Origin of the sequence: Microvirga pakistanensis (assembly GCF_004458765.1) — a bacterium.
Lineage (GTDB): Bacteria > Pseudomonadota > Alphaproteobacteria > Rhizobiales > Beijerinckiaceae > Microvirga > Microvirga pakistanensis.
Genome location: NZ_SPJX01000652.1, coordinates 1 through 57671, shown reverse-complemented (window position 1 = coordinate 57671; position 57671 = coordinate 1). Strand labels below are relative to the sequence as shown.

Genomic DNA, 57671 nt, shown 5'->3' with positions numbered 1-57671 from the left:
GACCGAGAGCCGGCCGCCGCTTTGGGCTGCGCACGCTTGGAAGGGCCAGTTTGTTTCTTCGTGGCAGGCCGGGCGGCAGATTTCGACGCGGATCTCGTCGGCGTTTTCCGGCTCCTGCTGGGTTGGGAAGTACCATCCTTCTTGGTCGTAGCCATTGTCAAATCCTCTTCAAGGTGCGGCCGAAAGCCAGCCGTGCCGAGGAGCGATTGTCCTCGATCATGACAATGGCAGCGTGGCGGTTTAGTTCGCACAGGCGACGGTCGACAATGAAGAATCCTGTCGCGGGAGCTCATAAGCAGCCTTGTCAGTGCCAGCGGAAGGTCCAGCTCAGGTCAGGAGGCGATGATTCATGCCTTCACAAGAGCGTCCGGTGTTCCCCGCTTGAGCAGACGCTCCGCCTGCTTCCCGGATGCGCCGACAAGGGACATTCCAGGTTCAAGAGCGGGAGTGTTGCGAAGGGGGCGGTGGAAAAAGCCAGTCAACTTGGGCACGCATGGGTCGCCGTGAGCCGGGGGCACACTAGAATACCATCGAGACGCGCTTCTCAATGTCTCAGGCCTCATGACGATGGGATTGAACGATAGCTCGACACATTTCCTGTTAAGACCGATGCCGAAACCAGCCGGACTCGTGCGCAGATGAACAACCGTCGCCGCGCCAAGCGCATCCCATCCATTCTGGAAGGGCGCATCACATTCGAGAGCCACGATTCTCACATCGCCTGCACGATACGCAATCTGTCCGAAACCGGCGCTCAAATCTGGCTTCCCGACGGGACCGGCCTCCCCCATGAGTTCGAACTCGAGATTCCGAAACTTGGGCAATCGCTCAAGGTCCGGCTGGTGTGGTCCAAAGGCCAATCCCACGGCCTCATGTTTCTCACCCCCCTCCAGAGCCATGTGGGAGAGGATGTCACCGGACTTCTCGAAGCTCTAAAGGCTTCGGAGCCGATCGACTCCCCTGAGCCCCCTTCACGAAACGATATTCGACCATCGGCCCAGTCGGAACGGCAATCTCCAACCCGATGGCGGAGATTTCTGAACCGCATCCTGGGACGAGCGGAGTGAGGCGCAATGCGCTGTTGCCGAGCCGCAGCAGCGAGCCTCGCCTCCCGGAGCCTTCTTGAGCGACCCTCGTCTCTTCGAAGACCCGCCTACCAGCGGATCTTCAACTCTCCACCGACCGTCCACCGGCTGAACGGCTCGTCATCATCCTCAGGAATGAAGTTTCCGTCATTCTCCGACGAGCGTGCGTAAGAGATCAGGTAGCCTGCATAGAGGGCAAAGGACGTCCGCTGGTCCAGATCATAATTAAGGCGCGCCGTCGCCGAGGAAACGAAGCCGGCATCCCCCGGTTCGCTCCAGGCATATCCTGCCGCCCCTTGAAGATCGAACCACCACCGCTCGGCGAGCGCACCGTAAAAGTGAACGCTGGCCTCGAGCGACTGGTACTGATCCGGATTCCAATATCCGTTATCGACGACTTCCGCGAAATCGAAGGCGGTATAGCGCGCGCCGAGCCAGAAATACGGGTTGGCGGTGAAGCGCTTGGCGAATTCGGCCTGCCCCCAGAAACGCTCGTTGCCGTCGGAATAATGGCTGTAGATCGCCCGTGCGCTGAAGCGGGTTGCATTGTCGGGCGTCACATGGACCGAGAGTCCGACATCATCCTGCAGGATGTCGTTCACGATCGATCGCGTGTTCTCGTCCGCATACTGACGGGCGAGGGTCAGATCGAAGCGGAGGAGATCGGACGGGATGACGCTGAAGGTCGTCTCGTGCGTGAAGGTGACATCCTGGTCCTCCTCCCGTCCGGGCCGATTGCGTCGTGCTTCCTCCTCGAGGTTCAGGAACATCGAGGACTTGATCTCGAAGACGTCGTCGAACCGGTGCCTGCCCTGAAGGCCGATGCCGTACATGTCGACGCTTGGGAAATCGTCTCCCCGGTAGCGCATGATCCGGGCCTGCGGCCCAACATTCGTGAGGCCGTTGTTGAAGGTCAGGAGATGCGAGCCCTGAAGCGACCAGATCGCCAGGTCGTCCGAGCGGCTGGCGTACCAGGCCTCGACCCGGGTCAGAGGGAGGCGCTCCAGGGTGAGCTGATCAAGCAGCGCTTGCGCCCCTTCGTCTCCGGGCTTTTGCGCCAAAAGCGCCCGGGCATACGCCTCGGAAAGGTCCGGGCGCCCCATCTCGCGACGCGCCTGAGCGGCGATCAGCAGAGTTGCCGGATGGCGGTCGCCCTTGGCCAGGAGCGGCTCAACACGGGCGAGAGCGGCGCGCGGCAGCCCCATGGAGCGCTCGGCCGTCGCGGCGCCGCGGGTAGCCTCCACGTTGCCGGGCCGAAGAGTCAGAACAATCTCGAAGTCGGCCAGCGCGGCCCTGTGATCGGTGGTGTCGTTCAGGGCATTGCCCCGCCCGATGAGGGCGTCGATGTCCCTTGGGTTCACGGCAAGGATGGCGGTGAAGACCGGAATGGCGAGCTTCTGCTGGCCGCTCCAGGCCAGGGCACGGGCGAGCCCGAGCCGGGCATCGCGCAGCTCCTGAGGCTTGAGGCCGGGCCGCTGCAGGATTTCATGGAACAGCGGAATCGCCCGAAGAGGCTGCCCCGAATAGAGCATCTGCTCGGCATATTCGCGCAGCAATTCCCGCCGCCGGCCGGGCGTGACGACAAAGGCGCGCTCGAACAAAGTCACGGCCTCGGCATTCCGCGTTTGGCCGGCGGCTTGGCGGGCCGCGCCGATGAGGGCATCGGAGAAAGCCTTGCGGGTTTCCTCGTTTCGCGGCTCCTCCTGAAAGAGCGGCTGCCACGCCCTCACGGCCTCGCGGAACTGGCTGCTCCAGAGAAGCGCAAACGCGAGCCCGCGCCGAACCCGCCGGCGATCCGCATTGGAACGCTGACCGTCCCGAAGAGCCTCTCGGTACAGGGGGACAGCACCGGCGGGATCGCCCGCATAGGCGAGCTGATCCGCATATTCGGGCAGCAGTTCCTGACGCCGCTGCGGAGCGGTTTCGATGGCCTTCCGGAAGAAGGAGGCGGCATCCGCGTTGCGCGTCTTCTGAGCGGCCTGACGAGCGGCGCCGACGAGGGCATCCGAGAGCGTCTTGCGCGCCTCCGCATCCTGGCGGTCGGCGCGAAGGATCTCGCCCCAGGCGTCGATCGCCTGCTGGAACTGACTGCTCCACAAGAGGGCGAACGCGAGCGAGCGCGTGGTCTGCCGGCGCTCCTCCGAGGGGAGATCCTTGCGCGACAAGACCTCCCGGTAGAGCGGAACCGCCCTGCCCGGTTCCCCGGAATAGGCGAGCTGATCCGCGTATTCGCGGCTGATCTGCTGGCGCTTGGCGGGATCCAGAGCGATGGCCCGCTCGAACAGCACGGCCGCTTCCTTGTTCGCCCCACGACCCGCCGCCGCGCGCGCCGAAGCGACAGCCGCATCGGCTGGAGAAGCGGGAGCCGGAGCGGCTTGCGGGCCTTGCGCCGATTGCGTCTTCCCCCGCTCCGCACCCTCTCGCGCCTCGGCGAGCCCCCGCCGGATCTCGGCATCGTCCGGAGCGATCCGCTGCTCGGCCTCGAGAGCGCTGACGGCGGCCGGGAACTGGCCGCTCCACAGAAGAGCGAACGCGAGCCCTCTCCTCAGGCGGCGCTGCTGATCCTGCGGACGGCCGCCGTCGCGCAGGGCCTCCTGGTAGAGAGGGATCGCCTGAGCCGGCTGTCCGGCATACGCCGTCTGCTCGGCCAGCTCCGGCAGAAGCTCCTGACGCCGCTGCGGTGCCGTTTCGACCGCCCGGCCGAAAAGAGTCCTGGCTCCCCGGTTGTCCGATCGTCCAGCCGCCTGCCGGGCCGCCCCCACCAGGGCGTCGGACAAGGCTTTCCTTGCCTCGTCGTTATCGGGGTCCCGCTGGAGACGGGCCTCCCACGCGGTCAGCGCATCCTGGAACTGGCTGCTCCAGAGCAGCGCGAAAGCCAGGCCGCGCTCCGCTCTTTCCCGTGTCGCGGCATCGAGAGCCGGATCGGCCAGGCGCTCGCGATAGAGGGGAACGGCATCCGCGGGCCGGCCCGAATAGGAGACCTGGTCCGCATATTCGAGCAGGAGCTCGCCCCGGCGCTCCGGCGCCGAGGCAATGGCCTGTTCGAACAGGCGGGCCGCCTCGCGATTGTCGTTCGTCGAGGCCGCCTGACGGGCCTGTTCGATCACCTCCTGGGGAGATTGCGCCACAGCGGAGGATAGGGCGAGGCCCGACCCCCCAAGGAAGAGCAGGCTTGCAAGACGAACGAAGAGGGCAAGCCTACGCTTATGCATCGTCACAAAGTTCTCGAATCGTCAAAAATCAGGATGGCGAGTATCTGGATTCTGCCCTTATGACAGGTAAAAATGGTCCTGGGCGAGGACAATTCGCGTGACCTCGCTTTCATTCCTAGAAACTAGCCTATTTTCATTCCCCGACCAGAGGCACTCCGCCTCAAGACGCCCCCGGAGACGTTCTTCTTGTCCCGCCGTTCCTCGCGTTTTCAAACCCAGACTCCCTGGACTCCCCTGCGCTACTCCCCTGTCCACGAGACGATCTGGCAGTTCCTTTGCACGGCAAGCCTGGTCTTCGGAGCGTGGTATATCGGCTGGCGATGGATCGCTTCGATCAATTTCGATGCTCTTTGGTTTGCGATCCCTCTGCTGATCGCCGAGACGGGTTCGTTCATTGGCCTGGCGCTCTTCACCGTGAATCTCTGGTCGGCCAAGTCACCGGTCCCTGGAGCCCTCCCGGCGAGCATTCGCGACTGCACGGACGGCGCCGACATGCCGGACCGCCCTCTCTCTGTCGATGTTTTCTTCGCAACCTACAGCGAGGATCCCGAGCTCGTGCGTCTGGGGCTACGGGATGCCAAGGCGCTCACGTACCCTCATCCGATCAACCTGCAAATTCATGTTCTGGACGATGGCAAGAGGCCCGCCATGGAGGCCGTGGCGCGAGAGGAAGGGGTGAATTATATCACCCGTTCCGACAATGTCGGCTTCAAGGCGGGCAATCTCCGGAACGCCATGACATCGACGTCGGGAGACTTCATCCTCATCTGCGACGCGGACATGCGCCCGTTTCCGACCTTTCTGGAGGAGACGCTCGGCTATTTCCGCGATCCGAAGGTCGCCTGGGTCCAGACCCCGCAATGGTTTTACGACGTGCCTCCAGGCGTGCCGCTGCCGGCCGCCCTCGGCAAATGGCTTGGGGCATTCGGGAAGGGGATCGGGCAGGCTTTCGAGCGGGTTTTCGGCCCTGTCCAGATTGGCGAGGATCCCTTCGCGAACGATCCGCAGCTCTTCTTCGACGTCATCCTGCGCCGCCGGAACTGGGCCAATGCGAGCTTCTGCTGCGGCGCGGGCTCGATTCACCGGCGCGAGGCCGTGATGGAGGCCGCACTGCGGCAGTGGTCCGACCAGGTCGCCGTCGCCGCCGGCCGCAACGAGAAGGCGGCGCGCAAGCTCACGGGAGAGGAAGCCCTATCGGGTTCGGTCAGCGACGCCATGCGGTGGCAGAGTGCGTTGGAAGAGGAGTTCCAGCCCTACAAGTTTCACGTCTCCGAGGATATCTACACGTCGATCGTGCTGCACAGCGACCGGGAGCGCGGATGGAAATCAGTCCTTCATCCTGTCGTGCAGGCGAAGATGCTCTCGCCCAACGACCTGCTGAGCTGGACGATCCAGCGCTTCAAATATGCGGGCGGCACGCTGGATATCCTTGCCCATGACAATCCGTTGTTGCGCAAGGGGCTGACGCTGCCTCAGAAGCTCATGTACGGGTCGACCTTCTATTCGTATCTGGCGCCTCTGTGGAACATCGTCTTTCTCTTTTCACCCATCGTCTTCCTGTTCTCGGGAATCGCTCCGGTCGCCGGGTATTCGCTCGACTTCTTCGTTCATATTGCCCCGTTCCTGCTCTTCAATGAGCTGTCCCAGCTCGTCGCGATGTGGGGCAATTCGAATTCCAAGGGCCGCGCGTGGTATCTGGCCATGTTCCCGCTGAACCTCCAGGCGCTCTGGGCGGTGGTCCGTGGCCGCAAGATCTCGTTTCCCGTGACCCCGAAGGACCGTCAGGTCGGCTTCTATCCGCGTTTGGTGAGATGGCAGATCGGCCTCGTGGTGCTCACGATGGCGGGCCTGACCTGGGGATGGGTGGCTTTCGTGCTGGGACGAGAGGGCTACACGCTGGGCGCCATGATCGCCAACACCCTTTGGGGAACCAGCAACGCCCTTTCGATGGTGCCCATGATCCGTGCCGCATTCTGGCAGCCCGACCCTGTTCATGAGGCCGCGATCGTCGAAGGCCCTCTTCCCTCGCGATAGACCATCAAATTCGATACGGAAAGAAACCGATGAGCTTTAGAACCGGCCTTCTTCGGGCGCGTGGCCAGATCACCTTCATCATTGCGTTGGCTCTCTCGACGAGCTTCATCATCTATCTGGAAACCCTGGATACTGAAGCCCGCATCCAGGGCCAGGTCGCAACGGAACTCTCCCGGCAGAGGAACGCGCCTGCCTTTGTGGCGCCCGCCACGGACGCCGCGGTCCGAGCCAGTCTTCAACGAGCGGAAGAGTCCTACGCTGCCGCCCCGGATGCAGCCGTCAACGGAGCGGCCCTTCTCGCGTCCCTGTCAGCGGCCGTCCAGTTGAGCATCCTCAAGCCGGAGGATGGCCTCTCAAGAGCCCAAAGGGTTCTGTCGGACGCTGAAGGCCGGAAAGGCGAGATCGCGCCCGTGTTCGTTGCGGCTCTCGGGACGGCGGCGGTCGCCTTTCCGTCGCTCCAGGACCGGATTGCGAGACTGAGCTCAACTCCATGAGAAGCGGTCGCTCACGTTGGCGATGGCGAGACACGCTTCACCATGCGCAGACGATTTTCGGCCTCGCCTGAATGGTACTCGACCTCGTCCATGTTCATGTGGATGAGCGCCAGGCCCATTCCTCCTTCAGGAATGTTGGCGAGATCCGTTTCGTCGAAGGCGAACGGGTCCTCGGAATCCTTTTCCAGCACCTGCGCCGGCATCGGAGGAGCATGATCGATGATCTCGATCACCACCTGCCCGGGCTGGAGCGCGACGGACACTTGGACATCCTTGCCGCTCTCGCCGTGATAGCCGTGCTTGATGACGTTGTTGATGGCCTCGACGAGGCTGAGCTCCACGGCGTCGAGCTCGTCCGCCCCGAGCACGTCCGTGCAGAGGGAACGAACGGCGCGGGCAACGAGCGAGACCTTGTCGAGGTCACTGTCGATGGAGAGGCTGATGGAGGCGGCCATCCCGGTTCTTTCTGCTCTATGGCAGTGGGGTTTCAGGCAGAAAGCTGTTCGACCGCGGCCTCCACATTGGGATGCAGGGCGAAAACACGATCCATGCGGGTCAGCGTGAACAAGCGGCTCACGGCTCCGGTCGCTCCGGCGACGGCCAGGCTTCCGCGCGGCCCGAGGCGCTTGAGGCAGGAAACGAGGGCGCCGAGCCCCGAGCTGTCGATGAAGTCCACCCGGCTGAGATCGAGGACGATCTGGTTCTGCCCGCCCTCGATGCACCTCGTCATCTCGTCCTTGAAGATAGGCGCCTTGCTGGCGTCGATCCGTTTCTCCTCGACCTGGACGACGAGGATGTTACCGCGTTGATCAGTGGACAGCATGGGCAGGGGTCCTTTCGGCTAAACGTTCCAGCATGAGAACGCTCAAGTCGTCCTCCAAGGTTTCAGAGCCCCGCCAGTTGCGCACGGCCCCATCGAGGACTTCGAGCAGGACGGAGGTCGGATTCCCGGCATTCTCAACAATAACCTGGCGCAGGCGCGCTTCCGAGAACGCCTCGCCCTTTGCATCTTCGGCCTCGATCAGACCGTCCGAATAGATGAGCAGGCGATCCCCGGGCTCAAATTCGAACTCGAGCCGCTCGTAGGTTGCCGCCGCGATCATTCCCACGGGAAAGCCCCCGTCGCCCAAGGCCTCGACGGTGCCATCGACCCGAATTACGAGCGGCGACGGATGCCCGGCCTGGATGATGCTGGCTCGCTGTGAGCGAGGATCGACTTCGCCGAGAATCATCGTGAAGTACGGCAGGTCTTCGGGCCAGTCGCCATTGATCTGCGAGGCGATCTCCTCCAGCGGAGTGCCCTGGGTTCTCGTCAGGATGGCCTGAGACAGGGCGTGGTGACAAGCCACTGATACGAGAGCCGCGGGAGCGCCATGGCCGGCGACGTCCACCTGAAAGAAGCCGATGCCGCCATCGCTGCGCCGCACGACATTGTAGGTATCGCCGGCAATCAGGCTCGATGGCCTGAAAAGCCCGCGATGCCGCACGCCGCCCATGGTCGACGGTGGAGGCAGCATGGTGCTCTGAATGACCGCGGCCGCCTCGAGATCCTTGCGGAGCTGGCGGTAGGCATCCCTCAGACGCGCATGCAACATCTGCTTTTCATTCTGCGTCCGCTCGCGCTTGATGGCATTGGCTTTGAACACCCGCAGGGCATCGCTCATCGCACCAAGCTCATCCGAACGCGTGTCACGCGGAAGCGGCGTCGTCAGGTCGTGATCCGCGAGCCTCAGCATGGTGCGGCTCAGCTCCTCGAGTGGCCGGACGACACGCCGTCGAACGACGAGAGCGCTGCCGATGACGGCCCCGACACCGAGGGCGAGCAAGGTTGTCCAGAGGGCCACCGACCTCTCGGCACGCCTCAGCTCGGCCTGAAGCCGTGTCCGGGAGCTGCTCAACAATTCCTGCTGCATCATTGCGACGCTGTTCAACGAACGACCCGTAATCTCGTACCAATCGTCCGAATCCAGTCTGGGTGGAACCCGACTCAACAGAGAAACAAGGAGCGACTGTTGAAGAGGCGCCAGGGTCGAGCGGAAATCTTCGCGCGCGGACGCAATCGCAGCTTTGACGGGCTCGCTGAGCGAGGCCGTTGGCTGGCCGTCGATCAGCTCCCAGACAAGCCCTGCCCGACCGGCATTGCGACTGATGGCATCGAGGTCCAAGCCGCTCGAACCTTGCGGGCTTGCCAAGACGTGGGTCATCAGGGCTTGGTTGCGTGCGATGCTCTCGCTCAGGATACCGCCATAGGTTCTCAGGTTGGCCTCTGTCCGCAGAGTCGGCTCAAGCGGCCTCTCTCGCTGGAGCAGCGTCAGGCGCGACGATTGCAGATCCTCGATAAGACGCGAGGTTTCCTGAAACCAGCGAGGCGCCAATTCTCTGCTTCGGCGCGATTCGTCCGGGTTGAGAGAGGCGTCGACGAGGTCCCGGAGCGCTTTGACGGCCTGCCGGATGCCCGACAGCAAAGTCAGACTGCCATCGCTGTTGGTGAGTGATGTGCGGGTTTCCTCGATGGTCCGCTCCGCAGACTGGAGCAGGTCGTCGACCTGACGCCGAACTTCGTCCACGCCCCGGGTCTTCTCGCCGGCCTTGTCCGGGTCGATGAGAAGCGCATAGGTCTGGCTTCGTTCCGCCGCGAGGGCATCGGTCGCCAGCAGAAGCCGCTCACGTACCGCATTGGACGCCACCATACGGTGCGCGGTCTGGTATTCGAGCACTTCGTTGCGAATTTGGACCGAGACCGCCACCAGCAGAGCAACACCTAGGAAGGCCGTCAGAATCAACAGGATGTGGCGAATCTTCATAGGACGGGGATCTGCGGACGAAAGGAGCGGGTTAGGTAAGCGAAAAGACTATATAGGCATGCTAGGAAGAAATGGCACAGAATAGGCTCGCGATGAATGGGATGTCGAACGCTGGCGTTCACCAAACCCCGCTTCGCGGCACCGCTCTTTGCACCTCCGATCTGTCCTGGCAACCACTTGTGCATGCAATTCTGCAAGATTGCAATCTTGTCACGCCGGAATATGAAATGAAGTGGAATGCGGTCTACCGGCATTCCGCCGAGCCGGATTACTCAGCCATGGACAGGCTTTCGGATTTTGCCGCGAACAAGGCGCTTGCCATGCACGGCCATACCTTGTGGTGGCATGAATCCATCCCGAAGGCTCAGCTCGATGGATCGAACGGAGAGTTCGCCGACCGGGCCGTCGATCATCTGAAAACAACCGTGACCCGCTATGCCGGGCAGATGAGCTCGTGGGACGTTGTGAACGAAGCCCTGGAGCCGGCCCATGGTCTCCAAGGAGGGTTGCGCAGCACCCGTTTCCTGGCCGCTCTCGGGCCGGATTACATCGCCTTGGCCTTCCATCAGGTTGCGGCCCTCGATCCCGATGCCATTCTCGTTCTGAACGAGATGGGCCTCGAATATGCCTCGCCGGACGCGGAGCAGAAGCGGCGTTTGATGCTGGCTCTTCTGGAGCGGGAACTGGTCCGAGGCACTCCGATCGGCTGCCTCGGCATCCAGTCGCATCTGACGGCCTTGGAGCAGCCCCGGGCGCATCCGGAGCTCCGGGCCTTTCTCCGCGAAATCCGCCGCATGGGATTGAGTGTCATGGTCACCGAAATGGACGTGTCGGATCACCTGTGTCCCCGAGACCGGAGGCAGCGCGATGCCATGGTGGCCGATACCTACCGCGCATATCTGGATCTTGTTCTGAGCGAAAGCCATGCGCTTGCAGTCACCACATGGGGGCTTGCCGATCATCGCACGTGGCTGAACCGTTTCAGGCCCCGCGCCGACCATGCGCGGCAACGCCCTCTCCCTTTGGATTCGGCTCTCCGCAGGAAGCCAGCCTGGCACGCCCTGCAGAAGGCGCTGTTCTCCCCCGCGCCCGATGCGGATGCGGATGCGACGGCATCGGGAAACCCTTGGGAGACAACCCGTTAACCGATCGGGGTTATTTGATCATCTCCGATTTACCGAGGACCGGAAAATAGACTACTCAGAAATCAATCAAGCGTGACCCACCGTGCCTCAGGTCTGATGGCGGAGCAGCTCGTGGGCTTGTTCGTGTAGGCAGAGAGTAATGTCCTTTCCCCTTGGTCCCCATGAGGAAGAGCGCCTGAGGGCTCTCCTGGAAACCGGTGCTCTCAACCCCAAGAGCGATCCGGCCTTGGACCGGATCTGCGACGAAGCCCGCCGCTATTTCGATGTCCCGATCTGCACGGTCACCCTCCTCGACCGGACCCGGCAGCTGATCAAGGCGGCCCAGGGCCTACAGGCTGGCGAAACACCTCGCGACGTGGCGTTCTGCAACTATACGATCCTGACCGACGATGTCTTCGTCATCAACGACGCCCAGGCTGACGATCGCGTCAAGGACAATCCGCTCGTGACAGGTGCTCCCTTTATTCGGTTCTACGCGGGGGCGCCTCTCATCTTCCTGCACAACATCCGGCTCGGCGCCCTCTGCCTCGTCGACACGAAGCCGCGCCCCTTTTCACGCGGCGACAAGGCGGAGCTTCAGCTCTTTGCGGATCGCGTCGTCAAAGAGATCGCCGACCAGGAACTGGAAAAAGCCGGTAAGCTCTAAAATGGGATCTTCGCGAACCCGGCGAGTCGGAGGAAACGCCCATGGACGCATTACGGGGCGCCCGTCGAGCGCCGGGCACCTACGGCAGTCCCAGTCAGCACCAATCCTTGTCCGAGGTCATCTTCATCTCCTCGGCCGCCCTCTTGATGTCGGAAAGATCGACCGGATCGCTGAAGGGATCCTCGTCGAGTTCCGTCACCCGATTGAGGCGCTTCTGCCAGCGCCTCAGCTCGTCGATATAGGGTTGGAAAGGCACGCGCTTCAGGGTGCCGTTCTCCTCGACCAGATCGCAGAGGCCGTTGTGCAGCCATTCGCCCGTGTGCCAGTCGGGCATGTCGACCGCCGGGAATAGGCATACCCCATGCAGATCAATGCCGTTGCGCACGGCAGCGAGTGACTCCTCGACAATATCGCAGAGCCAATCCGGGCGTCCGTCACGCAGGCCGCTCGTCTCGCCGACGATCATCGGACGGCGATACCGCTCCCAGGCATAGGTCAGAAGATCGCCCAGCGGCCGGATGCGCTCGTCATGGGGTTCCAGCGAGGCATGGGGGCCGTTCTCGCGGTACTCCATTTGACCGAACGAGTAACAATTGACGCCAACGATATCGAGCACCTCCGGCGAGCCGCCGAACTCCGGGTGACGGCGGCCGGCAATCACGTCCCAGGCGTAGAAGGTATCCTCGTAAGTCTCGCGATCCGCCTCGTTCTTGAGGTCGGGCCGATCACGCGGCGCGACGACGAGGATCAGCGGATCGATGTGGACCATGCGTGCCTCCGGGTCGACCTCGCGGATCGCTTTGACCGCCGCAATGTCGGCCCGGCACAGGGCAAGCCGCAGCTTCCGCCGCTGCTCGTCCGTTTTGCCGAAGGGAGCGGTCCAGCCCCATTCGCCGCCCATGAAGGCAAAGAAGGTGATCTCGTTGATGGGCGTGAAGAAGTGCGGACCGCGAATGCGGGGTGTCACGTATTGCGCCGCCGCCCGAGCATAGGCCGCGAAGCGCTCTGCGAATTCAGGGGCGAACGGTTCGACATCGTCCGGATAGCCGTAGTGGCAGAGGTCCCAGATCGGCAGGATCTGGTAGCGGTTCATCGCATCGATGAAGGGATCGAGGCTTGAGAAATCATAAGCGTCGCCTTTGTCAACGGACGGCCAAGGAATTCCCTGGCGGGCCACCGCGATGCCGAGCGAGCGCAGGAAGGCGTAGTCCTCCGCCACGTGCTCGCGATGCTGGGTCTCAGCGACGAGGTCGCGGCGACCCTGATCTTTCCAGATGAAGGTCGAGCACTCGAAGCCCGACAGGAAGAAGGTTGGAAAGATCCCAGCCCGAACAGAGGATCGGGCCGAATCGTCTGGCAGGGATGCATGGTTCAAGAGAATGTCCTCGCGGGCCGCCGTACGACCTATGTAGGCCGCTTCCCTGGATCGGGAACATGCTGGTTCCCTTTGGTGGGTCCTTGTGGATCAGGATCGGCGACGCTCATTCTCTGACACCGCAGCCACACTCCAGGTACGAGGAATGTCGCGCTCCTCATGCTTGACACTCGGTGGAATGGCCAACAATATAAGACGTCTTATAACATCTTTATCTGCTCTGATTCAATAATGGACTGCGCCCCTCGTGCAACCAGGAAGGGCATGTCTCATCCGGACCATTCGGGCACAACGTTTAATGAAATTGGAAGAATTCGAACCACGAGGAAACGGCCATGCTTGAGAAACTTGTCTGGAAACCACGGAAGATCGATTCCATCAATCCTGCTTCAGGCGAGACACTTCGGAGTTTCGATGAGCACGGACCTGACGACATCGAGAGCGCCTTGGATGGCGCAGTCCGTGCACAGAGAGCCTGGGCGGAAGTTCCTGTCTCGGAACGCGCCGATCTTCTCCGCAGGACTGCGCAGGTGTTGCGGGACCGAAAGGGTGAATACGGCGCCCTCATCACGGCCGAGATGGGCAAACCGATCATCGAGGCGGAAGCCGAGATCGAGAAATGCGCCTGGAACTGCGACTTCTATGCTGAGAAGGCCGAGGAGTTCCTGGCTCCTGAACCGACGCCGAGCAATGCGTCGGAGAGTTCCGTCGTCTTCGATCCGCTGGGCGTCATCCTCGCGATCATGCCTTGGAACTATCCTTTCTGGCAGCTCTTCCGCTTCCTCGCCCCGGCTTTCGCAGCGGGCAATGGCGCGATCCTGAAACATGCCAGCAATGTTCCCCAATGCGCCCTTGCGATCGAGGAGGTCCTCCGGGAAGCCGGCGCTCCGAAAGGCCTCTTCAAGACGCTTCTGATCAGCCCGCCTGCGGTCGAGAGCCTGATCGCGGATCCGCGCATCGCAGCGGTGACTCTCACGGGCTCGACCGAAGTTGGAAGCCTGGTGGCGAGCCAGGCGGGAAGTCACATCAAGAAGCAGGTGCTCGAACTCGGCGGCTCCGACCCCTTCATCGTTCTCTCCGATGCGGATGTGCAGGAAGCCGCAGCAGTCGCGACCCGCGCCCGGTTCCTGAATGTCGGGCAGAGCTGCATCGCGGCCAAAAGGTTCATCGTCGAGGAGAGCGTCGCGGATGCCTTCGTGGAGGCTCTTTGCTCCCACGTGAGGGCTCTCAAGGTCGCCGACCCGATGGAACGCGACACCAATATCGGCCCGCTGGCTCGGGCGAACCTCCGGGAGGCCCTGCACTCCCAGGTGGAGCGCACCGTTGCGGCGGGAGCAGAGCTGAAGCTGGGCGGGAAGCCGGTTGAGGGCCCAGGCTATTTCTATGAGCCGACGGTTCTCGATCGGGTGAGCCCCGACATGGCCGCCTTCACCGAGGAGACCTTCGGTCCTGCCGCTGCCGTCATCCGCGCCAAGGATGCGGACGACGCGATCCAACTCGCCAACAGGACCGAGTTCGGCCTGGGCGCGGCGCTTTGGACCCGCGATCTTGATCAGGCCCGCAAGCTGGCGCGACGCATCGAGGCCGGAGCCGTGTTCATCAACGGCATGGTTGCCTCCGATCCCCGACTCCCCTTCGGCGGCATCAAGAAGTCAGGATACGGACGCGAACTGGGCGTATTCGGCATCCGCGAATTCACGAACGTCAAGACAGTCTGGATCGGCCCAGCGCACGACAAGAACAAGGTGACTTTGTCCGAGTAAGCGGACAAGGCGGAGAGCAATGATGAGCGACACGAAACCCTCTTCCGGCGCCGTTCTGCGCCCATCCGAGATCAAGGCCGCCGATCGTGGAGGCGGTGCGAAAACCATTCCGCTCGTCAGCCGGAAGGTTGGCTCGACGAGTCTCCTGAATGGCATCACGTCCTTCGAGCCGGGAGCAGCAATCCCTCTTCACAAGCACAATTGCGAGGAAAGCGTGATGATCCTCGAGGGCCGTGCGATCGCGGAGATCGACGGTGTGGAGCACGAGCTTGGACCGCTCGACACCACTTGGCTGCCCGCCGACGTTCCCCACCGCTTCCGCAACGCCTCCGACACGCAGCCCATGCGGATCTTCTGGACCTATGCATCCGTCGACGCCACGAGAACGCTGATTGCGACGGGCGAGACACGCCCCATCTCGGCAGAGCACGCGAAGGGAGCAGCGCAATGACCTCTCTTGCCGCAGCGGCGCCTGCATCGGGTTTGGTTTCCGGCGAGGTGATTCGGACCTTCATCCGCAATGCCCTGCAGACCGTGGGCCTGCCAGAGGAAGACGCTGCGAAGGTTGCAGCCCTGATGGCCCTTGCCGATCTCACGGGCGCGGACGCACACGGCGTCTTCCGGCTGCCCCAATACGTCCAACGCATTCAGTCGGGCGGTATCAATCCCCGGCCCGTGATCAAAGTGAACCGCACGGCCCCCGCAACAGCACTCGTTGACGGCGATAACGCCATGGGCCATCTCGTGATGTCCCACGCGGCGGAGGCCGCCATCGAGATGGCGCGGGAGACGGGTGTTGCCTGGGTCGGTGCGCACCATTCGAATCATGCGGGGCCGGCTGCCCTCTATGCATCCATGCCGGTGGAGCATGGAATGATCGGCCTGTACTCGGCGGTGGCGAGTGCCAACCACATGGCGATTTGGGGCGGTGTGGAAGCCCTGCTCGGCACCAACCCTCTGGCGGTGGGAATTCCGGCAGGGAACGAGCCGCCCGTTCTCCTCGACATTGCTACGACCATGGTCTCCTACGGGACGATCAAGAACTATGCTCTTCAGGGAAAAACGATCCCCGAAGGCTGGATGATCAACCGCGCCGACGGCCGGCCGCTGACGGATCCCAGGCGCAGCAACGAGGGGCTCCTGCTGCCCATCGGCGGGTACAAGGGAAGCGGGCTTGCGCTCATTCTCGGATTGCTGGCCGGAACGCTGAATGGCGCGGCCTTCGGTCGGGACGTGGTGGATTTCAACGCCGATGCGACATCCGAAACCAACACCGGCCATTTCATCGTCGCCGTCGATGTTGCGCGCTTCACACCGCTGGAGACATTCAAGGCTGAAGTCGACCGGCATCTCCAAGAGCTGCGCGTCTCCGAGCGCCTGCCGGGCTTCGACCGCATCCGAATTCCCGGCGAGGATCGCGAGGCCAGACTTGGCAATCGTTCCCGCAATGGCGTTCCGCTCTCAGCGGAGCTTATCAAGAAGCTCGATGATCTGGCATCGCGGCTCGGCATTGCCCCTCTTCAAGCGTAAGTCACCCGTCGGACAGCCCGACGATTCCAGCTCATCAGGACGTGCAAGATGATCCTAGAGATCGCGCAGATCGACGTTAAACCTGGCATGGAAGCCGAGTTCGAAAGCGGCGTGACCAAAGCCGCTCCCCTGTTCCGGCGTGCGAAGGGTTGCATCGCCATGGAACTGCAGCGCTCCATCGAACGGCCTAGCCGGTATCGTTTGTTCGTCAAATGGGAAACGCTGGAGAATCACACGGTCGACTTCCGCAACTCCACGGACTTCCAGGAATGGCGTAATCTCGTCAGCCATTGCTTCGAACGTCCGCCCGAGGTGGAGCATGTGCAGCAGGCCGTACACGGCTTCTAGAGCTGTTTCCACGTGCGGGGAATCATCTCTGTTCTTGGGTGCGCCGCATTTTTTGCCGGCGAACCGGATCCACTTCGCCGAAAAATGCTCCAACTGCACCGCTCCTTCTTTCATGCAAAACCCGCCCTGGGACATTCCAGGGCGGGTTTCTCTTTTGGTTTATGCAGCGGCAAGCCCCGCCTGTGCCTCGAGAGGAAGCTGAACGGGCTTTTTGAGCTTCGCGGACAGATCGAGCGCCTTCGTGAGCATAAGATTCCGGTGCGCTTCGGCAGCCGTGGCGGCTTGCGTCGGCAGTCCAAGGGACACACGGCTGAGCCAGGAATCCGTTTCCTCGCGCATCGGTCCGCGCAGTTCGCCCAGAGCCATGTCGCCCGGGGGGTAGCTGCCGAGGAAATCAACCAGACGGCTCTTGTCAGGAGCATAGCCTTCCGCCTGCGGGCTGGACACGGCCATCACGATGTCGCGGTGCGTATCGTCGATGGTGATCACGCCATCCGTGCCGTTGATGCCGACCTCCAGACTATAGACCGCACCAGGCCAGGTGACCGGCAGGGCCCATGAGATATTCAGGTGATAGACGCTGCCATCCGAGAACATGATCATCCCGGCCGTCGCATCGATGCCGCCATATTCCGGCCCCAGCACCTTGTCGACCGAACGGGCATAGACCTCGACCGGCGTCTTGGCCTCCATGTACCACATGACGATATCAAGGGCGTGCGTACCTGAGATCACCATGGGCGAGATCGTGGATGGATCATCGGTCCGCTTGTAGTTGTCGATGGCGACCAGCCGGTTCATGAAGGCGCGGGAGGTCACAAGCGTCACATCGCCGAGGGCTCCCGTTCGCACCTTCTCCTTGGCCGACAGCCATTTCCTCCGGAAGCGCTGCGTGTAGCCGACGACGGCATCGATCCCAGCGCTCTCGATGGCGTGGAGCACCCGTGCGGATTCGGCGAGGTCCGTCGCCAGCGGCTTCTCGATCAGCATCGGAAGACCGCGCTCGACGGCCGCCATGATGGGGGCCACGTGGAGATGCTCGTCCGTCGCAATGATCACCGCGTTCACTTCCGGGCGGCTCAGGAGTTCCCTGTAATCGGTCGTGAGAAAATCGGCGCCGACCTTCTCGGCGACCATCTTGCCCCGCTCGGGATTGATTTCGGCGATGCCGATCCACTCGACCGCAGGATGACGCGCCGCCACCTCACCCCGGAACAGGCCGACCCGGCCGGCGCCGATAATGGCGAGACCGATCCCCTTAGCTGACTTTTTCAAATGTTCCTCCCTTGATGTCCGCGATGGCTGAGATCGCATTGTTGGAAAGCGGCAAAGTGACGGGCTCGTTGGTTTCGGCCGAGAGATCGGCCGCAGTGTAGGTCTCCATGACCATGCGGGCATGCTCGGGAGCGACCATGACTTGATGATCGAGAAGAACCGCTTCGATGAAGTGGATCGTTTCCGGCCCCATCTGTCCTGCGAACACGTGATCCACCTGCTCGCCCGGCATGGTGGACATGGGAAAGCGCGTTCCCTCCGCCACGGTGTTGAGCCAATGATCGCGGTGCGTGTCGTCGAGGATCAGCGCCCCCTCCGTGCCGGTGATCTCGATCCAGGTGGAGGAGAAATTCGGGTAGCTCGGCGGCAGGTTCCAGCCGCCCCCGATCACGACGAGGGTGCCGTCGTCCATGGTCACCGTGCTCCACATGCAATCGTAGGAGCCGTTGAGGGGCTGCATGCAGCCGTAGGCGCCCTGCGAATAGATGCGCACGGGCTTAGCCGGCTCAAGCAGCCAGAAAACGAAATCGAGGTCGTGGGTGGATTCCATCGCGGCGGGCGACAGCTTCACACGGGAAGCGATCTTCTTGCCCAGGCTGCGGGAAAGATGGCGGCTCACCATCACGTTGACGACCTTGCCGAGGGTGCCGTCGGCGATCTTCTTCTTCGCGTAGGCGATCTTCGGATTGAAGCGCTGGGAATAGCCGATGGTGAACTTGACGTTGTTGCGCCGTGCAATCGCAATCAGCTCATCCGCCTCCCACAATTCCAGGGCGATGGGCTTCTCCAGCATGACATGCTTGCCCGCCTTCAGACAGTCCCGTGCAATGGGGAAGTGCGTCGGTTCCGGCGTCGTCGAGATGAAGACGATCTCTATTTTATCGTTCTTGACGATGTCCTGATAGTCGAGGGTTGCGGTTGCGGGCCGCGTCAGAGCCTTGACCTCCGCCAGCCGATCGGGCCGGATCTCGCAGATATGCAGCTTGTCCACGAGCGCGGACCGCGCCAGCGTCTCGGCCCTGATGCCTCCCACCCAGCCGGTGCCGATCACGGCGACCTCAACCTGCCTCATAGACGTTTTCCCTCCTCGTTGAATGGTCTTGCCCGTTCTGGACCTCAATCCGCTGCGGAAGCGGGCACGCGGAAAACGCGTAGGGCGATGGCCAGCATGGAATAATAACCGAGCACCCCCACCAGTTCGACGACGGTCCGTCGCCCGAAGCGGGATGTTGCCTCTTCGAACAATTCGTCCGGCACGTCGCGCTTTTCGTAGAAGACGGCCGAAAAGCGATAGACCAGATCCATATCCGGGTCCTCGATGGACGGGGCCCTGCCCTGCCTCAGCGCCTCCACGACCGCTTCAGGCACTCCGGCTTTCAGAGCCTCCCCGGCATGCACCTCGAACTCGTAGGCAGCCTTCCAAGAGGCCGCCGTCGTGAGGATCGCCGTCTCCGAAAGGAGCGGCGATAACCCCGTCCTGTAGCGGCAGAAGGCCCCGAGCGCCTGCACGAGCTGGCAGAGTTCCGGGCTCTCCAGGTAGATGTGAAAAGGAGCAGGAACCTGTCCGTGTCTCGGCAGCGCGATGTCGTCGAAGATGCGCTGCTGCTCCGGGCTGAGCGCATCACGTTCGAGCTTCCGATAGCGCTCCTCTGCCTGTTTCATTGAACGATCGGCTTCCTGAGCCTGCGGCATCGGACGGTTCCTCACGCGCTTGCCGCGACGGGACGCAGCCAAACTCCACTGGGGGCTTCCACACGCACAGGCATGTTGCTGGCTGCCGACTGGCAGATCGCCTCGAGCGTTGCGATGTTCCCGATCTTTTGCGCATCGGTGAAGGGGTATTCGGTTCCGTTGGCGATGCTGTCGGCAAAGGCTTCGAGATTGGTCCGCACCGCGTCCTCCCACTGGAACTCGATGACGTCGCTATGACCATGGCGGTTGTGGTAGGTCAGCGTCGTCAGACCGGGTGTGTCGGGATGGGTATGGTTGCGCACCTCGACCCACCCTTCCGAGCCGAACACGGTCATGCCGATATAAAGCGGGGTGACCAGAATGGCATTGATGTAGCCCGTCGCACCCGATGCAAAACGCATCTGGACGGACACCACGTCACCGTTGGGGCGCTTGGATACCCGTTGTGCGGTCTGCGCGTAGACCTCGCTGATCGGGCCGAACAGATCGAGGTAGAGATCGGTCAGGTGAATCCCCATGGCCGTCATCCCGGCTGCGGGCGCATCCACCGGTGAGGCTCTCCAATCGGTCTCGGGAACATTGGCGAGTTTGTCGTGGCTGAAGTTTGCCTCGACATGCATGATCGTTCCCAGCACCCCTTCTCGGATCATCCGGCGCACCTCGACGGCGGCAGGCTCGAAGCGGCGTTCGTGCCCGATGCCGAGCTTGACCCCGGAGGCGCGACAGGCTTCCACCGAACGCTCGGCGTCCGCGCGGGTCAGGGCCAGAGGCTTCTCGCAGAAGACGTGCTTGCCGGCAGCCGCCGCAGCCAGAACCTGCTGCGTGTGCAGGGAATGCGGCGTGCAGAGGATGACAGCATCGATCTCCGGATCGCTCAGCACCTCATTCCAGTCGGTCGTGAAGCGAAGGCCATGCTCAACGGCGAAGGATGCGTGAGCGTCGGAGGTTTCCAGCGCCGTCACCACCTTGAGCTTCTCCGAGCCCTGCATGCGGCGCACGATGTGCTTGCCCCACCACCCCAGACCCACGATAGCTGCTCGAACCATGTTTATCCTCCCCTTGGCGGGATCTTCATTCGGAAAGAAACGAACGAACTTCTTTGTTGAACGCGGCAGGATTTTCCACATTGGCAAGATGCGCTGCTGCGGGGACCTCGGCAAGCCGCGCGCCTGGGATCAGCTCGGCCATGGCGCGCATTTCCGCCGGATGCGGACCATCCGCGGCTCCCACCACGAGCCCGACAGGGCACCGGATACCGGACAGCCGGTTTTTGTAGTCGAGGGATTGGAGAGCCTTGGTCGCTCCCAGGTATCCTTCGCGGGACGTTCCCAGAATCATCCTGCGCACCCGCTCCACATCCTGAGGGCGCGTGCTGCGTGTTTCCTCGGTGAGCCAGGTCGGGATCGTGATGTCGGCGATGGCGTCCATTCCCTTCTCGGCTAGGATCCGCTGCCGGTCTGCCCACATGTTCCGGAAGAATTCCGGCGCATCCGAACGACAATCGGCGGCCACGATCCGCGTCACGCGGGCAGGGTGATCGAGCGCGAGGCCGAAAGCCGTCATGCCTCCCATGGAGAGCCCGAGAACGGCAGACCTCTCGATCCCGAGATGATCCCAGACCGCCACCACGTCCTGCGCCAGCTGATCGAAGCTGTAGGGTTCGCCCTTCGGATCGGACATCCCGTGTCCGCGCGCATCGATGCGGAGCACGCGGAAATCCGTCGTCAGCTCCTCCATCTGATCGTCCCAGAGCTCGGCCCTGGTTGCGAGCGAATGCAGGCACGTGAGCCACGGCTTGCCTTCCGCACCGTCGATGAGAACCCTCAATTCAGCGCCGTTGGCGGCAATACGCATTTCCTTTTGCATCGGTGTCATGCCGCAACTATTGCAGTGGCCGTAGCGCGGTTGACGGCGGGCATGACCTTCTCGGCCATCAGCTCCATCGATCTGATCGCAAGATCGCGGTCAGCCCAGTCGTGTCCGGCATAAAGAAGGGTACCGAAGTCGCCGATCTGGTCGCGGAAGGCCAGGAGATCTTCGGTGACTTTCTCGGGCGTGCCCCAGATCACGAGCTGATCGACGACGCTCTCCACGGTGACGGAGGAATCCGGCGCGTTCTGATCGCTCTTGAAGAGATTGGCCCGGCCGTTCTTGATCAGCTTCGTCGCAAGCGAACGATAGTAATGGTAATATGGACCCTCCGGATCGGTGGCGTAGCGGCGCGCCGTCTCCATGTCTTCGGCCACGAAGACGCTCTTTGCCACGCGCCAGTTCGCCGGATCGGCGAGGCGCCCGCCCTTCTCACAGCCTTCCACGTATTTCGGCCAATGGGTTTTGACCCATTGCGGCAGGAGGAAGTTCGCGGAGATCGGATCCCACCCGCGTGCGGCGGCTTCTGTCACCCCTTTCGAGAACGGCGCGACGGCAGTCACCACGATCGGCGGATGAGGACGCTGGTAAGGCTTGTGAATGGAGCCTTGGCCCAGTTCCGGAATATGGGTCCGCTCCGTCGTGATCGTCCAATGCTCTCCTTTCAGGTTGTACGGCGGCTCTCCTGTCCAGATGTCGATAATGTGATTGACCGCTTCGAGGAACATGGCTGAGCGATCTTTATCGAGGTTTCCGAAAACCTCGGCATCCGAGAGGAGGCCGCCTGGGCTGATGCCCATGATGAAGCGTCCTTCGGCCATGTGATCGATCATGGCGACCTCTCCGGCCACCATCGCAGGATGGTGGTTGGGCAGGTTGATCGTCCCTGAGCCCAACTTGATATTTTTCGTCTCCGAAAGAAGCCACGCGATGAAGATCAGGGACGAGGAAATGGTCTCGGCTGCATCCGTCACATGCTCTCCGAAATATCCTTCGACGAAGCCGAGTCGGTCGGCAACCAGCGTCAGCTCCCGGTCCTCCTTGAGCGTCTCGGTGAGATCGCGGCCGACCGGATGGATCGGCATCGTGAAGAATCCCAGCTTCATGAGCAGCATTCCCTTTGCATTGTGGCGTTCTGGCCTGCTGTTTGGATGTCGTTGGCGTTGTCAGGCTTTTGGAAGCGGGTCGGCACGCAGAACGATCCCGCGCTGAAGATCAGGGGCTCGCCATCGCTATAGACCACGTTCTCGACGCGGCCGATGAAGATCAGATGGTCGCCACCTTCGACCACGCTGTGCGTCGAGCATTCGAACCGGGCGATGCAATCCTCGAGGATAGGGCAGCCGCCATAGCCGATCTCGTAGGGAATATTCTGGAACTTATCCGGCGCGGGCGTTGCGAAATGCTTGCAGTAATCGTGCTGATGGGCTCCCAGAACGTTCACGGCGAAGGCGCCCGAGTTCTTGAAGCTCTCAAGGGATGGCGCCCGTTTCTGAAGGCTCCACAGAACCAGCGGAGGATCGAGCGAAACGGATGAGAACGAGTTCGCTGTCAGTCCCTCCAGTTTCCCGCTCGGGGAGCGCGTCGTGACGACGGTTACGCCGGTCGCGAACCGGCCGAGCGCCTGGCGAAGATGCATCGGATCAGCGACTTTGTAGGCACTCAGGTGATGAGACATGCGATGGGAGCATCCTTGGCTGCCGACCTCTGGGGCCATCACGGCGGGCGATACGTTCATTGAAAGCTATCCTGGACATGCCAGTGGATAAAATGATAAGATCTGCTCATCTCCATCAGAATTCATAATGCGACATGCTTGAGAGCCTGCGCGACATGCGCCTGTTTGTGGCCGTTTATGAAGAACGTTCCTTCACGGCGGCAGCCGAGCGGGAAAATGCGACGCAGTCCGGCGTTTCCCAGCACATCCGCAAGATCGAGGACCGGTTCAAGGTCAGGCTCTTCACCCGGGGCAGCGGAGCCGTGACGCCGACGCCTGCCGGAGACAGCTATTACCGGCATTGCATCGAGGTGCTCAGAAGCAACGAGGCTGCATCTCGAGCGCTGATGACGTTCGGTGCCGGGCTGGATGGGGAAATCACGGTTGGGCTGATGCCGACCATGACGCGGTGCGCCATGGCTCCAGCGCTGGCGCGGTTCATGGACCGGCATCCGAATGTGGTCGTGCGCATCACCGAAGCCTATTCGGCGATGCTCATCCAGCAAGTCCGCGCGGGAGAGTTGGATTTCGCTGTCGTTCCGGCCTTCGCAGATACTGTGGGCTTGAAAAGCCGCGTGCTGGTCCGGACTCCGGAAATCCTGGTCTCCAGCGGCCGATTGGGTCTGGAGCATCTGGCGCCGGTCCGCTTGTCGGATCTGGAGCCGATCAAGGCTGTCGTGCCGAGTTGGCAGAACATCCGCCGGAGCACCCTGGAGACCTATTTCTCGTCCAACAGCGTGAAGGTGGACAGGCTCCTCGAACTCGATGCCATGCTCGGAACTCTCGATCTGGTGGCCAATACCGATTGGGTGACCATCTTGCCAGGTGTCATGATGGCGAGCGACATCAAAAGCCGGGGTTTCTGCGTGAATCCCCTCGCCGACCCCTCGCTTGAAACCGACCTCGTGTTGATCGAGCCCGCCCGCCAGCCGCTCTCTCCTGCGGCTCACGCTTTCCTCGACATCCTCGAAGGGGAGACGCAGAGCCTTAATGCGCTCTGGAAAACATGATCGTCCCTTGCTTCCGGACGGTTCCGGCTCCTCCCGACAGGCGTCCTGACGAATTTCTTAGCTATGACGCAATGCAACACATTGCGTGATGCGGCGCACAAGGGTAAAGGCCTCGCAGCAATATCCCTGTCCGATCTGGAGTGAAACGATGTCGACCGGCGCTGCCCTCAACTCAGCCCCAGCTGCGGAACGCCAGTCGTTGAACCTAAAGCGGTTCTTTCATGCTGTCCTCGCGATCCTGGCAGAGACCGGCGCGTTGCGCGACCACCACCGGAGCCAGAATCCCTCACTGGAGTGGTGACATCGCCCAGCCCTAGGGCGGTGACGCCCCGGCGGATGCGGTGGTGGGTATAAGCCGCCTCTCCTCCTCTCCTATAAGGGGAGCCAGAAGGCCATAGCTGGCCAGAGGCAGGACACCGAGCGCCGCGAAGGCCATGCTCCAGGAGCCGGTTTGCTCCACGATGAAGCCGAAGGCTATTCCCGCACCCGCGCTGACCAGGCGTATCACGGTTCCCTGAAGGCCGATTGCAGTGCCTGCTCGGGCGTGCCCCGCCATCTCGGCCGCTGCCGTCATGGCAAGCCCGTTCCAGCTGATCGCCAGGGTGCCCGTAATGATGAGAACCGGGATCAGCAACACCAATGGAGCGTTCACCAGCATTGCGGAGCTTATGAGAGCCACCGCCATGAACAGCGCCTGACTTCGGATCGGGGGAACCCGTCGCCCCGTGATATCCGAAAGGCGCCCGGCCAGCACGCGCCCGACACCTCCCCCGACGTTGATGATCGCCAGCACCACGGCCGCGAGGCCCACATCCACGCCGCGATGCTCGGCCAGAAAGATGATGACGAACCCGTTCATGGCGACCTGGCTGCAGACCAGGAGTCCTGCACAGAAGGCGAGGCGCCAGAGTGACGTATCCTTGAGGGGGGAGACATGGCTTGCATGTGCGCTGTCCGAGGTTCCATCAGGAGGGGAGGACAACCACAACCCGGCACACAACGCTCCTAAAGCGGCGGCCCCAGCCAAAGCGACAAGCGCTGAACCAACACCCGCAGCGGCCGCGATCAGGGGCAGCGCCACCGCCGCGACTGCACTGCCCAGCGGAATCGACATCTGGCGTATGCCAAGGGCGAGCCCACGCTCGGCCCGCGTGAACCAATGCATGACCGCTCGCCCGGAAGCAGCGGAGGCGGCGGAGCCGAGCGCCCCCGCCAGAAAGAGCCACGCCACAAAAGCATCCGCCGCTTGAACGAAGGATGCAGCCAGAATAGCAAGAGAGGATCCACTGAGCCCGATGGCGATAACGATGCGTTCACCATAGCGGTCGGCCAGCCTGCCCCACAGGAGCAGCGTGCTCATGATGCCCCAATTGGCAGCGGCGAGAATCAGACCCACCTCGGGCAGGCTGAGGCGGAAGTCAGAACGCAGCATCGGCGCAAGCCCGGACAAGCCGTGCTGAAGAGCGGCGAGCGCGCCCTGCGCCAGCACTCCGATGCCCAAGACAATCCAACGATAGGAAGGTCTTTCCGGCACCGGAGGAGAAAACATGGAGCGGTCGGCTTGAGCTGAAGCGCCATGCCCCTCCTCTGGAATCTTGAGCGTCATGGGCCGATCAGGCGCCCTGGGCCGCCCGCATGCCGACCGCTTGCGCCTCGCCCAAAATCTCGGCGGCGGCCTCGCCCAGAATGGTGTTGCGGTCGAGCGCCGACACGCCGAGGGCGCGCACCTGCTTCACGCAATCCATCATTCCCATGTCGAACGGGTAATCGCTTCCAAGCAGGACATGCTCGGCCCCGAATGTTTCCACGAGATAACGCAGGGCGGGCTCGAAATGGAGGATGCAGTCGAAATAGAGGCGCCGGATCGACTCCTCCGGCGGGTTCTTCAAGCTGACCTTCCCTTCAGGCCGCACGGACCAGCCGTGATTCATGCGGCCGACCTGGTAGGGCATGAAACCGCCGCCATGGGCGAAGCAGAATTTGAGGGCGGGATAGCGTTCGAGAACGCCGCCGAAGACCAGCGATGCAGCAGCGATGGTGGTATCGAGAGGATTGCCAATGAGGTTCTTGAGATAGAAGGACTTCAGCCGGTCGCCGCCGGCGATCTTCTGCGGATGCACCAGGATGAAGGCATTGAGCTCGGCCGCCGCCGCCCATAACGGCTCAAGCGCCGGATCGTCGAGATTGCGGCCTTCCACATGGGACCCAATCTGCGCGCCGCGCAATCCGAGTTCCAGCATCGACCGACGCAGTTCGGCGACCGCGCGTTCCGGATCCTGCATCGGCAGTGTTGCAATGCCCAGGAAACGGTCCGGATGCTGAGACACGACTTTCGCGATCCCATTGTTCTGAATCGCGGACAGAGTTGCTGTCAGGGCAGGATCACGGTCGTAGAGAAAGGTCTGAGGACACACCGAGAGAACCTGCATGTCGACTTCGGCTTCGTCCATATGACGCAGGCGCAGATCGAGATCCCAAGCTCCGCGCGGGAAAGGCCGCTGAACGATGTTCCCGACTTGGAGCACGCCGCCTTCTTCGTCAACTTCGCTCAAAGTAGGCCCGATATCGGGTGCTTCGTTGCGCATGAGGCGCATCATCTCCTCAGTGAGAATATGCGCGTGGACATCGATGGTACGAACCGAATTCATGACAAATCCTACTTGGTTGCGATGGAAATTTTAGCCTCGGAGCGGCGAAGGCGTTCCATGCGGCGGCGGGTCAGCAGCCCCAGCATGGGCACGGCAAGGGAGCCGATGACGAGGAGGAGAAGAATGATCGAGATGGGACGCTGGACGAAGATCCAGAGATTGCCTTCCGACAGCATGAGCGACTGCCGCAGTGAGGTTTCCATCAGTTGCGCCAGCACGACCGCCAGCACCACGGGCGCCCGAGGGAGATCAGCCTTCATCATGAGATAGCCGATCATGCCGAAGAAGAGCGTCAGCCCGACGCTGAACAGGCTGAGGGTCGTGGCGAAGGTTCCGATGAGGGAGATCACCAGGATGCCCGGAGCCAGGTATTCATAAGGCACCCGCAGCAATGCGCCGAAAACCGGGGCAAGGGGCAGATTGAGCACCAGCAGAATCACATTGCCGATGAACATGCTGGCGATGAGGCCCCAGACGAGATCCGCCTGTTCCACCATCAGGCCCGGCCCCGGCCGAATACCCTGCAGCACCAGTGCGGCCAGAAGAACCGCAGTCGATGCGGAGCCTGGAATCCCCAGTGCCAGCATGGGAATGAGTGCGCCGTGGGCCGCCGAATTGTTGGCCGATTCCGCGGCCGCCACACCGTCGAGCGCGCCTTCTCCGAACTTCTCGGGATGGGGGCTGAAGCGCTTCTCCGTGACATAGGCCAGGATCGCGGCGACAGTCGGGCCCGCGCCCGGCATCAATCCGATCACGAAGCCCAGGATGCCGCCGCGCAGAATCGAGAACCTGCAGGCGGTCCAATCTTTTGCGCTCAGCCACATGTCGCGCAGGCGCGTGCGGATCGGCTCGGAATCATAGCTGCGCTCGAGGGAACTCAGGACTTCAGCGATGCCGAAGATGCCGATGGCCACCGGCAGGAAGTCGATGCCGTCGAGCAGTTCCGTCATGCCGAACGTAAGACGCTCGCTTCCAAGGATCGGGTCGGTGCCGACGAGAGCGATCATCAATCCGAATATGGCTGTCAGAATGGCCTTGACGGGAGATCCCGCGCCAATGCTGGCCGTTGCGGTGATACCGAGTACGGCGAGCAGGAAATATTCCGGCGATGAAAAGCGGAGAGCGAATTCGGCGAGCGGCGGCGTCACGAACACGAGAAGCATCACGGCTCCGACGCCGGCGATGAACGAACCGATTGCGGAGACGCTCAGGGCTGCGCCGGCCCTGCCCTGTTTCGCGAGCTTGTGCCCGTCGACAGCCGTCATGACGCTCGCGGCTTCGCCTGGGACGTTGACCAGGACGGATGTCAGCGTGCCTCCATACATGCCACCATACATGATGCCCGCGAGCATCATGATCGCGGTGGCGGCCGGAAGGCCGAAGGTGATTGGCAATAAGAGGGCCATGCCGGCGGACGGCCCCAGACCCGGCAGCGCTCCGATGATTTGGCCGAGGCAAACACCGATGAAGATGAACAGGAGGTTCGTCGGAGTCAGGGCGACTCCAAATCCGTTACCCAGAGAAACCAAGGCATCGATCATGAAAGAAATCCCTGACGGTGTCAGATGCCAAGCAGGCCTGTGGGAAAGGCGATCCCAAGCCATGCTGAGAACACGCCATAAATGAGCGCTGCGGTGACCGCCGTCGTGAGCAGGCTGGGCCAGAGGTTTCGCCGCAACACCACAAGAAGCAGAAACAGCATGAACAGGACGGCAGTCGCGACGAGCCCCAGAACAGGAGCCAAGACGACAATTGCCCACAGCCCGCCAGCCGTCAAAAGAACCCGGCGCAATCCCTGGCGGTCAGGCCAATCGATCGGCGGGTGGGATTGCCGGCGCAGAGCGCCGACAACGAGAACACAGGAAACAAGGATGCTCGCTGCAGCAACCCAGAACGGGGAGAACGCCGAACCGGGCGCGAAATCCGCCCAGTAGGGCAGATGTCTGGTGGAGATCAGAACCACCACCGCGAGGAAAAGCATCACACAGGCACTGAGGATATCCGCAGCCTTCATGGCAGGGCTCCTTGCGGGATTCACTTGGCGAGGCCGAGGTCACGCAGGAGGGCAAGGTGCTGATCGTGCAGTTGAGCCATGTGCTCCTTGGCTTGGCTGGCATTGACGACTTGGCTGCGCAGGAACATCTCCTTCACGGTCGCCTTCCAGGCGTCGGTGGCGGCAAGCTTCTGAATGGCATTGTCCCAGAACTTCACCAGTTCGGGATCCATGCCGGGAGGTCCGGCAAGCCCCCACGACTGCCCCCAAACGATGTCGAACCCCTGCTCCTTGGCCGTCGGCACATCCTTGAATTCCGGCTCAGTGCGGCGGCTCTCGCTCAAAATGGCAAGGAGCTTGATCTTGTTGTTCTTGACGTGGGGCAATGCCTCGCTCGGAGGAAGCACGATCATATCAACGTTGCCGCCAAGGAAAGCCGTTGCAGCAGCACCGCCGCCATCGAATGGCACGTAGTTCAACTTCGCTCCGCTCGCCTTCTCGACCAAGCCCGTCACCATGTGGTCCGTGGATCCGGCCTGCGCGCCGGCAACCTTGATGCTCCGCTCACGCTGCTTGGCGAGGTCGACGAATTCCTTGAAGGTTTTTGCCGGGGAGTTCGGCTGCACGGCGATCAGGAGATCGCCCTGAATGAACATGCTGATGGGGGTGAGCTTGTCGTAGACCGTCGGCTGGCCGGTCGTGATCGGCGTCGTCAGGATCGGCTGCGCGATGGTCAGGACGGTGTTCTCGTCGCCCTTCTTGTTCAGCACCCAATTAGCGGCGACCATCCATGAGCCGCCGGTGCGGTTTTGCACGACGATCGGATTGGTGATGATTTTCTCCTCGTTGAGGATCTTCGCCACACGGCGCATCAGAACGTCAGGAGTGCCGCCAGGACTGGTCCCGCTCGTGATCTCGATAGGCCCCTGAGGGGCTTTGCCCTGCGCGTAACCTTCGCCGGCACCAAGCATCAAGAGCGCCGAAACGGAGCTGAGGCTGAACAGCATGAGGCGGCGTGTCAGAGAGCTTTTCACTTTTCCAGTCATGTTCATGGTTGGCTTCCTCCGAATTGCAGCTTGGTGCATCTATAGTTATTATGACGTCATAAGACGTATTGAGACTAGATGCGGGTTGACGTAAGTGTCAAGAGAGTTGCCAACACCAGAGATACGGCCGAGCCAGGCCCTCTGACAGCGGAGACAAGGGAAAACAACGATGGAATCAGGCCCGAACCTGCATCCTCTCAGGGGAACCCCGAGCACGCCTTTATGGCTGCAGCTGAAGCATGCGCTGCGCGACCTCGCGACATTCGACCTGAAGCCCGGAGACAAGATTCCGTCCGAGACCGAACTCTGCGACCATTATGGGCTGTCTCGAATCACGGTTCGGCAGGCCATTTCGGCGCTTGTCGACGAGGGCCTCCTGCAGAAGCAGCAGGGCCGTGGCACCTTCGTCCTTGCCTCACGGCTCGCCGAGCCCCTCGCCGACCCGGACCATTTCCTGCTGTCCGGCTTCGACGCCGAGGATCCGGAGCATATCGATCTCTATAGCGTCGAGACAGTGCCCGCGCCGGACTGGATCGCGGCCAAGCTCGGGCTGCGCACCAGCGAGCTCGTTCATAAGATCCGCAAGGTTCTGTCCCCCGAGGGGCAGCCCGCGGCTTTCCGCACCAGTTTCGTTCCAGCCCGCATCGCTCCGCGTTTGCTGCAGATGAACCTCTCCCAGCCGCTCTATGCGCTTGTGGAGACGCTCTACAATGTGCATGCGACCGAAGCAGACGAGGTGATCGAGTTCATCGTGGCGGACGATTTTCGAGCCGGGATGCTGCGTGTTCCGGTTGGCCACCCCCTCATCCTTCTGGAGCGCATCGTCTATTCAAATTCGGGCGAGGCGCTTGAATGCTCGCGAGCCTATTACCGGGCCGATCGCTTCAGGTTACGTCACCGGCTGCGCCGGCCCGAGTTCAACTCCTCGCCCATCAAGAATCGGATGAAGGTTGAAATTGCAAGCCTCGACCCGTGACACCGATACGGCGAGAGGGCATGTCAAGAGAACCGCGGCATCGAAGGAGCGCGCTGCAAGGCGCAGAGTCCGGTGCGCCTCCGCACAGACATGCCCAGGAATCTCTTTAGACTGAAGCTGTTTCCTCCCAAGCCTAACAGCCTCATCAGCGAGTCGTCTTCTGGTGAGGCTTTTTTGCGAGCCAAGGCCTCGATCCCAATCATGGCTTGAGTTCATCGACGTCCCTGAACGGGACCGTCAGGGTTGTTTCGCCGGCTTCATCCACGATCTCAACGACGAAGTCGCTCTTCTGCTCGGGAGGGAGCCCCCTCCAAAACGGCACGACTTCGGTGAAGACACGGGCGATCTTCAGAGCAGCATGACGGGCCGCTTCGATATCGGGCAGGTCGAAGCTCCTGGGATACTTGGCCCGTCCCCGACTGTTGCAAATGACAAAATTGTACTGAGGCATGACAGGAATTTTAGTCATGCGAGCAGGAACGTCATACGCTCTTAGGGATTAGTTCAATGATACCTTGTCGGAACAAGAGAATGAGCCTGATGGAAGGACCACCAGGCACTTGAGTTTTACCAGAGGGAACCAATGAAGTTCATCAGGTCAACGGCCAAGCCTCGTGCCGGTTCCGTTCCGGGGTCATAAACCGGCAAGATACTTGATCAAGAGCAATGCCAGGACAATGAACGCCAAGGCGGCAATAGCCAAAGGTCCCTCGGCGTGGGCATCCAGCAGCTTCCCTATACGCAAAGACAAGCGAGGCAATCTCATGTCGGTTCTCCCAATCAAGCCTCAACTCTACCACAGATTAAGAACAAAACGAGAACAGATGGCCGGCCTGTGGATGCCTGTGGATGAGGAAAGCTGAAGCGACTCCTCAAGAGGCGGGGTGGCGAGCAAATCAGGATAACCCAAGCCGAAGCGGCGCGGCAGGCATCTTTTCCAGGATCGTGCGAGATGTTGAGTAAGTATTCGCCCCTTTGTAGAATATAGTCTCTATTATTCAGCGCCGTTTTACATACCTGGAAAAGACGATTCCTTAACTCAACCAAAGCAAAATGATTCCCGCTGAGGACTAAAGTGAATCGCCCGCATCACGACGGGCCCATGCTTTAGTCTCGCTGGGGAATGAATCATGCCGATATATCGAAGGGAGGCTCGGCAAGGCCTCTCAACAACCGAGGACGAGACGAGCCGTGCCAATGATGCACCACCGAGATCGGCATGGGTGCCTTCACCGAGGCCTCATCGCATGATCGCACCGGAAAAACGCGAGAACCCGGCGCCCGAAAGTCGGGTGCTGGCTCTGAACGGGTCAGACGATTCCCGTATCGAACGCCCGTTCGATCAGACCCACGTCAAGGAAATCCGCCTCGGCTTTTCCGCTCCTGAGGACCGGCTTACGTCCTTGAACATTCCAGCGGAGGGTCCCTTCGGGGAAATGCATCCCTCGCTCTCATTCGACATCGAGTTCGATCAGGAGCGGCCCGACATCGTCACCGTGAGCCTCATGGACTTGGACGATGATCACTTCGTCCAATCGGTTCACCGGACCGTGCGGTTCCCCGCCAGGCTCCTGGCCGAACTCCTCAGCAGGCGGAAAGCGACAGCGGAGGAAGCGACGGCATGGCAAGTTCCGGAGAGCGGGGAGTGAGAGCTTAGGCGCGCTCCGTCGCGCTCCAGCATCGGACGTGAGAAGGAGGCTTGCACGATCTCGCGCGCGGCTTGCGAGCATAAGCCTCGACGATTGCCTGTTGGCGCGCCTCAGAGGGTGCGAAGACTGGCCGGAGCCTTGATCTTTTCCTGACCCGTCATGACCTTCGGCCTTTTGCATTAGGTGCGATGGCGAGCTTTTTGTGGGCAATCCGACCCGGGTGGTGCTGTCGCAGGAAGGCTCATGTATGGTCAACGGTCGACGTTGAGCAAGAGCCGCAGTGCACTCCGTAGGTAAGGGCAGAAGGATGCCGAGGACGAAAGCCAAGGATGATCCATGTCTCTCTCACGACCACGAGCAAGCATTGATCGACGAAATCCTTTTGGCTGACAGCACAAAACCGTTCGACTTTCTCGGCGACGAATCCGTTCACCTTATCCTCAGTGATATTCCTTATGGCATCGGGGCCGAGGATTGGGACGTCCTCCATCCCAACACGAACTCGGCCTATCTCGGCTCCAGTCCTGCGCAGGAGCGGGCCGGAGCCGTCTTCAGGAAACGCGGCAAGCCCATCAACGGCTGGTCCGGGGCCGACCGCGAAATTCCCCGTCAGTACCAGGAGTGGTGCTCGTCCTGGGCATCCGAATGGCTTCGTGTCCTGAAACCCGGGGCAAGCGCGATCGTCTTTTCCGGAAGGCGCTTTTCGCATCGCTGCATCAGCGCACTGGAGGATGCGGGCTTCTCTTTCAAGGACATGCTGGCCTGGCATCGGGACAGGGCGCCGCACCGCGCCCAGCGGCTGAACATCGTGTTCGAGCGGCGAGGCGACGATCAGGCGGCGGAGCGCTGGCAGGGTTGGCGGGTGGGCAATCTTCGCCCGACCTTCGAGCCCATCCTGTGGTTCACCAAGCCCTATAAGGTCGGGACGACCATTGCCGACAACGCTCTCGACCATGGGGTCGGCGGATACAATGAGGAGGCCTTCCTTCGGTATTTCGACCGACCCGACAATGCGCTCGACATCGGCTTCGCCCCGAAGGAGGCGGGGCTTCACCCGACGCAGAAGCCCGTCCGGCTCATGCAGGCGCTCATCGAGCTGACGACGCAGTCAGGACAACTCGTCTTCGACCCGTTTTGCGGGAGCGGCAGCTCCCTGGTGGCGGCCCGGAATGTCGGCCGTCACTATGTCGGCTGCGACATTGACCCGCGATACGTGGAGATGGCGCAGTCCCGCCTTCGGCAAGATCTTTTCAGCCGCTCGCATGGCTGAGATCCCGGACGGCTGAAGAACGCCGCCTGAACGGCAGGCTGGCCAGGAATGGTTCGCCCAGGGACGGCTATCGAAGATAGTGCGGGCCCAAGCTGTCGGATGATCCGGAATTCGCAGGAAGATTCACGGAGGCCCACATGGCAGCCTGGGTCCGGTTGGCGGCCCCGATCTTCCTGAGAATGGTCTTGACGTGAACCTTGACGGTCACCTCGGCGACATCGAGCTCACGGGCGATCACCTTGTTGGCCGCTCCTCCCATCAGATGCCTCAGGACCTCTGCTTCCCTGGCCGACAGCTTCGTCGCCTTGGGATCGTCCGCACGCATTCCTGCGCGAATGCGGCCGTCGAGGAGCGGCTTTGGTGCCGGATCGGGCTCCGGCCTGTTCAACAAGGAGGTCATCACCACGGGCGGCAGAACTCCCTCGCCCAACGTGACCAGCTCGAGAGACGTGATGAGAACGTCCCGGCTGCTCCCCGAGAGACAGAAGCCATTGACCCCCGCCGCATGCCCGCGGCGAACGAAGTCAAGATCGAATTGGCTGGCGATCACAACGATCCTCGACATGGGATATGTGGCTCTCGCATGTGTCGCGGCTGCGATCGTCTGCTCGACAGGCCTGTCGCCGTCGATGATGAAGAGATCGGTTTCAGCATCGGGGCAATGGTTGGAGAGAGCCGCCATATCGGGAATCGCGCTGACGATGCTATAGCTGCTCCTGTCCAGGAGACGTTTGATCCCTGTGCAGATCAACCCGTTTTTGGAGATCAGGACAGTATTGACAGACCGGACATTGTTGTTCGCAATCGGCCTAGCCGCTTCGTAAGACATTGACCTACCCCCAGATGCGAGCAAAAGACTTTGCTCTTCTTCCGTAAGGGTACCCAGTCAGCAGGTATAATCAAGGCATAGGCCAAGTAGCCTAATACGGAAGGGGTAGATTCTAGCCCGGAAGAGTTGCCTGCAAAGGACGGAAAATTAAGATTTTCATCCGATGGCCCTGAAATTCTTCCGCGGATTGGGAAGCGGGCTTGATCCATCCGTGGATCGAAGAGCGGCAAGGCCATGGGACCCGGCACGATTCCCAGGTACCGGCGGATGTCCGGTTCGGCCCTATGGTCCTTTCCTCCGCCTATTCGCCGGCGGGTGCCGGAGCGGGCGGTGCCGCGGCCTCTCGCGCCGTCCTGTCCCGTGTCACCAGCCTGAAGAAAAGGGGCACGAACAGGATCGCCAGAAAGGTCGCGGCCAGCATGCCGCCGATGACGCCCGTGCCGACCGAGTGCCGGCTGGCGGATCCGGCGCCGGTCGAGATGGCGAGCGGCACAACGCCGAGGATGAAGGCGAGCGACGTCATCACGATCGGGCGGAAGCGCAAGCGCGCCGCCTCGAGCGCGGCATCGTAGACGGGGGCACCCTCGCGATATCGCTCGGCCGCGAACTCGACGATGAGGATCGCGTTCTTGGCCGCCAGTCCAATCAGCGTGACGAGGCCGACCTGGAAGTAGATGTCGTTCTCGATGCCCCGCAGCCAGATGGCCAGGATCGCCCCGAAGACGGCGAACGGCACCGCCGTGATCACGGCAAAGGGCAGCGACCAGCGTTCATACTGCGCGGCCAGGATCAGGAACACCATCACGAGGCCGAGCAGGAATCCCTGCGATCCGGTTCCGGCCGATTGCAGCTCCTGGTAGGCCGAGCCCGTCCAGCCGATCGAGTAATCCGACGACAGGCTTTGCGCCACCACCTGCTCCATGGCGGCGATCGCCTGGCTCGACGAAAAGCCGGGCGCCGGATTGCCCTGGATTTTCGCGGCAGGGAACACGTTGAACCGGTCGACCACGTCGGGCCCGGCGGTGCGGGCGGTGGTCAGAAGGACGTTGAGCGGAACCATGGTGCCGTTGCTGGAGCGCACGAACACGTGCCGCAGGTCCTCGGGCGAATGCCGGAACTCGGGCTCGGAGGAGAGGCTCACCCGATAGGTGCGACCGAACAGGGTGAAATCGTTCACGTACAGGCTGCCGAATGTGCTCTGCATCGTGTCGAAGATCGCCGAGATCGGAACGCCGAGCGCTTTCGCCTTCTCGCGGTCCACGTCGATCCGGTATTGCGGCACGCCTGTGTTGAAAGTGGTGGAAACCCCGGCGAGTTCCGGACGCTGGCCGGCCACCTGCACGACCCGCTGGGCCGCCTGCGCCAGGCTCTCCAGGCTGCCGCCGGAACGGTCCTGCAGATAGAACTCGAACCCGCCGGTGGTGCTCAGGCCCATGATGGGCGGCGGGTTGAAGCCGATCACGACTCCATCGCGGAAATTGGCATTGAGAGCCGCGAAGCCGGGAGCGAGATTGCGGGCGTCGAGCCGGGGATCGGCGCGCTCGGACCAATCCTTGAGCGACACGAAGGAGACGCCAGCATTGGTCTTCTGCGCGCCCGACAGAAGATCGAAACCCGCCAATGTGACGACATCGGCGACGGCAGGGTTCTGCATGGTGCCCTCGGTCACCTTGCCGGTGATGTCGAGCGTGCGGTCGAGGGAGGCTGCCGGCGGCAGCATCGACACGACGAAGACGCTTCCCAGATCTTCCGCGGGCACGAGACCGCCTGGAACCCGCTGGAACAGCCACCAGGTGGCGCCGAGCATCACCGCGATGAACGCCAGCGCCACCACCGCGTGACGCAGGAAGAATGCCGTGCCGGACGTGAACGCCTGGGTCAGCCGGTCGAAACCGCGATTGAAGATCCGGAACGGACGCCACGGCTCGCGGTGGCCCTCCTTGAGCAGAAGCGCGCAGAGGGCGGGCGTGAGCGTGAGGGCCACGATGCCGGAGATGACCACGGAGACGGCGATCGTCACGGCGAATTGCCGGTAGAGCTCGCCGGCGAGCCCGCCGAGGAAGGACACGGGAATGAACACCGCGCAGAGCACGAGCACCACGGCGATGACCGGGCCGCTCACCTCGCGCATCGCCTGAATGGCCGCCTCGCGAGGCGGCTTGTGCTGCGTGGTCATGATGCGTTCGACGTTCTCCAGCACGATGATGGCGTCGTCCACCACGATGCCGATGGCGAGGATGAGCCCGAACAGCGTGAGCAGATTGATCGAGAAGCCGAGCGCGTACATGCCCGCGAAGGTGCCGACGATGGAGACCGGCACGGCGAGCAGCGGAATCAGCGTCGCACGCCAGTTCTGCAGGAAGAGAAAGACTACGACCACGACCAGCACGATGGCTTCGACGAAGGTGTGGATGACCTCCTCGATGGAGACCTCGATGAAGGTCGTGGTGTTGAACGGCACGTCGTAGCGCAGGCCGTCGGGGAAGCGCTGCGAAAGCCGCTGCATCGTGGCATTGACCGCCTCCGACACCTCCAGCGCATTGGCGTCGGGCTGGAGATAGATGCCGATGGGAACCGTCGGCGCCCCGTTGAGGGTCGCCACCGTGGAATAGTTCTGAGAGCCCAGCTCCACCCGGGCGACATCCTTGAGCCGGAGGGCGCCACCGTTCTCATCGGAGCGCAGGATGATCTGCTCGAATTCGCGCGGGTCCGCGAGGCGCCCCTGGGTCGTGACCGAATAGGTGAAGGCCTGACGGCCCGGCATCGGTTCCTCGGCGAACCGGCCGGCGGCGAACTGCGCGTTCTGCTCGCGGATGGCGGCCGCGATATCGGCCGGGGTCAGGTCGTATTGCGCGACCTTGTCGGGCCTGAGCCAGATGCGCATCGCGTAATCCGACGCGCCGAAGAGCGAGGCGTCGCCGACGCCAGGCGTGCGGCGCAGCTCGTCGATGACGTTCACCAGCGCATAATTGGAGATGTAGATCGTGTCGTAGCGCCGGTCGGGCGAGGAGAGCGCGACGATCTGCAGGATCGAGGAGGAGCGCTTCGTGACCGTCACGCCCTGCCGCCGCACCTCCTCGGGCAGAACCGCGGTCGCGCGCTGAACGCGGTTGTTGACGTTGATCGTGGCCTGGTCGGCATCGGTGCCGGTCTGGAAGAAGACCGACAGGCTCATGGTGCCCGAGCCGGTCGAGGTCGATTGCATGTAGATCATGTCCTCGACGCCGTTGATCTGCTGTTCCAGGGGCGCGGCCACGGTCTCGGCGATGGTCTGGGCGCTCGCGCCCGGATAGGTGGCGGAGACCACCACCTGGGGCGGCACGATCTCGGGATATTGCGCGACGGGCAGGATCCGCATGGCGATCAGCCCGACGAGCACGATAACGATGGAGAGCACCGAGGCGAAGATCGGGCGGTCGATGAAGAACTTCGAGATCATGGGCGCGACCCCGAGGCCGCTCCGCCCTGAGAGCCCGGCGCAGCCGAACCGGTCGTCTCCGGCGCCTGAGCCGGCATCGGCCCCGGCCGGACGGGTTGTCCCGGGCGGACCCGGATCACGCCGTCGGCGACCACCCGTTCGCCCTCTCTCAAACCCTCACGCACGACCCAGCCGCCCGGAACCTCCGGCCCCAGGCGGATCGGCCGCGCCTGGGCGATATCGTTCTCACCCAGAACGTAGATCATCGGCCCCTGAGGTCCCTGGCTCACCGCCTGCTGCGGGACCACGATGGAATCCGGCAGCGTGATCCCGGTGATGCGCACGCGCACGAACTGGCCCGGGAGCAAGGCGCCATCCGGATTCGGGAAGATCGCCCGCGCCTGGATGGTTCCGGTTTGCGGATCGACGCGCTGGGCGGCGGTGTCGATCTGACCGGGATGCGGATAGGAGGTCTCCTGCGCGAAGAGCAGCTCGACCTTCAGCTCCTTTTCGGAGATCGGCCTTTCCCTGCGCTCGTTCAAGGCGCGGAAGGCGCGGCCCTCCTCGTCCGTGAAGGAGAAGTTCACATAGGCCGGATCGAGCTGGGAAATCGTGGTCAGAAGCGTCTGCTGCGCCTGAATGAGCGCGCCGACCGGAGGCGACAGAAGGGCCGTGACGCCGGTGGCGGGCGCCGTCACCGTGGTGTATCCGAGATTGAGCTTGGCTCCCTCCACCTCGGCTTCGGCAAGGCTGACGCTGGCACGGGCCTGGTCGCGCTGCGCGCGGGTTTCGTCGAGTTGCACGTCGGTGGAGACGCGCCGGCGGAAGAGCTCCTCGGTGCGGTTGAAGTTCTCCTCGGCCTGACGGAGCGTCGCCTGCGCCTGCTGCAATTGCGCCTGCGCCCGGTTCAAGGCCACCTCATAGGTGGCCGGGTCGATCCGGAAGAGCACATCGCCTTCCTTGACGCGCGCGCCTTCCTCGAACCGGCGTTCCAGCAGAAGACCGCCGACCCGCGGGCGCACCTCCACATCGCGGAATCCCGCGACGCGTCCGGCATATTCCACCGGATACGGAACCTCGGCCGGCTGCACCGTGACGACCCCGACCTGGGGCGGAGGAGCTGCCGACGCGGTTTGAGGCGCCGGCGGATTCCCGGAGGAGCGGAACACGAAAACGTAAAGGCCGGCGACAAGCGCCAGGCCGACGATGGCGATGAGAAGAATGCGCTTGGCCACGTCGTCCTCCGAGGCAACCGGAGCGAACATGCCGGAGAACGGCCTGCCTCGGTCCTGCTATCCAACGACGCACAGACGCTCTGGTTCGGCACCCGGGTTTCAAAGAAGAGAGCGGGTCGTGGCCGGTGAGAATGCGGCCCTACCCTTCCTCGTCATCACCGGCCTTGTGCCGGTGATCCATGCCTTTGTTCCGGCGCGGTTCTGAAGACGTGGATGGCCGGGACTGATCCCCGGATCAAGTCCCCGCCATGACGAGGGAGATCCTCGTAGGTCCGATGCTCTAGCCGAACTGGTTCATCGTGTTGTGGGCACCACCGGCCTTCAGCGCGGCCTCGCCGGCAAAGTACTCCTTGTGGTCGTCGCCGATATCGGAGCCTGCCATGTTCTGGTGCTTCACGCAGGCGATGCCCTGGCGGATCTCCTGGCGCTGCACGTTGCGCACATAGCCGAGCATGCCCTCCTGGCCGAAATATTCCTTCGCCAGATTGTCGGTGGACAGGGCCGCCGTGTGATAGGTGGGCAGCGTGATCAGGTGATGGAAGATGCCCGCGCGCTTGGAACCCTCCGCCTGGAAGGTGCGGATGCGCTCGTCGGCTTCCTTCGCGAGCTCCGTCTCGTCATATTCCACGCTCATGAGCTTCGCGCGATCATATGACGAGACATCCCTGCCAGCCTTCTCCCAGGCATCGTAAACCTGCTGGCGGAAGTTGATGGTCCAGTTGAAGGATGGCGAGTTGTTGTAGACGAGCTTGGCGTCCGGAACGACCTCGCGGATACGATCCACCATTCCGGCGATCTGCTCGATATGCGGCTTCTCGGTTTCGATCCACAACAGGTCGGCGCCGTTCTGCAGGGCGGTGATGCAGTCGAGCACGCAGCGGTCCTCGCCCGTTCCCGGACGGAACTGGAACAGGTTGCTCGGCAGACGCTTCGGCCGCAGGAGCTTGCCGTTGCGGTTGATGACCACATCGCCGTTGACGCAGTTCTCCGGCGTGATCTCCTCGCAATCGAGGAAGCCGTTGTAGAGATCGCCGATGTCGCCGGGCTTGCGGCTGAAGGCGATCTGCTTGGTGAGGCCGGCGCCGAGCGAGTCGGTGCGCGCCACGATGAGGCCGTCGTCGACGCCGAGCTCGAGGAAGGCGTAGCGCACGGCGCGGATCTTGGCCAGGAAGTCCTCGTGCGGAACGGTGACCTTGCCGTCCTGATGGCCGCATTGCTTCTCGTCCGACACTTGGTTCTCGATCTGGATACAGCAGGCGCCGGCCTCGATCATCTTCCGGGCGAGCAGATACGTCGCCTCCGCGTTGCCGAAGCCCGCATCGATGTCGGCGATGATCGGAACGACATGGGTCTCATATGTGTCGATGGCGCCGAGAAGCTCCCGTTCCTTGATTGTGTTGCCGCTTTTGCGGGCGGCATCGAGATCGCGGAACAGCATGCCCAGCTCGCGGGCGTCGGCCTGGCGCAGGAATGTGTAGAGCTCCTCGATCAGGGTGGGAACGCTGGTCTTCTCGTGCATGGACTGATCGGGCAGCGGGCCGAACTCGGAGCGCAGCGCCGCGATCATCCAGCCGGACAGATAGAGGTAGCGGCGCTTGGTGGACCCAAAATGCTTCTTGATCGCGATCATCTTCTGCTGGCCGATGAAGCCGTGCCAGCAGCCGAGGGACTGCGTGTAAAGCGAGGGATCCGCATCGTAGGCGGCCATGTCCTCACGCATGATCCTTGCGGTGTAGCGCGCGATGTCGAGACCGGTCCGGAAACGGTTCTGCAGGCGCATGCGCGCAACCGATTCCGGATTGATGCCGCTCCAGGTGCTGGCCTCTTCAATGACGCGGTGAGCCTGTGCAATCTGATCTTGGTAAGCCACGTTCGTATTCCTCGCTTCTGGACATGTTGAACGAGGAAGTATCCGGCGCGTTCGGGCTCCGGAAGCCGAGTTAAGGTCCAGCTGTGAAGCTTTACAAGGGAAGCGCTGTTAATCGGTAAACTTTTGACAAAACCTGCAAAGGAACTCTGCATTGATTTCTTTGGAGAATTGCCTTCCGGACGGCGGCCCCCTCTCGCTTTCGGACGTCGCATACACCTTAAGTCTATGCTTTAGAGATGGAAGTCCGGTCGCCTTGTGACCCGCCAGGGCTCAGCACGAAAGGGGCGCCGGATCGGATCGGCGCGATGTAAAATTCTTACAAGATTCTGGTTTTCCGATCCTCCTGCGGCCGCCCGGTGTCCCGAGATGCTCTAATCGCCGCTTCTGTCCCGATCCTGCGTGAGCTCGCGCGGGCTCGGACGGGTGACGATGTAGAGCCCGACGCTGCCCATGATTGCGGCGAGGACGAAAGGCAGGGAGGGGCTTCGGACGAGCCAGACGGTTATGGCGTAGGACAGCGCGAGCGTCAGGAGCGCCCAGATCTTCGCCCGCAAGGGAATGGCGCGCTGGTCGCGCCAGGTGGTCAGGAGAGGACCGAAGCGGGGGTTCTCGTAAAGCCGCGCGGCCAGCGCCGGGTTGGACCGGGCGAAGCACCATGCGGCCAGGATCACGAAGGGCGTCGTCGGCAACAGCGGCAGCACGATTCCCGCAAGGCCGAGTCCGAGGCTCGCATAGCCGACGGCAAGGTGGAACCTGCGCATGTGTCCTTCCTGCTTCTGTCCCTCGGGAAGGAGAGAACGCGCACCGTCCCGGATGGTCCCGCGCGGCCTGTCAGCGCGTCAGTTCCTGCTCCATGGCGGCCGCGATGCCCAGGAGCCTGCGATCCTCACCGTGCCGCGCCATGAGCATAAGGCCGACCGGACGCTCGCAATCCGGCAGGGGCAGCGACAGGGCCGTCAGGTCGAACTGGTTGGCCACCTGGGTGTTGCGCAGGATCAGCGCGTCCGTCCCGTTGTAGAGCTGGTCATCCGCCTCCAGCGGCGCGATCAGCGGCGCCGTGATGGCAGTCGTAGGCAGGACCATCACGTCGACAGGCGCGAGGCGCTCGTCCATGGCCTGCACGAGCGCACGGCGACGGCGCATCATGCGCAGGTAGATATGAGCCGGAACGGCGCTGCTGCGTGCCAGCCAGTAATGGACCCGCGGATCGATCTCGGTCGCACGGCTCTCGAGCCAATCCGCATGCACCTCCGAAGCCTCGATGGACGCGATGGAGGCCGCTGCCGTCGTCTCGCGCATGACGAGCAGCAGATCATCGATCGGGTGGTCGACGATCCTCGCACCCGCCTGCGAGAGGCGGCTCAGGGCTCGCTCGAACGCCTCCTCGACCATCGCCTCGCTGCGCGTGAACAGGCGTCCCCGGGGGATGCCGATCCGCAATCCGGCCAGGGGATGGGCCTCTAGCCGACGGGGCTCCTCTCCGGCCATGATCGCGTCGGCCAAGGCGCAATCCTGCACGGAGCGGGCGAGAGGACCGACGGAGTCGAGACTGGGCGAAAGGGGAAAGGCACCGTCGAGCGGAACGCGCTTGGCAGTGGGCTTGAAGCCCACGACGCCGTTGAGCGCCGCCGGAATGCGCACGGAACCACCGGTGTCGCTGCCGATGGAGATCTCGGAGGTTCCTTCCGCCACCGCGACGCCCGCCCCCGAGGACGAGCCGCCGGGAATCCGCGCGGGATCCACGGCGTTGCCCGGTGTGCCGTAATGGGGATTGAGGCCCAGGCCGGAGAAGGCGAACTCCACCATGTTGGTCTTGGCCAGGATCACGGCGCCCGCCCGGCGCAGGCGATGAACGACGGTTGCATCCCGCTCGGCAGGGGCGGCATCGCGCAACACCATCGAGCCTGCCCGCGTGGGCTCCCCCGCCACGTCGAACAGATCCTTGATGGAGACGAGCGCGCCATCGAGCGGCCCTAAGGAGATTCCGGCCTGCCGGCGCGCATCCGCAGCGTCGGCCGCGCCCCTGGCGGCTGCGGGGTAGAGCGTCGTGAAAACCCGCTCCTCGCCCTCCCGGGCGGCCAGCCGCGCCAGGATCATCTCGAGTTTGTCGCGCACCGTCATCATGCAAGCACCCGATCGGAGAGCCATTCGAATTTGCAACCATCCTGGCGGACATGCAGGTGTCAAGGCCCCCGGCGTCCCCCTCGGCCCGCCTCAGGAAGCATATCGCTCCACGCTCACGCCCGTCTCGTCGCTCTCGACCATCACGTTGCTGATCGGGAAGGTAATGACGCAGCGAATGCCCTCGGGCTTGAAGTCGAGCTTGATCTCGCCTCCGAGCTGCTGAGCCAGGCCGCGCTGGATCAGCTTGGTGCCGAAACCCTGGCGCGTGGGCTGCTTCACGAGCGGCCCTCCGCTTTCGACCCATTCCACGATCAGCACCGGCGGGTTCAGCGCGGGCGTGACCGCCCACATGACGTTCACCTTGCCTTCCGACGTCGTGAGGCTTCCGTATTTCGTCGCGTTGGTGGCGAGCTCGTGGATGGCGAGTCCCAGGGCCAGAACGGCGCTCGGCTGAAGATTGACCTTCGGGCCGCGCAGGCGGATGCGCTGGCGCATGGTGTCCTGGTAGGGTTCCAGCTCGTTCTTCAGCACGTCTTCGAGGAGAGCCCCCTGCCACTGGGTGGCGGTGAGAAGGTCGTGCGTCTTGGCCAAGCCCTGCACCCGCCCGAGGAAGGCATCCCAGGCCCCCGCATCGCCCTGCTCGGCGGAACGGCGCGTCATGGCGGCGACGGATTGGACCGTCGCCAGGGTGTTCTTGACCCGGTGATTGAGCTCGTGCAGCAGAAGCCCCCGGCGCTCCTCGGCCATGCGGCTCTCCGTGATGTCCTGCGAGACACCCACGAGCGAGAGGCCCCCGTCAGCGCCCATGCGCACGCGCCCGCTGATGCGGATCCAGTGCTCGGTATGGTCCGGCCAGACGACACGATATTCCACGTGAAGGTCCGACCGGTTCTGAAGCGCCTGGGAAACGGCCTCGGCCTGTCGCGCCCGATCGTCGTAATGAATGGCGGCGATCACGTCGTCATAGGAAAAGGGCTCGTCGGGACCCCGGCCGAAATTGGCGCGGCATTGCGGCGAGGCGACGAAGACGCCGGTCGACGGCGTGTACTCCCACGAGCCCAGATGCCCGGCATTGAGTGCCAGGCGAAGCCGCGCCTCGCTGTCCGCGATGCGGGCGAGGGCCTCGTTCCGATGCCGTTCCTTCTCGCGGATATCGGAGAACGCTTCGGTCAGAGCCTTCTGGATCATGTCGAATTCAAGCACATGCGTCGTGGCTTCGCCGGGCTCGCGGCCCGTCCTGAGCGCTTGTGCCACGGACACGAGCTGATCGACCGGCTTGGCGATCAGGCGCGAGAGAACGGCCGCCAGGAAGACCCCCATGAGAATGCACCCGGCGAGAACCAGGAGCCAGAACAGAGGGCGCCGGAACGAAGCCGCGAGTTCCGTGGACGGCACGCTCACGACGAAGGTCCAGCCATAGATGGGCGACTTGCTGAAATAGGCACGCACCGGGATGCCGTCGAGCGTCACGCTCTGGACATTGCCTTCGGAAGACGCCGCTGCGGCATCGCGTATGACAGGATTGGAAAGCCGCCCCATAAACTGCTCGGGCGAACGGGAGCGGGCCACGATCCGCCCGCTGCGGTCGAGGACGGCCGCGTTCCAGCTCGGAGCGATGCGCTGATCCGTGATGAGCTGCTGGAAGATTCCCGGGCCGATCGCCGCCGAGAGGAGATAGGCCACCCTGTCGCCGAGGATGACGGGCATATCGATCGTGATGATGGCCTGCCCGGTGATCGGGGCGGTATGAAGATCCGACACTTGGGGCTTGCGGGTCTCCTGCACCTTCCGGAAAAGGTCCTCGCGCCGACTATGGAGCAAGGGCGAACCATAGGGCACGCGCGTGTTGAGAAGCACCTCGCCGCCAGGCTCGATCAACGCCACCCAGGAAGGAGCGGCGAGTCCCGCCTCCTGCGCCTGCTTGTGGAAGGCAGCGAAATCACGGTTTGCGATATGTGGAGAGAGGGCAAGCACCCGCAGGGCCATCTCGCTCGTCTCGATCTCGCGATCGATCGACAGGCTCAAGGCCCTGGCGGTTTCCTGGAGGCGCAGGTCCGTCGCCTCGCGTTCAGCACGGTACCCCGAATAAAACCCGGCTGCGGCGATCAGGACGGCCGGCAAGGTGAGAGCGAGAACGAGCGCCCAAAGCACCTGTCGCAGCGATGTGCGGGTCCCGACGGCGAAATGCGGCCTGCGCGGCATGGCTCCCGATGCATGATGGTCCGCCTCGTTCATGTCAGCCGACTTCTTGAACCGGCATGACGACCCGGACCAGAACCTCGGGATCGTCATCGGGCCACTCGACATGGGCGTCGAGTTGACGCGCCAATCCCTTCAACACCGTTCCTGAGGCGCCCTCCCGCGCGGCCCGTTTTTCCTCGGAGCTGAATGCGTCGTCCGACAGCTGGAACAGAAGCCGGCCGTCGCGCACCCGCATGGCGAGCTTCAGCTTGCCGTGGCGCTCGCCGTAGGCATGGGTGAGCGCGTTGACGATGATTTCGTTGAAGAGAAGCGCCATGGGCGCGGCCTTGGCGGCCTCCACCTCGATGGCCTCGATGTCGAACTCGGGCGTGATGACGGGATCATCGATCGCAGCGATCCGCTCCTCGCAGAGTCCGCGCGCGAAGCCAGTCACGTCGAACCGGGATGAGCCGTTTCCGTCATAGAGGTCGCGATGGGCCGCACCGAGGGCCTGAAGGCGCTCCCTCATGCGCCCCAGCACGCGGCTGGTTGCCTCGTCTTCCGCATGGCGGCTCTCGATGCCGATCAGCGACAGGAGGAGCTGCAGGTTGTTCTTCACCCGATGATCGAGTTCGTGCAGCAGCGCGGTGCGCTCGTCGAGCAGCTTCTGCAAGGCCTCCTGGGCCTGACGCCTCTCGCTCCGTTCCCGGGCCTCGGCCAGCGCCCGCAGCACCGTGGCGGGTAGCCGGTCCAGCCTGTCCTTGAGGACATAATCGGTCGCGCCGCGCTTGAGCGCCTCGACGGCCACCTCTTCGCCGAGGGCGCCGGACACGAAGATGAAAGGCAGTTCCGGGCGATGCTCCCGCACCAGGGCCAGAGCGTTCAGCCCATCGAAGCCGGGCAGACGATAATCGGCCAGCACCAGATCCCACGAGTCGTCGCGAAGCGCCCTGGCGAACTCATCCTCCAGGATCACGCGTTCCACGGATACCGACAATCCCGCAGAGGACAAGGCCTCGGCCACCAGTTCGGCATCGAGCGCGCTGTCCTCCAGGAGAAGGACGCGGAGCGTTCGACTGGACGAGAAAGCGGTCACCCGGTCCATGGGGTTGCCTTAGCCGTCGGCCCGCCGGGGCGGCGGCTCGTTGAGGATGGCCCAGAACACGCCGAGATCCTGAATCGCATCGAAGAACTCGCGAAAGCCCACCGGCTTCACCACGAAGGCGTTCACGCCCAGCTCGTAACTGCGGATCAGATCGCTCTCCTCCCGGGAGGACGTGAGCATCACCACGGGGGTCTGTCTCAGGTGCGGATCGGCCTTCACCATCTCCAGCACCTCCAGCCCGTCGATCTTCGGAAGCTTGAGATCGAGCAGCACCACGGCGGGATCGGCGGTGTTGCGGCTCTCATGCGCGCCGCGACGGTAGAGAAAATCGAGCGCCTCCTCGCCGTCGCGCACAACGACGACCTCGTTAGCCAGCTGGCTCTGCTCCAGCGCGGCCAGGGTCAGTTCGAGATCCTTCGGATTGTCCTCAACCAACAGGATCGGTTTCAATTCCGGCATTCACGCCGCTCCTTCACTCTCGGGCAGGGCAATGTAAAAGGTCGCGCCCCCATCGGTCTGGCCCTCGGCCCAGCTGCGCCCCCCGTGTCTTTCGACGATGCGCCGGACATTGGCCAGCCCGATCCCGGTTCCCTCGAAATCCTCGATCCGGTGCAGGCGCTGGAAAACCCCGAACAGCTTGTTGACGTACTTCATATCGAAGCCGACGCCATTGTCCCGCACGAAGTAGACAATGTCCCCCTGATCCCGGTAAGAACCCACTTCGATATGGGATATATCCCGGGTTCGAGAATATTTGACGGCGTTATCCAAAAGATTCTCAAAAACGAGCCGGAGCAGAACCGGATCCGCCGTGATGGAAGGCAGCGCGCCGATCACCCATTCGATCCGGCGTTCCCCCAGATGATCCACGAGATTCCGGCGCACCTCGCCGACGAGCTTCTCCACGTCGACCAAACGGGGCTTGAGGGCCGTGCGGCCCATTTGCGAGAAGCGGAGCAGGTTGTCGACAAGGGTTCCCGCCGTATAGGCCGCCTCGATGATCGTATCGATATACCGCTTGCCGCGGTCCGACAGCTCCGTCCATTCCTGCTTCTTGAGGAGCTCCGAATAACCCACGATGTGACGGAACGGCGCGCGCAGATCATGCGACACGGAATAGGAGAAGGCCTCGAGTTCCTTATTGGAGCGGCGAAGCTCGTCCGCCAAGGCGGCCAGCTCCTCGGCACGGCGCAGCACGATGCCGACGATGGCGTTGCGCAGCTCCTTCACCGCCTCGACCTCGCTCTGATCCCAAGCCGCCGAGCGGCCGCGGACGATCTCCTTCCAGATCTCGAAGGAGCGCCGGGGATGAAGCCGCAGGGTCCCGGCCTCTTCCCGGACGGGCTTTTCAGGGTTGCCGCCCCAGCTGACGGTCTGCACCAACTCGGGCCGGAACCAGAGAATGTAGCTCGAACGCATCTTCGAGATGGAGATGGAGAGAAGGCCGCTCGCCGTGTCCGGGTAGGATTGCGCTGCGGGGAAGAGCTCCGCGAGGCAATCGGTGACGAACACATCCTCCTGATGATGCTCGGAGAGCCAGGCGTAGAGTGCCTTCACCTCGGCTTCGTTCGGTGTCTTGCCGAGCCGCCAGCAGTGCTCGTCCGTGACGATGGCGACGCCGTGCGCGCCGGCCAGCAGCATCAGGTCGTCGGGATGGGCCACGAGGCCGTCGATGAACACGTTCTCCCCGGCCATGTAGGCGAGAAGGCGTGCCTGGACGGCGCCCAAGCGCACGCGGGCTTCGGCCAGAGCCGTGTTCTCGCGCGCCTCCAGCTGCAGCGAGAAGATCTGGGTGAGGAAGTCGCAGACGTTCCGCACCGGGAGCGAGACGCGTTTGGGGGTGCTGTTGTGGCACGAGATCAGGCCCCAGAGCGCGCCGTCACGCAGGATCGAGATCGACATGGAGGCGGGCGTGCCCATGTTGCGCATGTATTCGAGATGCACGGGCGACACGCTGCGCAGAACCGAGTCGCTCAGATCGAGCGGCGCCGGATCGTGCGACTGGATCGCGACCGGCTGATAATTCGCATCGGGAATGATGCGCAGCCGGTTGCGGCGATATAGCTCCCGCGCCTGGGCGGGAATGTCGGAGGCGGGAAAGCGCAGGTCGAGGTAGGACGGCAGGAGCTCGTTGCGGTCTTCGGCGATGACGGTGCCGTTCCAGTGCTCGTCGAAGCGGTAAATGAGAACGCGGTCGAACCCGGTCATCCGGCGGATGTCTTCGGCCGCCAGCTGGCAGAGCCTGTCGACCGTCGAGGCGCCGTGCAGTTCCTCCACGAAGCGCCGCATGGTGGGATAAAGCGCGTCGATGCTGGAGACCGCATCCTCCGGTACGATCTCGAGCTCGAGGACGATGTGCCCGTCGGATTGGGAGAGCACGGCATCGAAAGCCTTTTTCCCCTGGGATGTCTCGAGCACGATCGTCCGCACGAATCGGGCCGTTCCCAAGGGGATCGGCTCGGCCAAGTCGCTGTCGAGCAAGGCGGCCACCTCCGGCAGAACATCACGCAGGGGCCGCTTGAGAAGCGAGAGAGGGTCGATCCCGAAAACGGATGCGGTATTGGCGCTCGCATGCGTCGTCGTCATGTCCGCCCGCGCGATGGCGAACAGGATTCCGTGCGGCTGGATGCTGCCTGGAATGTGAATCGGTTCCCGCTCGCAGGCGGTCAGATCGATCTCTTGCGGAGCTTGATCGTTCATGGGGCCTCGCACAACCAGTCGTGCATGACGTCGAAGGTTTTCCGCGCCGTTTCGACGATCACGTCGTCGACTTCGGGGGTGGATGCCGCCATGAGCGTTGCCCCGAACTCCTTCCACATCATGGCCGTCTCCCGTCCATAGCTTTTGAAATAGGCGCAGCCCGTTTCCGCCCCGAGGCCGAGCTTGCGCTCCACTTCGCGGGCAATGATCGCACCGCCCAGGGTCGATCCTTCGACCACATACATGCTGCCGAGCACGGCCATGGGCGACGGCAGCGGCATCAGAGGAGCGCATTGCGGCAAACGGATGATCTCGTCTTCCCGGAGGCCCAGGGCGACGAGATCCTTGACCAGAAGCCCCGTCTTGCACCTCTTCTCGAAAAAGGCCCTGTCCGGCGCAACCGCACTTGCGGACCGCTCCCAGGCGCTGTGGAAGCCGTAGAATCGGACAAGCAGGTTCCTGTATTCGTCGCGGCTGGCGATCCGGCGGTCGAGATCCATAGCGGCCTCGATCCGGTCATGCGCGGGTCCGGTCTCGACTTTCAGCCGTTTGAGCAGCGTCATGGCGTCTCATCCAGGGAGCGGCCCAGCTTTCTCGCGGCGATCCGCTCGAGCAGTCCCAGTCCGTCGTGGACCAGAACCGCCAGGAGGGCAACCACCAAACCGCCCTGCAGGACGAAAGCGATATTGTTCGACTGCAAGCCCGCGATGATCACCTCGCCCAGGCCTTTGGCGGCCACCGTCGAGCCGATGGTCGCCGTGCCCAAACTGATGATGACCGACAGGCGGATGCCGGCCAGGATCATCGGAAGAGCGAGCGGAAGCTCCACCTGCACGAGGCGCTGCCATGCGTTCATCCCCATGCCGCGCGCCGCCTCCAGGGCCGTCGGGGGAACCTGGGTCAGCCCCGTCAGCGTGTTCTCGAAGATGGGCAGCAGGCCATAGAGAAACAGCGCGACGAAGGTGGGCTTCTCTCCGAATCCCACGAGCGGCACGGCGATGGCGAGAACCGCGATCGGCGGAAAGGTCTGACCGATATTCACGAGGCTGCGCGACAGCGGCAGGAACTCGGCCCCCGAGGGACGCGTGACGAAGATGCCGAGCGCGACGGCCAGAAGCGTGCTCGCGAGGGTTGCCAGGCACACCGTGCGCAGATGTTGCATCGTCAGGGCGAACAGGCTGCCCTGGTTGTAGATGGCCGGGGCTCCGGGCGTGATCAACGGCTCGAACAGGAATGCGAAGGCTTCCGGCATCGTGACGAAGATCACGAGCAGGAGCAATGCGCTCAGCCGGACCAAGGAGGACGGTCTCATGGGAGCGGGCGCCCGTGCCGAAGGATGCTCCCGACGCTCACTTGCCCGATGATCGCACCGGCGGCATCGGCGACCGGAAGGGCTGCGCGCCCTGTCCAGAGGAGCCGCGAGAGCGCCTCGTGCAGGCTCTCGGACGCCGTGATCGGCTCGCCCTCGGCGCGGCCGGCCTCGAGAACCTCCTGGACCTTGGTGAGGGACAGCAGACGGAAAGGCCGCTCCGCCGTTCCCACGAGACGCTCTACGAAATCATCGGCCGGATGCATCAGGAGTTCGGCCGGCGCCGCATATTGCAGGAGGCGGGCCTGATCCATGACGGCGATGCGGTCGCCGAGATGGAACGCCTCGTTCATGTCATGGGTGACGAGGACGATGGTCGTCCCCAGCCGGCGCTGGATGGCCAGGAGATCGTCCTGCGCCTTGGAGCGGATCACGGCGTCGAGCGCACCGAAGGGCTCGTCCATCAGAAGGAGCGCAGGCCGCGCCGCCAGCGCTCGCGCCACGCCGACGCGCTGCTGCTGGCCGCCCGACAGTTCATGAGGGAACTTATGAGCGAATTCCGCCGGGTCGAGCTGGAACAGATCGAGCAGCTCTTCCACGCGCTGCGCGATCCTCTTGCGATCCCATCGGAGCAGACGCGGCACGGTGGCGATATTGTCCGCCACATTGCGATGCGGGAACAGGCCGTAGCCCTGGATGACATAGCCGATGCGGTGCCTCAGCGCATCCTCCGGAATCGTGCGCGTATCCTCCCCGTCGATGAGCACGCGTCCGCCGGTCGGCTCCACGAGGCGATTGATCATGCGAAGCAAGGTCGACTTGCCGGCGCCCGACGTTCCCACGACGACCGTAAGCGTGCCCTCCTCGACCTCGAAGGAGATGTCGTCGACCACGAGGGTGCTTCCGTAGCGCTTGGTGAGATGATCGATTGTGATCATGCAAGCGCCCCTTTGGAAAAGTCGACAAGCGCGTCGAGAATGATGGACGCGACGAAGGACAGGACGACGGTCGGGATCGCGCCCAGCAGCACGAGGTCGATGGCCGTCTGTCCGATGCCCTGGAAGACGAACGTGCCGAAGCCTCCGCCGCCGATCAGCGCCGCCACCGTGGCGAGGCCGAGATTCTGCACGAGCACGATGCGGATACCCGCCAGGATCACCGGAAGGGCGAGCGGAAGCTCCACCTGCACGAGCCGCTGCCATGGGCTCATCCCCATGCCACGCGCCGCGTCGGCGACAACCGCGGGCACCTGGTTCAACCCGGCGATCGTGTTGGCCACGATGGGAAGCAGCGCATAGAGAAGCAATGCGATGAACGCGGGCGCAGCCCCGATCCCCCTGATGCCTAAGGCCGCGGCGAGCGGCACGCTGGCCGCGAGGGCGCCGAGCGGCGCTATGAGAAGACCGAACAGGGCGATGCTCGGGATCGTCTGTACGATGCCCAAGCCCTGCAGCACGGCCGTCCGAAGCGTTCTCAGCCGATGGCTGGCGATGCCCAGGGGAACGCCGATGAGACACGCGAGCGCCATGGAGCCCACGGCGAGCATCAGGTGCTGGCGCGCCTCCCGCCAGAAGCTGTCCGCGCGGGTGCGATATTCCTTGATGATCGAGAGATCGTCCCAGATGCCGGAGAACAGCAGGAGCGCCAGGGCGCTCACGCCCACGGCCAAGGCCACCAGCCGACCGAAGGGACCGAGGCGCATCCGAGCCAGCGCATCGACGGCGAGCAACGAGAACGAGAGGCTCAAGAGCCAGAATCCGGCCGACGGCGACACGCGGGCGAAACTGTTGTCGGCCGGCGTCAGGAACCCCGCCGACAGGCCGAGGGACGGGAGAAGGACCGCGAGACCGATGACGGCGGAGCCCAGGCGGCCGAGAGGATCCCGCACGAGGACGGCCCCGGCCGCGAGGCCCAGGGCCACGAGAACCAGAGCGGACGCCATGGCGACCGGCAGCGCCTCGATCAGGAGACGCGCCTCGCCGGACGCGATGCGGGTGGCGCGATAGGTGGCGAACGGGGCGGCGAAGAGCGCGACGCCGATGAGAACGGCGAGCACGATCCCCAAATGGTCGAAGGAGAGCGCGGGGCGGGGCGGAACCACGCCCAACGCGCTCGTTCTGGATGTCGCGGAACTCACGTCGAACCCTGGTCCTTCCTTTGCCACCCCGCCGTCTGCTCGCGCAAACGATCGGGTGCTTATTTGATGAAGCCCTTGGACCTCAGGTAGTCCGTCGCAACAGCCTTCGCCGCCTCGCCGCCCACCTGCACCCGGGCATTCAGCCCCTGAAGGGTGGTGAGGTCGAGGGAGGCGAAGACGGGCTTGAGGATGTCGGCGATCTTCGGATTCTCCTTGAGCACCGTTTCGCGAATGATGGGGGCCGGCGCATAGACGGGCTGCACCCCCTTGTCGTCCTCCAGCACCACGAGGCCCGACGGGGCGATGCCGCCATCGGTGCCGTAGACCATGGCGGCGTTGGCGCCGTTGGTTCTCTCGGCCGCCGCCTTGATCGTCGCCGCCGTGTCGCCGCCCGAGAGCACGATGAGCTGCTCGGGCTTCATCTTGAAGCCGTAGACCTTCTGGAAGGACGGCAGAGCAGCATCCGAATTCACGAACTCGGCGGAGGCTGCGAGCTTCACCTCACCGCCGCCCGAAACCCACTTGCCGAAATCGGAAAGCGTCTTGAGCTTGCCGGCCTGCACCACGTCTCGGCGCAGGGCGATGGCCCAGGTGTTGTTGGCGGGTGAGGGATCGAGCCAGACGATCTTGTTGGCCTCATAATCGAGCTTCTTGGCGGTCTCGTAGCCCTTGGCCGCATCCTTCCAGAGCGGATCGTCGGCCTTGTTGAAGAAGAAGCCCGCGTTGCCGGTATATTCGGGATAGATGTCGATCTCGCCCGCTGTGATCGCCTTGCGCACCACCGGTGTCGCACCGAGCTGGATCCTATCCTGGGTCTTGATCCCGTTAGCCTCGAGGACGAGCAGGATCATGTTGCCGAGAACCGACCCTTCCGTATCGATCTTCGACGAGACGACCACGTCCGCCCCGGCCGGGGTCAGGGCTGACAGGCTCAAGGCCAGAGCGGCAACAAAGGTTTTCAGAATGGGCTTCATGCTTCCCCCTCCGCGTGAACACGCGCGCCAGCGTTATTTCTAGGTCACGCTCGTGATTAAAGCAGAGGGAGGGCTCCGGTGTCCCGGCCCTGACGATAAAAACTTTGTGTCGCGGCGACGTCACCCGCCGCCGGCATCGGCCGGCGGCGGGTGACGTCGCGAGAAAGATTGGCCTCAGATCAAGCGCTTAAAATCGCCGGGGGCTCCTGCGCGATGGTGAACCGCACCTGAGCCTGCGGACGATGGTCCTCGGACAGGGTGCGCCAGGTGCGCTCCGCTTCCGTCCGGCTCTCGAAGGGGCCGACGACGCGCTCGGTGCCCTGAATCAGGAGTTCGCATTCGCAGGAGGTGTATTCACCGCCAACCACCCAGAAACGAGTCTTTTGCATGGCCGTTCTCCGTATGACCTCAAGGGCTCGATGCCCATGATCTTGATTTACATCCGTTGACAAAGCGCCTCAGCAACCCACAAACTCTGTGTATCGGCACGGCGTCTGACAGGTATAATTCCAGAAGAAGTCTTTGTTTCAATGCTGGATTTCGAAAGAAAGGTGGCATTGTAAATCTCTGACACAGCAGGCTTAGTAAACTTGTAAAAAGATTCACAAATGGATGAGAGCAGAAAACTCTTCGTCGGTCCGCGTCTCAAGCGCTTGCGCCGCGATCTCAATCTGAGCCAGTCCCGCATGGCGGAGGAGCTCGGGCTCTCGCCGAGCTATCTGAACCTCATGGAGCGCAACCAGCGGCCCATCACCGCGCAGGTGCTGATCCGGCTCGCCCATGCCTATTCCCTGGACCCGCGCGAATTCGCCAACGACGACCATGAGCGCACGGCATCGGAACTGGAGGAGATCTTCGCGGACCCGCTCTTTCGCGGCGCGCCCGTCTCGCGCATCGAGCTGCGCGAGACCATCGAGAACGCCCCCTCCCTCGTGGATGCCGTGAACCGCCTCTATCGCGCCTATCAGGCCATGCGCGGCGCGCGCGAGACGTTCACGCCGAGCCTCAACGACCGGGACCGCGCCGAGGATGCGCCGCAGATCAACCCGGTGGACCGGGTCCGGGAGCTGATCCACGACGCCAAGAATCATTTTCCGGACCTGGACGATGCGGCCGAAACGCTGGCCTCCGACCTTGCGGTGTCGGGGCACGAGCCGTTCTTCGCCATCGCCGAGCGCCTGCGCTCCAAGCACGGCATCCGCGTGCGCGTCATGCCCATCGACGTGATGTCGGACAACTTGAGGCGCTACGATCATCACCGCCGCCAGCTCCTGATCTCCGAGCTCGTGGATCCGTCGGGCCGCACCTTCCAGGCCGCCTACCAGCTCGCCTTCGCCGAGATGCGCTCCACCATCGATGCGCTGGCGGCCAAGCTCGAACCCGTGGATGGTCCGGCGCGGCGCCTGCTGCGCGTCTCCTTCGGCAATTATTTCGCCGGCGCGCTCATGATGCCCTACGGCAAGTTCCATGCCGCGGCGGAGGCCCTCGGATACGACGTGGAGGTGCTGGCGGCCCGCTTCGGCGCCAGTTTCGAGCAGGTGGCGCACCGCCTCACCACGCTGGCCCGCCCGGGCGCACGCGGCATTCCCTTCTTCCTCGTGCGCGTGGATGCGGCGGGCAACGTCTCCAAGCGTTTCTCGTCGGGTCGCTTCCCCTTCTCGCAATTCGGCGGCACCTGCCCGCTCTGGAATCTCCATTCCACCTTCAAGACGCCGGGACAGGTGGCGACCCAGATCGTCGAACTGCCCGACGGCTCCCGCTGGTTTTCCATGGCCCGGGCGGTCAAACGCGCGTCGAATCCCTGGGGCATGCCCGATCCGCAATTCGTGGTGGGCCTCGGCTGCGAGCTGAAATACGCCCATCGTCTGGTTTATGCGCGCGGCCTCGACCTCGCGGCCGCCGACGCGACGCCCATCGGCATCAATTGCCGCCTGTGCGAACGCGTCGCCTGCCCGCAGCGCGCCGCCCCGCCCATGATGCACGCCCTCATCGTGGACGAGATGAGGCGCGGCATCTCGCCCTTCGAGTTCGACGCAACTTGAAGCACCGTGCGGACCCGGAGGGCCGCGTCCCATGGTCTAGGCTCCGGTCGTTGCTTTCGCCGGGAACGGTTCGTCGAGCCAGTGATCGAGGAACCGGTCGATCCAGCGCGAAACATGCGGATCGTACTGGAAGCGTCCGTCGAGCTGGCGGACGCGGTCCTGCGCGCCGGGCGTGGACAGGCGCTCCTCGGCGATGACGGTCCAGCGGCAGATCATGGCGTGCGTGACCTCCGGATGGAACTGGAGACCGAAGGCCCTGTCGCCGGCCTGAATGGCCTGGGTCGGAAAATCGTCGCCCGTGGCGAGCGTCTCGGCTCCCACGGGGCAATCGAACCCCTCCCGGTGCCAATGGTAGACATGGCTCGGCCAGGGCACGCCCCAGATTTCGCTCAGGCGCTCTCCGGCTTCGGTCGGCACGAGGGGGTAATAGCCGATCTCCGCGCGCCCTTCCGGATGCTGCCACACGCCGGCGCCCATGTGCTTGGCGAGCATCTGGGCGCCGAGGCAGAGGCCCAGGAAGGGCCTGTTCTCCTTCAGCGGAACCCCGATCCAGTCGATCTCCGCCCTGATGAAATCGTCCGGATCGTTCGCGCTCATCGGGCCGCCGAAGATCACCGCGCCTGCGTGCTCGGCGAGGGTCTCGGGGAGCGGGTCCCCAAAACGAGGCCGCCGGATATCGAGCCGGTGTCCGCGCTCGGCCAGCAGGCGCCCGACTCGCCCGGGGGTCGAATGCTCCTGGTGCAGGACAATGAGGATGGGCGCCTTCCCCCGCCTAGCCATGGCGCCGCTCCGACGGCATGCGCGTTGGGGGCTGCGATGAAGGACGAAGGATCGGAACGGCTACGGATGGGCTGAACATGAGGCGATTATCGAGGAATAGGCAGGGTGTGGGCAAGGCCCAAGGCAAGGCTCAAGGCGAGGTTCGCGACCCTGCCTTGGCTCCCCTCAGCTCGTCGAGACAACGTGCGGCGACATCCCGTGCCGGCTTGTCCCTGAGGACGATCTCGGCATTGAGCGCCTGGAGCTTCGCCGTCGTCAGGGACCGGAAGACCGGGTGCGGCGCGCCTCGGTATCGGCCTTGGAGGCGACCACCACGCGGGACCGGTCCTGCGCCACGCCCGGCGCATGGGGAAGGCTCCGATCAGAGCTAAGGCGAAGAGTCGCACGGAAGCCGCGATAAGGCCGCACCCCACCACCACTTTATCCAACAAACTCAAGCTGTTCGGGACCTAGGCAATTCGTGGAGGCTGCTCTAAGATCAACAAAGTTGTAAAGCTCGGGGCTTTGAAGGGTTGCCGTCGGCTTTTGCACCCTGTGCAAGAATGATAGAACCCTCTGATTCCCGGGACGGACATCGCCAGCACGCGGATCCGATCCGGTGCAGCGAATGCCGATGATGCAGAGTCTGGCCTGAAAGAAAGTAAAAACGTGACCGATAGCGTGACGAGCGACGGAGATTTGAACGGCCTGCGCATCCTCGTGGTGGAAGACGAGGCGGCGATCTCCTTGCTGCTGGAAGACATGCTGCTCGACTTCGGCTGCGAAGTGATCGGTCCGGCCGCGCGCTTGTCCGCCGCCTTGGACGCCGTGGCCCGGGAGCAGGTGGACTTGGCCATTCTCGACGTGAATGTCGCGGGCGAGCCGATCTATCCGGTCGCCGAGGCCCTGGCCCAGCGCGCGATTCCTTTCGTGTTCTCCACGGGTTACGGCAGCGCGGGAATCCGTGACTCCTTCCGCGACCGTCCCGTCCTGCAGAAGCCTTTCGCTCAGAACGACCTGAAGCAGAAGCTGATCATGGCCCGGCGCACGGTTGCGTCCTGAGGCAAGGCTCTCCCAAAGGGAATGCGTCGTGTGCCGTTGAGCACACCACAGGATGTCTGATTCGGCTTTGATCCTGCCGCATAACTGCTAAGCTCGTGCTTGCAGGATCAGAACACGTTATCACAGAAGACATCATGGCTGCTCGTCCGTTTCCGCTTCTTGCCGCGGCAAGCACACTCGTGCTGTGCCTGGGTGAGGCGCATGCCCAGGCACCGGTTCCCCGGCAGGCTCCCGCCGTGGGCGCGATCGTGGCGGCCAAGGGCGGCGAGGAGATGCGCTTCGTGCGCGAGGACCTCTGGCGGGCGGCTCAGGTGCAGCAGAGCGTCATCGGCGGCGATACCCTGC

51 protein-coding genes are annotated in these 57671 nt (G+C 63.2%); 16 read left to right on the top strand and 35 right to left on the bottom strand.

Annotation, left to right across the window (positions count from 1 at the left end; all coding sequences use genetic code 11):
* Window positions 1-638 precede the first annotated feature (638 nt).
* Window positions 639-1067, top strand: a complete 429-nt coding sequence (locus E4K09_RS25005) for a PilZ domain-containing protein (protein WP_134500355.1) — start codon at window positions 639-641, stop codon at window positions 1065-1067.
* An 86-nt stretch (window positions 1068-1153) separates the two neighbouring features.
* Here E4K09_RS25005 and E4K09_RS25000 read toward each other — a convergent pair whose 3' ends face one another.
* Window positions 1154-4297: a tetratricopeptide repeat protein gene (locus E4K09_RS25000; RefSeq protein ID WP_134500354.1), complete on the bottom strand. Its 3144-nt coding sequence runs from the start codon at window positions 4295-4297 to the stop codon at window positions 1154-1156.
* A gap of 186 nt (window positions 4298-4483) precedes the next feature.
* Between E4K09_RS25000 and E4K09_RS24995 the strand changes: the two genes are divergently transcribed.
* Both E4K09_RS24995 and E4K09_RS24990 read left to right on the top strand, forming a co-directional pair.
* Entirely contained in the window at window positions 4484-6331 is a 1848-nt protein-coding gene (locus tag E4K09_RS24995; protein WP_134500353.1) for a glycosyltransferase family 2 protein, read from the top strand.
* A 29-nt stretch (window positions 6332-6360) separates the two neighbouring features.
* Window positions 6361-6825, top strand: a complete 465-nt coding sequence (locus E4K09_RS24990) for a hypothetical protein (protein ID WP_134500352.1) — start codon at window positions 6361-6363, stop codon at window positions 6823-6825.
* An 11-nt stretch (window positions 6826-6836) separates the two neighbouring features.
* On the opposite strand, the gene E4K09_RS24985 is transcribed toward E4K09_RS24990, so the two are convergent.
* The 3 genes from E4K09_RS24985 to E4K09_RS24975 are packed head-to-tail and all read right to left on the bottom strand — an operon-like array spanning window position 6837 to window position 9629.
* Window positions 6837-7280, bottom strand: coding sequence for an ATP-binding protein (locus E4K09_RS24985; RefSeq protein ID WP_134500351.1), 444 nt, complete (start codon window positions 7278-7280; stop codon window positions 6837-6839).
* Between the two features lie 32 nt (window positions 7281-7312).
* Window positions 7313-7648 carry an STAS domain-containing protein gene (locus E4K09_RS24980; protein ID WP_134500350.1) on the bottom strand — a complete coding sequence of 112 codons (336 nt, stop codon included), beginning with the start codon at window positions 7646-7648 and terminating at the stop codon, window positions 7313-7315.
* Window positions 7635-9629 (bottom strand): PP2C family protein-serine/threonine phosphatase, encoded by a 1995-nt coding sequence (locus E4K09_RS24975; RefSeq protein WP_134500349.1) that lies wholly within the window; start codon window positions 9627-9629, stop codon window positions 7635-7637. The genes E4K09_RS24980 and E4K09_RS24975 overlap by 14 nt, the downstream gene beginning before the upstream one ends.
* Window positions 9630-9700: 71 nt before the next feature.
* Here E4K09_RS24975 and E4K09_RS24970 point away from each other — a divergent pair, with 71 nt between their 5' ends.
* Window positions 9701-10774, top strand: a complete 1074-nt coding sequence (locus E4K09_RS24970; RefSeq protein WP_134500348.1) for an endo-1,4-beta-xylanase — start codon at window positions 9701-9703, stop codon at window positions 10772-10774.
* A 139-nt stretch (window positions 10775-10913) separates the two neighbouring features.
* Entirely contained in the window at window positions 10914-11420 is a 507-nt protein-coding gene (locus E4K09_RS24965) for a GAF domain-containing protein (protein WP_134500347.1), read from the top strand.
* A 94-nt stretch (window positions 11421-11514) separates the two neighbouring features.
* Here E4K09_RS24965 and E4K09_RS24960 read toward each other — a convergent pair whose 3' ends face one another.
* Window positions 11515-12795 (bottom strand): glycoside hydrolase family 1 protein, encoded by a 1281-nt coding sequence (locus tag E4K09_RS24960; protein WP_204985789.1) that lies wholly within the window; start codon window positions 12793-12795, stop codon window positions 11515-11517.
* 335 nt (window positions 12796-13130) lie between these two features.
* On the opposite strand from E4K09_RS24960, the gene E4K09_RS24955 reads away from it, so the two are divergent.
* The 4 genes from E4K09_RS24955 to E4K09_RS24940 are packed head-to-tail and all read left to right on the top strand — an operon-like array spanning window position 13131 to window position 16436.
* Window positions 13131-14558, top strand: a complete 1428-nt coding sequence (locus tag E4K09_RS24955; RefSeq protein ID WP_134500346.1) for an NAD-dependent succinate-semialdehyde dehydrogenase — start codon at window positions 13131-13133, stop codon at window positions 14556-14558.
* A gap of 22 nt (window positions 14559-14580) precedes the next feature.
* A complete protein-coding gene (locus E4K09_RS24950) occupies window positions 14581-15009 on the top strand; it encodes a cupin domain-containing protein (protein WP_166802511.1) in 429 nt (142 codons plus the stop codon).
* On the top strand, window positions 15006-16088 hold the full coding sequence (locus tag E4K09_RS24945) for an Ldh family oxidoreductase (RefSeq protein WP_134500344.1): 1083 nt from the start codon (window positions 15006-15008) through the stop codon (window positions 16086-16088). Before E4K09_RS24950 ends, E4K09_RS24945 begins: the two co-directional genes overlap by 4 nt.
* Window positions 16089-16136: 48 nt before the next feature.
* Window positions 16137-16436: an antibiotic biosynthesis monooxygenase family protein gene (locus tag E4K09_RS24940; protein WP_134500343.1), complete on the top strand. Its 300-nt coding sequence runs from the start codon at window positions 16137-16139 to the stop codon at window positions 16434-16436.
* Between the two features lie 159 nt (window positions 16437-16595).
* On the opposite strand, the gene E4K09_RS24935 is transcribed toward E4K09_RS24940, so the two are convergent.
* From E4K09_RS24935 to E4K09_RS24905, 7 genes are read right to left on the bottom strand one after another with little or no spacing between them, the layout of a single operon-like run.
* Window positions 16596-17711, bottom strand: coding sequence for a Gfo/Idh/MocA family protein (locus E4K09_RS24935; RefSeq protein WP_244610674.1), 1116 nt, complete (start codon window positions 17709-17711; stop codon window positions 16596-16598).
* Entirely contained in the window at window positions 17695-18783 is a 1089-nt protein-coding gene (locus tag E4K09_RS24930; RefSeq protein ID WP_134500341.1) for a Gfo/Idh/MocA family protein, read from the bottom strand. Before E4K09_RS24930 ends, E4K09_RS24935 begins: the two co-directional genes overlap by 17 nt.
* Before the next feature lie 44 nt (window positions 18784-18827).
* On the bottom strand, window positions 18828-19373 hold the full coding sequence (locus tag E4K09_RS24925) for a carboxymuconolactone decarboxylase family protein (protein WP_134500340.1): 546 nt from the start codon (window positions 19371-19373) through the stop codon (window positions 18828-18830).
* A 41-nt stretch (window positions 19374-19414) separates the two neighbouring features.
* Entirely contained in the window at window positions 19415-20449 is a 1035-nt protein-coding gene (locus E4K09_RS24920) for a Gfo/Idh/MocA family protein (RefSeq protein ID WP_166802510.1), read from the bottom strand.
* Window positions 20450-20474: 25 nt separating this feature from the next.
* Complete coding sequence (locus tag E4K09_RS24915; RefSeq protein ID WP_134500338.1) at window positions 20475-21278, bottom strand: alpha/beta fold hydrolase; 804 nt, start codon at window positions 21276-21278, stop codon at window positions 20475-20477.
* Window positions 21275-22378 (bottom strand): LLM class flavin-dependent oxidoreductase, encoded by a 1104-nt coding sequence (locus tag E4K09_RS24910; RefSeq protein WP_134500337.1) that lies wholly within the window; start codon window positions 22376-22378, stop codon window positions 21275-21277. The genes E4K09_RS24915 and E4K09_RS24910 overlap by 4 nt, the downstream gene beginning before the upstream one ends.
* Window positions 22375-22950 carry a flavin reductase family protein gene (locus E4K09_RS24905; protein ID WP_134500336.1) on the bottom strand — a complete coding sequence of 192 codons (576 nt, stop codon included), beginning with the start codon at window positions 22948-22950 and terminating at the stop codon, window positions 22375-22377. Before E4K09_RS24905 ends, E4K09_RS24910 begins: the two co-directional genes overlap by 4 nt.
* 134 nt (window positions 22951-23084) lie before the next feature.
* Here E4K09_RS24905 and E4K09_RS24900 point away from each other — a divergent pair, with 134 nt between their 5' ends.
* Complete coding sequence (locus tag E4K09_RS24900; protein WP_134500335.1) at window positions 23085-23999, top strand: LysR family transcriptional regulator; 915 nt, start codon at window positions 23085-23087, stop codon at window positions 23997-23999.
* A gap of 313 nt (window positions 24000-24312) precedes the next feature.
* On the opposite strand, the gene E4K09_RS24895 is transcribed toward E4K09_RS24900, so the two are convergent.
* The 5 genes from E4K09_RS24895 to E4K09_RS24875 are packed head-to-tail and all read right to left on the bottom strand — an operon-like array spanning window position 24313 to window position 29692.
* The gene (locus E4K09_RS24895) at window positions 24313-25605 is read right to left on the bottom strand and encodes an MFS transporter (protein WP_134500334.1); all 1293 of its coding nucleotides are present in this window, start codon (window positions 25603-25605) and stop codon (window positions 24313-24315) included.
* A 7-nt stretch (window positions 25606-25612) separates the two neighbouring features.
* Window positions 25613-26647 (bottom strand): amidohydrolase family protein, encoded by a 1035-nt coding sequence (locus E4K09_RS24890; protein WP_134500333.1) that lies wholly within the window; start codon window positions 26645-26647, stop codon window positions 25613-25615.
* Between the two features lie 8 nt (window positions 26648-26655).
* Window positions 26656-28188 carry a tripartite tricarboxylate transporter permease gene (locus E4K09_RS24885; RefSeq protein WP_134500332.1) on the bottom strand — a complete coding sequence of 511 codons (1533 nt, stop codon included), beginning with the start codon at window positions 28186-28188 and terminating at the stop codon, window positions 26656-26658.
* Window positions 28189-28208: 20 nt separating this feature from the next.
* A complete protein-coding gene (locus E4K09_RS24880; RefSeq protein WP_134500331.1) occupies window positions 28209-28661 on the bottom strand; it encodes a tripartite tricarboxylate transporter TctB family protein in 453 nt (150 codons plus the stop codon).
* A 20-nt stretch (window positions 28662-28681) separates the two neighbouring features.
* Window positions 28682-29692 (bottom strand): Bug family tripartite tricarboxylate transporter substrate binding protein, encoded by a 1011-nt coding sequence (locus E4K09_RS24875; protein WP_166802509.1) that lies wholly within the window; start codon window positions 29690-29692, stop codon window positions 28682-28684.
* A 163-nt stretch (window positions 29693-29855) separates the two neighbouring features.
* Between E4K09_RS24875 and E4K09_RS24870 the strand changes: the two genes are divergently transcribed.
* A complete protein-coding gene (locus E4K09_RS24870) occupies window positions 29856-30662 on the top strand; it encodes a GntR family transcriptional regulator (protein ID WP_134500329.1) in 807 nt (268 codons plus the stop codon).
* Between the two features lie 199 nt (window positions 30663-30861).
* On the opposite strand, the gene E4K09_RS24865 is transcribed toward E4K09_RS24870, so the two are convergent.
* Window positions 30862-31113 carry a DUF6894 family protein gene (locus tag E4K09_RS24865; protein WP_134500328.1) on the bottom strand — a complete coding sequence of 84 codons (252 nt, stop codon included), beginning with the start codon at window positions 31111-31113 and terminating at the stop codon, window positions 30862-30864.
* 796 nt (window positions 31114-31909) lie between these two features.
* On the opposite strand from E4K09_RS24865, the gene E4K09_RS24860 reads away from it, so the two are divergent.
* Together E4K09_RS24860 and E4K09_RS24855 are read left to right on the top strand one after the other, a co-directional pair.
* Window positions 31910-32311: a hypothetical protein gene (locus E4K09_RS24860; protein ID WP_134500327.1), complete on the top strand. Its 402-nt coding sequence runs from the start codon at window positions 31910-31912 to the stop codon at window positions 32309-32311.
* A gap of 364 nt (window positions 32312-32675) precedes the next feature.
* Window positions 32676-33581 (top strand): DNA-methyltransferase, encoded by a 906-nt coding sequence (locus tag E4K09_RS24855; protein WP_244610673.1) that lies wholly within the window; start codon window positions 32676-32678, stop codon window positions 33579-33581.
* 67 nt (window positions 33582-33648) lie between these two features.
* Here E4K09_RS24855 and E4K09_RS24850 read toward each other — a convergent pair whose 3' ends face one another.
* The 16 genes from E4K09_RS24850 to E4K09_RS24775 form a co-directional block, all read right to left on the bottom strand.
* Window positions 33649-34410: a response regulator transcription factor gene (locus E4K09_RS24850; RefSeq protein ID WP_134500325.1), complete on the bottom strand. Its 762-nt coding sequence runs from the start codon at window positions 34408-34410 to the stop codon at window positions 33649-33651.
* A 301-nt stretch (window positions 34411-34711) separates the two neighbouring features.
* Window positions 34712-37846 (bottom strand): efflux RND transporter permease subunit, encoded by a 3135-nt coding sequence (locus tag E4K09_RS24845; RefSeq protein ID WP_134500530.1) that lies wholly within the window; start codon window positions 37844-37846, stop codon window positions 34712-34714.
* Window positions 37846-39063, bottom strand: coding sequence for an efflux RND transporter periplasmic adaptor subunit (locus tag E4K09_RS24840; RefSeq protein ID WP_134500324.1), 1218 nt, complete (start codon window positions 39061-39063; stop codon window positions 37846-37848). The genes E4K09_RS24845 and E4K09_RS24840 overlap by 1 nt, the downstream gene beginning before the upstream one ends.
* Before the next feature lie 280 nt (window positions 39064-39343).
* The gene (locus E4K09_RS24835) at window positions 39344-40933 is read right to left on the bottom strand and encodes an isocitrate lyase (RefSeq protein WP_134500323.1); all 1590 of its coding nucleotides are present in this window, start codon (window positions 40931-40933) and stop codon (window positions 39344-39346) included.
* 371 nt (window positions 40934-41304) lie between these two features.
* Window positions 41305-41694 (bottom strand): YbaN family protein, encoded by a 390-nt coding sequence (locus E4K09_RS24830; RefSeq protein ID WP_134500322.1) that lies wholly within the window; start codon window positions 41692-41694, stop codon window positions 41305-41307.
* Between the two features lie 70 nt (window positions 41695-41764).
* Entirely contained in the window at window positions 41765-43081 is a 1317-nt protein-coding gene (locus E4K09_RS24825; protein WP_134500321.1) for an amidase, read from the bottom strand.
* Between the two features lie 66 nt (window positions 43082-43147).
* On the bottom strand, window positions 43148-45292 hold the full coding sequence (locus tag E4K09_RS24820; RefSeq protein ID WP_166802507.1) for a sensor histidine kinase: 2145 nt from the start codon (window positions 45290-45292) through the stop codon (window positions 43148-43150).
* 1 nt (window position 45293) lies between these two features.
* Window positions 45294-46343, bottom strand: coding sequence for a sensor histidine kinase (locus E4K09_RS24815; RefSeq protein ID WP_134500319.1), 1050 nt, complete (start codon window positions 46341-46343; stop codon window positions 45294-45296).
* A gap of 9 nt (window positions 46344-46352) precedes the next feature.
* Window positions 46353-46802 (bottom strand): response regulator, encoded by a 450-nt coding sequence (locus E4K09_RS24810; protein ID WP_134500318.1) that lies wholly within the window; start codon window positions 46800-46802, stop codon window positions 46353-46355.
* Window positions 46803-49043: an ATP-binding protein gene (locus tag E4K09_RS24805; RefSeq protein WP_134500317.1), complete on the bottom strand. Its 2241-nt coding sequence runs from the start codon at window positions 49041-49043 to the stop codon at window positions 46803-46805.
* Window positions 49040-49606 (bottom strand): biliverdin-producing heme oxygenase, encoded by a 567-nt coding sequence (locus E4K09_RS24800; protein WP_134500316.1) that lies wholly within the window; start codon window positions 49604-49606, stop codon window positions 49040-49042. The genes E4K09_RS24805 and E4K09_RS24800 overlap by 4 nt, the downstream gene beginning before the upstream one ends.
* Window positions 49603-50355 carry an ABC transporter permease gene (locus E4K09_RS24795; RefSeq protein ID WP_134500315.1) on the bottom strand — a complete coding sequence of 251 codons (753 nt, stop codon included), beginning with the start codon at window positions 50353-50355 and terminating at the stop codon, window positions 49603-49605. Before E4K09_RS24795 ends, E4K09_RS24800 begins: the two co-directional genes overlap by 4 nt.
* On the bottom strand, window positions 50352-51290 hold the full coding sequence (locus E4K09_RS24790) for an ABC transporter ATP-binding protein (RefSeq protein WP_134500314.1): 939 nt from the start codon (window positions 51288-51290) through the stop codon (window positions 50352-50354). Before E4K09_RS24790 ends, E4K09_RS24795 begins: the two co-directional genes overlap by 4 nt.
* Window positions 51287-52453 (bottom strand): ABC transporter permease, encoded by a 1167-nt coding sequence (locus tag E4K09_RS24785; protein ID WP_166802506.1) that lies wholly within the window; start codon window positions 52451-52453, stop codon window positions 51287-51289. The genes E4K09_RS24790 and E4K09_RS24785 overlap by 4 nt, the downstream gene beginning before the upstream one ends.
* Before the next feature lie 95 nt (window positions 52454-52548).
* Entirely contained in the window at window positions 52549-53463 is a 915-nt protein-coding gene (gene osmF, locus E4K09_RS24780; RefSeq protein ID WP_134500312.1) for a glycine betaine ABC transporter substrate-binding protein OsmF, read from the bottom strand.
* A gap of 179 nt (window positions 53464-53642) precedes the next feature.
* Window positions 53643-53852: a DUF4170 domain-containing protein gene (locus E4K09_RS24775; RefSeq protein ID WP_134500311.1), complete on the bottom strand. Its 210-nt coding sequence runs from the start codon at window positions 53850-53852 to the stop codon at window positions 53643-53645.
* Between the two features lie 219 nt (window positions 53853-54071).
* Here E4K09_RS24775 and E4K09_RS24770 point away from each other — a divergent pair, with 219 nt between their 5' ends.
* On the top strand, window positions 54072-55505 hold the full coding sequence (locus E4K09_RS24770; protein WP_134500310.1) for a helix-turn-helix domain-containing protein: 1434 nt from the start codon (window positions 54072-54074) through the stop codon (window positions 55503-55505).
* A gap of 36 nt (window positions 55506-55541) precedes the next feature.
* Here the strand turns inward: E4K09_RS24770 and E4K09_RS24765 are convergent, their stop codons facing one another.
* Window positions 55542-56285, bottom strand: coding sequence for a glutamine amidotransferase (locus E4K09_RS24765; RefSeq protein ID WP_134500309.1), 744 nt, complete (start codon window positions 56283-56285; stop codon window positions 55542-55544).
* A 648-nt stretch (window positions 56286-56933) separates the two neighbouring features.
* On the opposite strand from E4K09_RS24765, the gene E4K09_RS24760 reads away from it, so the two are divergent.
* On the top strand, window positions 56934-57326 hold the full coding sequence (locus tag E4K09_RS24760; protein WP_134500308.1) for a response regulator: 393 nt from the start codon (window positions 56934-56936) through the stop codon (window positions 57324-57326).
* 134 nt (window positions 57327-57460) lie between these two features.
* Window positions 57461-57671 (top strand): hypothetical protein (locus tag E4K09_RS24755; RefSeq protein WP_134500307.1); only part of this gene is annotated, 211 nt, incomplete at its 3' end.

Coding starts and splice junctions, on each gene's coding strand:
- E4K09_RS24860 (WP_134500327.1), top strand. CDS start 31,910: ATGATCGCACCGGAAAAACGCGAGAACCCGGCGCCCGAAAGTCGGGTG.
- E4K09_RS24980 (WP_134500350.1), bottom strand. CDS start 7,648: ATGCTGTCCACTGATCAACGCGGTAACATCCTCGTCGTCCAGGTCGAG.
- E4K09_RS24915 (WP_134500338.1), bottom strand. CDS start 21,278: ATGACACCGATGCAAAAGGAAATGCGTATTGCCGCCAACGGCGCTGAA.
- E4K09_RS24805 (WP_134500317.1), bottom strand. CDS start 49,043: ATGAACGATCAAGCTCCGCAAGAGATCGATCTGACCGCCTGCGAGCGG.
- E4K09_RS24795 (WP_134500315.1), bottom strand. CDS start 50,355: ATGAGACCGTCCTCCTTGGTCCGGCTGAGCGCATTGCTCCTGCTCGTG.
- E4K09_RS24810 (WP_134500318.1), bottom strand. CDS start 46,802: ATGCCGGAATTGAAACCGATCCTGTTGGTTGAGGACAATCCGAAGGAT.
- E4K09_RS24930 (WP_134500341.1), bottom strand. CDS start 18,783: ATGAGGCAGGTTGAGGTCGCCGTGATCGGCACCGGCTGGGTGGGAGGC.
- E4K09_RS24920 (WP_166802510.1), bottom strand. CDS start 20,449: ATGGTTCGAGCAGCTATCGTGGGTCTGGGGTGGTGGGGCAAGCACATC.
- E4K09_RS24830 (WP_134500322.1), bottom strand. CDS start 41,694: ATGCGCAGGTTCCACCTTGCCGTCGGCTATGCGAGCCTCGGACTCGGC.
- E4K09_RS24865 (WP_134500328.1), bottom strand. CDS start 31,113: ATGCCTCAGTACAATTTTGTCATTTGCAACAGTCGGGGACGGGCCAAG.
- E4K09_RS24775 (WP_134500311.1), bottom strand. CDS start 53,852: ATGCAAAAGACTCGTTTCTGGGTGGTTGGCGGTGAATACACCTCCTGC.
- E4K09_RS24890 (WP_134500333.1), bottom strand. CDS start 26,647: ATGAATTCGGTTCGTACCATCGATGTCCACGCGCATATTCTCACTGAG.
- E4K09_RS24940 (WP_134500343.1), top strand. CDS start 16,137: ATGATCCTAGAGATCGCGCAGATCGACGTTAAACCTGGCATGGAAGCC.
- E4K09_RS24925 (WP_134500340.1), bottom strand. CDS start 19,373: ATGAAACAGGCAGAGGAGCGCTATCGGAAGCTCGAACGTGATGCGCTC.
- E4K09_RS24820 (WP_166802507.1), bottom strand. CDS start 45,292: ATGAACGAGGCGGACCATCATGCATCGGGAGCCATGCCGCGCAGGCCG.
- E4K09_RS24975 (WP_134500349.1), bottom strand. CDS start 9,629: ATGAAGATTCGCCACATCCTGTTGATTCTGACGGCCTTCCTAGGTGTT.
- E4K09_RS25005 (WP_134500355.1), top strand. CDS start 639: ATGAACAACCGTCGCCGCGCCAAGCGCATCCCATCCATTCTGGAAGGG.
- E4K09_RS24895 (WP_134500334.1), bottom strand. CDS start 25,605: ATGACGCTCAAGATTCCAGAGGAGGGGCATGGCGCTTCAGCTCAAGCC.
- E4K09_RS24905 (WP_134500336.1), bottom strand. CDS start 22,950: ATGTCTCATCACCTGAGTGCCTACAAAGTCGCTGATCCGATGCATCTT.
- E4K09_RS24770 (WP_134500310.1), top strand. CDS start 54,072: ATGGATGAGAGCAGAAAACTCTTCGTCGGTCCGCGTCTCAAGCGCTTG.
- E4K09_RS25000 (WP_134500354.1), bottom strand. CDS start 4,297: ATGCATAAGCGTAGGCTTGCCCTCTTCGTTCGTCTTGCAAGCCTGCTC.
- E4K09_RS24910 (WP_134500337.1), bottom strand. CDS start 22,378: ATGAAGCTGGGATTCTTCACGATGCCGATCCATCCGGTCGGCCGCGAT.
- E4K09_RS24985 (WP_134500351.1), bottom strand. CDS start 7,280: ATGGCCGCCTCCATCAGCCTCTCCATCGACAGTGACCTCGACAAGGTC.
- E4K09_RS24990 (WP_134500352.1), top strand. CDS start 6,361: ATGAGCTTTAGAACCGGCCTTCTTCGGGCGCGTGGCCAGATCACCTTC.
- E4K09_RS24970 (WP_134500348.1), top strand. CDS start 9,701: ATGGCACAGAATAGGCTCGCGATGAATGGGATGTCGAACGCTGGCGTT.
- osmF (WP_134500312.1), bottom strand. CDS start 53,463: ATGAAGCCCATTCTGAAAACCTTTGTTGCCGCTCTGGCCTTGAGCCTG.
- E4K09_RS24870 (WP_134500329.1), top strand. CDS start 29,856: ATGGAATCAGGCCCGAACCTGCATCCTCTCAGGGGAACCCCGAGCACG.
- E4K09_RS24950 (WP_166802511.1), top strand. CDS start 14,581: ATGAGCGACACGAAACCCTCTTCCGGCGCCGTTCTGCGCCCATCCGAG.
- E4K09_RS24945 (WP_134500344.1), top strand. CDS start 15,006: ATGACCTCTCTTGCCGCAGCGGCGCCTGCATCGGGTTTGGTTTCCGGC.
- E4K09_RS24850 (WP_134500325.1), bottom strand. CDS start 34,410: ATGTCTTACGAAGCGGCTAGGCCGATTGCGAACAACAATGTCCGGTCT.
- E4K09_RS24965 (WP_134500347.1), top strand. CDS start 10,914: ATGTCCTTTCCCCTTGGTCCCCATGAGGAAGAGCGCCTGAGGGCTCTC.
- E4K09_RS24815 (WP_134500319.1), bottom strand. CDS start 46,343: ATGGACCGGGTGACCGCTTTCTCGTCCAGTCGAACGCTCCGCGTCCTT.
- E4K09_RS24790 (WP_134500314.1), bottom strand. CDS start 51,290: ATGATCACAATCGATCATCTCACCAAGCGCTACGGAAGCACCCTCGTG.
- E4K09_RS24765 (WP_134500309.1), bottom strand. CDS start 56,285: ATGGCTAGGCGGGGGAAGGCGCCCATCCTCATTGTCCTGCACCAGGAG.
- E4K09_RS24825 (WP_134500321.1), bottom strand. CDS start 43,081: ATGGCTCTCCGATCGGGTGCTTGCATGATGACGGTGCGCGACAAACTC.
- E4K09_RS24880 (WP_134500331.1), bottom strand. CDS start 28,661: ATGAAGGCTGCGGATATCCTCAGTGCCTGTGTGATGCTTTTCCTCGCG.
- E4K09_RS24875 (WP_166802509.1), bottom strand. CDS start 29,692: ATGAACATGACTGGAAAAGTGAAAAGCTCTCTGACACGCCGCCTCATG.
- E4K09_RS24900 (WP_134500335.1), top strand. CDS start 23,085: ATGCTTGAGAGCCTGCGCGACATGCGCCTGTTTGTGGCCGTTTATGAA.
- E4K09_RS24800 (WP_134500316.1), bottom strand. CDS start 49,606: ATGACGCTGCTCAAACGGCTGAAAGTCGAGACCGGACCCGCGCATGAC.
- E4K09_RS24885 (WP_134500332.1), bottom strand. CDS start 28,188: ATGATCGATGCCTTGGTTTCTCTGGGTAACGGATTTGGAGTCGCCCTG.
- E4K09_RS24955 (WP_134500346.1), top strand. CDS start 13,131: ATGCTTGAGAAACTTGTCTGGAAACCACGGAAGATCGATTCCATCAAT.